40 protein-coding genes (1 of these 40 running past the window's edge) are annotated in these 57,671 nt (G+C 61.8%); 10 read left to right on the forward strand and 30 right to left on the reverse strand.

The window, feature by feature from the left end; genetic code table 11:
• The 6 genes from V2391_RS03195 to V2391_RS03220 all read right to left on the reverse strand — a co-directional run.
• On the reverse strand, window positions 1–1,013 hold a 1,013-nt coding region (locus tag V2391_RS03195; RefSeq protein ID WP_329738237.1), incomplete at its 3' end, for a DUF4430 domain-containing protein.
• A 584-nt stretch (window positions 1,014–1,597) separates the two neighbouring features.
• Window positions 1,598–3,361 carry an ABC1 kinase family protein gene (locus V2391_RS03200; protein ID WP_329738238.1) on the reverse strand — a complete coding sequence of 588 codons (1,764 nt, stop codon included), beginning with the start codon at window positions 3,359–3,361 and terminating at the stop codon, window positions 1,598–1,600.
• An 8-nt stretch (window positions 3,362–3,369) separates the two neighbouring features.
• A complete protein-coding gene (locus V2391_RS03205) occupies window positions 3,370–3,780 on the reverse strand; it encodes a hypothetical protein (RefSeq protein ID WP_329738239.1) in 411 nt (136 codons plus the stop codon).
• A 153-nt stretch (window positions 3,781–3,933) separates the two neighbouring features.
• Window positions 3,934–5,457, reverse strand: coding sequence for a C69 family dipeptidase (locus V2391_RS03210; protein WP_329738240.1), 1,524 nt, complete (start codon window positions 5,455–5,457; stop codon window positions 3,934–3,936).
• Window positions 5,458–5,558: 101 nt separating this feature from the next.
• A complete protein-coding gene (locus V2391_RS03215) occupies window positions 5,559–6,413 on the reverse strand; it encodes a bifunctional 5,10-methylenetetrahydrofolate dehydrogenase/5,10-methenyltetrahydrofolate cyclohydrolase (RefSeq protein WP_329738241.1) in 855 nt (284 codons plus the stop codon).
• A 2-nt stretch (window positions 6,414–6,415) separates the two neighbouring features.
• Window positions 6,416–7,048, reverse strand: a complete 633-nt coding sequence (locus V2391_RS03220; protein ID WP_329738242.1) for a cyclodeaminase/cyclohydrolase family protein — start codon at window positions 7,046–7,048, stop codon at window positions 6,416–6,418.
• Between the two features lie 447 nt (window positions 7,049–7,495).
• Between V2391_RS03220 and V2391_RS03225 the strand changes: the two genes are divergently transcribed.
• The 3 genes from V2391_RS03225 (at window position 7,496) to V2391_RS03235 (ending at window position 11,870) form a co-directional block, all read left to right on the forward strand.
• Entirely contained in the window at window positions 7,496–9,088 is a 1,593-nt protein-coding gene (locus tag V2391_RS03225; protein WP_329738243.1) for a right-handed parallel beta-helix repeat-containing protein, read from the forward strand.
• A 1,354-nt stretch (window positions 9,089–10,442) separates the two neighbouring features.
• Window positions 10,443–11,045 (forward strand): hypothetical protein, encoded by a 603-nt coding sequence (locus tag V2391_RS03230; RefSeq protein ID WP_329738244.1) that lies wholly within the window; start codon window positions 10,443–10,445, stop codon window positions 11,043–11,045.
• A 231-nt stretch (window positions 11,046–11,276) separates the two neighbouring features.
• A complete protein-coding gene (locus tag V2391_RS03235; protein ID WP_329738245.1) occupies window positions 11,277–11,870 on the forward strand; it encodes a hypothetical protein in 594 nt (197 codons plus the stop codon).
• Between the two features lie 92 nt (window positions 11,871–11,962).
• Here the strand turns inward: V2391_RS03235 and V2391_RS03240 are convergent, their stop codons facing one another.
• Window positions 11,963–12,232: a hypothetical protein gene (locus tag V2391_RS03240; protein ID WP_329738246.1), complete on the reverse strand. Its 270-nt coding sequence runs from the start codon at window positions 12,230–12,232 to the stop codon at window positions 11,963–11,965.
• A 198-nt stretch (window positions 12,233–12,430) separates the two neighbouring features.
• On the opposite strand from V2391_RS03240, the gene V2391_RS03245 reads away from it, so the two are divergent.
• Entirely contained in the window at window positions 12,431–13,219 is a 789-nt protein-coding gene (locus V2391_RS03245; protein ID WP_329738247.1) for an ADP-ribosylglycohydrolase family protein, read from the forward strand.
• Window positions 13,220–13,577: 358 nt separating this feature from the next.
• On the opposite strand, the gene V2391_RS03250 is transcribed toward V2391_RS03245, so the two are convergent.
• Window positions 13,578–14,915, reverse strand: coding sequence for a hypothetical protein (locus tag V2391_RS03250; protein WP_329738248.1), 1,338 nt, complete (start codon window positions 14,913–14,915; stop codon window positions 13,578–13,580).
• Window positions 14,916–15,254: 339 nt separating this feature from the next.
• The gene (locus V2391_RS03255; RefSeq protein WP_329738249.1) at window positions 15,255–16,646 is read right to left on the reverse strand and encodes a carboxylate--amine ligase; all 1,392 of its coding nucleotides are present in this window, start codon (window positions 16,644–16,646) and stop codon (window positions 15,255–15,257) included.
• Between the two features lie 262 nt (window positions 16,647–16,908).
• On the opposite strand from V2391_RS03255, the gene V2391_RS03260 reads away from it, so the two are divergent.
• Window positions 16,909–18,090, forward strand: a complete 1,182-nt coding sequence (locus V2391_RS03260; RefSeq protein WP_329738250.1) for a cation diffusion facilitator family transporter — start codon at window positions 16,909–16,911, stop codon at window positions 18,088–18,090.
• 110 nt (window positions 18,091–18,200) lie between these two features.
• Here V2391_RS03260 and V2391_RS03265 read toward each other — a convergent pair whose 3' ends face one another.
• From V2391_RS03265 to V2391_RS03320, 12 genes are all read right to left on the reverse strand, one after another.
• Complete coding sequence (locus V2391_RS03265; protein WP_329738251.1) at window positions 18,201–19,190, reverse strand: hypothetical protein; 990 nt, start codon at window positions 19,188–19,190, stop codon at window positions 18,201–18,203.
• Between the two features lie 179 nt (window positions 19,191–19,369).
• The gene (locus tag V2391_RS03270; protein WP_329738252.1) at window positions 19,370–21,037 is read right to left on the reverse strand and encodes a formate--tetrahydrofolate ligase; all 1,668 of its coding nucleotides are present in this window, start codon (window positions 21,035–21,037) and stop codon (window positions 19,370–19,372) included.
• A gap of 146 nt (window positions 21,038–21,183) precedes the next feature.
• Window positions 21,184–22,251, reverse strand: coding sequence for a Holliday junction branch migration DNA helicase RuvB (gene ruvB, locus V2391_RS03275; RefSeq protein WP_118256371.1), 1,068 nt, complete (start codon window positions 22,249–22,251; stop codon window positions 21,184–21,186).
• On the reverse strand, window positions 22,251–22,871 hold the full coding sequence (gene ruvA, locus V2391_RS03280; RefSeq protein ID WP_118079535.1) for a Holliday junction branch migration protein RuvA: 621 nt from the start codon (window positions 22,869–22,871) through the stop codon (window positions 22,251–22,253). Before ruvA ends, ruvB begins: the two co-directional genes overlap by 1 nt.
• Window positions 22,871–23,392, reverse strand: coding sequence for a crossover junction endodeoxyribonuclease RuvC (ruvC, locus tag V2391_RS03285; RefSeq protein ID WP_035137351.1), 522 nt, complete (start codon window positions 23,390–23,392; stop codon window positions 22,871–22,873). The genes ruvA and ruvC overlap by 1 nt, the downstream gene beginning before the upstream one ends.
• Window positions 23,393–23,672: 280 nt before the next feature.
• Window positions 23,673–25,646, reverse strand: coding sequence for a hypothetical protein (locus V2391_RS03290; RefSeq protein WP_329738253.1), 1,974 nt, complete (start codon window positions 25,644–25,646; stop codon window positions 23,673–23,675).
• Between the two features lie 117 nt (window positions 25,647–25,763).
• Window positions 25,764–26,126, reverse strand: coding sequence for a desulfoferrodoxin family protein (locus tag V2391_RS03295; protein ID WP_161156252.1), 363 nt, complete (start codon window positions 26,124–26,126; stop codon window positions 25,764–25,766).
• Between the two features lie 166 nt (window positions 26,127–26,292).
• Window positions 26,293–29,766, reverse strand: coding sequence for a DEAD/DEAH box helicase (locus V2391_RS03300; protein WP_329738254.1), 3,474 nt, complete (start codon window positions 29,764–29,766; stop codon window positions 26,293–26,295).
• Between the two features lie 38 nt (window positions 29,767–29,804).
• Window positions 29,805–33,608 (reverse strand): DNA polymerase III subunit alpha, encoded by a 3,804-nt coding sequence (gene dnaE, locus V2391_RS03305; protein ID WP_117763162.1) that lies wholly within the window; start codon window positions 33,606–33,608, stop codon window positions 29,805–29,807.
• 177 nt (window positions 33,609–33,785) lie between these two features.
• Window positions 33,786–37,412, reverse strand: a complete 3,627-nt coding sequence (locus tag V2391_RS03310) for a UvrD-helicase domain-containing protein (protein ID WP_329738255.1) — start codon at window positions 37,410–37,412, stop codon at window positions 33,786–33,788.
• 3 nt (window positions 37,413–37,415) lie between these two features.
• Window positions 37,416–40,586: a PD-(D/E)XK nuclease family protein gene (locus V2391_RS03315; RefSeq protein WP_329738256.1), complete on the reverse strand. Its 3,171-nt coding sequence runs from the start codon at window positions 40,584–40,586 to the stop codon at window positions 37,416–37,418.
• A gap of 218 nt (window positions 40,587–40,804) precedes the next feature.
• A complete protein-coding gene (locus tag V2391_RS03320; RefSeq protein WP_022094855.1) occupies window positions 40,805–41,104 on the reverse strand; it encodes a YerC/YecD family TrpR-related protein in 300 nt (99 codons plus the stop codon).
• A gap of 324 nt (window positions 41,105–41,428) precedes the next feature.
• Between V2391_RS03320 and V2391_RS03325 the strand changes: the two genes are divergently transcribed.
• Window positions 41,429–41,794 (forward strand): phage holin family protein, encoded by a 366-nt coding sequence (locus tag V2391_RS03325; RefSeq protein ID WP_329738257.1) that lies wholly within the window; start codon window positions 41,429–41,431, stop codon window positions 41,792–41,794.
• Window positions 41,795–41,936: 142 nt separating this feature from the next.
• On the opposite strand, the gene V2391_RS03330 is transcribed toward V2391_RS03325, so the two are convergent.
• Window positions 41,937–42,365, reverse strand: a complete 429-nt coding sequence (locus V2391_RS03330; RefSeq protein WP_022094857.1) for an RrF2 family transcriptional regulator — start codon at window positions 42,363–42,365, stop codon at window positions 41,937–41,939.
• A 253-nt stretch (window positions 42,366–42,618) separates the two neighbouring features.
• Between V2391_RS03330 and cysK the strand changes: the two genes are divergently transcribed.
• The 3 genes from cysK to V2391_RS03345 all read left to right on the forward strand — a co-directional run bounded on the left by cysK (window position 42,619) and on the right by V2391_RS03345 (window position 46,367).
• A complete protein-coding gene (gene cysK / locus V2391_RS03335) occupies window positions 42,619–43,557 on the forward strand; it encodes a cysteine synthase A (RefSeq protein ID WP_329738258.1) in 939 nt (312 codons plus the stop codon).
• Between the two features lie 17 nt (window positions 43,558–43,574).
• Window positions 43,575–44,840, forward strand: coding sequence for a tRNA 2-thiouridine(34) synthase MnmA (gene mnmA, locus V2391_RS03340; RefSeq protein ID WP_329738259.1), 1,266 nt, complete (start codon window positions 43,575–43,577; stop codon window positions 44,838–44,840).
• A 153-nt stretch (window positions 44,841–44,993) separates the two neighbouring features.
• Window positions 44,994–46,367 (forward strand): hypothetical protein, encoded by a 1,374-nt coding sequence (locus V2391_RS03345; RefSeq protein WP_329738260.1) that lies wholly within the window; start codon window positions 44,994–44,996, stop codon window positions 46,365–46,367.
• 151 nt (window positions 46,368–46,518) lie between these two features.
• Here V2391_RS03345 and V2391_RS03350 read toward each other — a convergent pair whose 3' ends face one another.
• From V2391_RS03350 to V2391_RS03360, 3 genes are all read right to left on the reverse strand, one after another.
• Window positions 46,519–47,538 (reverse strand): M42 family metallopeptidase, encoded by a 1,020-nt coding sequence (locus V2391_RS03350; protein WP_329738261.1) that lies wholly within the window; start codon window positions 47,536–47,538, stop codon window positions 46,519–46,521.
• 161 nt (window positions 47,539–47,699) lie between these two features.
• Entirely contained in the window at window positions 47,700–48,866 is a 1,167-nt protein-coding gene (gene fucO, locus V2391_RS03355; RefSeq protein WP_022094861.1) for a lactaldehyde reductase, read from the reverse strand.
• Between the two features lie 229 nt (window positions 48,867–49,095).
• Entirely contained in the window at window positions 49,096–49,812 is a 717-nt protein-coding gene (locus tag V2391_RS03360; protein ID WP_329738262.1) for a YoaK family protein, read from the reverse strand.
• A gap of 250 nt (window positions 49,813–50,062) precedes the next feature.
• Here V2391_RS03360 and V2391_RS03365 point away from each other — a divergent pair, with 250 nt between their 5' ends.
• A complete protein-coding gene (locus tag V2391_RS03365) occupies window positions 50,063–52,198 on the forward strand; it encodes a YgiQ family radical SAM protein (RefSeq protein WP_329738263.1) in 2,136 nt (711 codons plus the stop codon).
• 156 nt (window positions 52,199–52,354) lie between these two features.
• Here the strand turns inward: V2391_RS03365 and V2391_RS03370 are convergent, their stop codons facing one another.
• From V2391_RS03370 to V2391_RS03390, 5 genes are all read right to left on the reverse strand, one after another.
• Window positions 52,355–53,263, reverse strand: a complete 909-nt coding sequence (locus tag V2391_RS03370; protein ID WP_329738264.1) for a CPBP family intramembrane glutamic endopeptidase — start codon at window positions 53,261–53,263, stop codon at window positions 52,355–52,357.
• Between the two features lie 83 nt (window positions 53,264–53,346).
• Complete coding sequence (locus V2391_RS03375) at window positions 53,347–53,547, reverse strand: type II toxin-antitoxin system RelB/DinJ family antitoxin (protein WP_329738265.1); 201 nt, start codon at window positions 53,545–53,547, stop codon at window positions 53,347–53,349.
• A gap of 215 nt (window positions 53,548–53,762) precedes the next feature.
• Window positions 53,763–55,139, reverse strand: coding sequence for an ATP-binding cassette domain-containing protein (locus V2391_RS03380; protein WP_329738266.1), 1,377 nt, complete (start codon window positions 55,137–55,139; stop codon window positions 53,763–53,765).
• Between the two features lie 3 nt (window positions 55,140–55,142).
• Entirely contained in the window at window positions 55,143–56,186 is a 1,044-nt protein-coding gene (locus V2391_RS03385; RefSeq protein ID WP_329738267.1) for an ABC transporter substrate-binding protein, read from the reverse strand.
• A gap of 2 nt (window positions 56,187–56,188) precedes the next feature.
• Window positions 56,189–57,671: the 3' portion of a [FeFe] hydrogenase, group A gene (locus V2391_RS03390; protein ID WP_329738268.1), read on the reverse strand. 329 nt of this gene lie beyond the right edge of the window; only the last 1,483 of its 1,812 coding nucleotides appear in the window; its start codon lies beyond the right edge, outside the window — the gene reads right to left on this strand; the stop codon is at window positions 56,189–56,191.

The following is a 57,671-nucleotide window of genomic DNA, read 5'->3' on the forward strand; positions in this document are numbered from 1 at the left end:
TTGAAGAGCTGCTCGGAGAGGTCGGCCGCGGTCGAGCCCTCCTTCAGCGTGATCTGCTGGGCGGCGGCCCAGGTCTGCTGGGCGCCCTTGGCGTCGGTGCCGACGACGGAGCACGTGGCCGAGACCTGAGCGACAGGCGCGGGGTCGCCGTACTTCGAGTAGCACCAGACGACGGAGTCGCCGTCCTTGAGAGTGTAGCCGCCCGCGCCGACCTCGGAGGCGCTGCCGTTGACGAACAGCTGCCAGTACGCGCCGGTCGCCGAGTCGTAGCCGAGCTTGCGGTCCTTATCGAAAGGCGACGTGATCGTGTTGAGCGCCCAGCCCCAGGGGCCGTTGGGGTCGTAGTCGGCCTTGAGGCCGGCCCGCTTGAAGAGCTGCTCGGAGAGGTCGGCCGCGGTCGAGCCCTCCTTCAGCGTGATCTGCTGGGCGGCGGCCCAGGTCTGCTGGGCGCCCTTGGCGTCGGTGCCGACGACGGAGCACGTGGCCGAGACCTCTTGGCTTGCGGCTTCGGTAGGCTGAGATTCAGCCTCATCGGAAGCGGCTGCAACGCTTTTGACGTTCTGTTCGGATGAATCCGGCGAAGTAGTAGAAGCCTCGACTGCGGCAGAATCGTCCGACGCTACGCCGTTACTATCTGCGTCATTCGTCGAAGTGCCATCGTTGGCCGACGCATCGCTCGCGTTAGAGCCGGTTTCAGAAACGACACCGTCGGCAGCACCGTCCGCGGCCCCCGCGCCCTCACTCAACGTCGCAGCCTGAGCCACAGCCTCGGCAATGCCCTCGGCGCCCTCGGCCCACAGCTGAGCCGGTGTGGTGCTAAAGGCCATCGCGAAGGCCAGGAATGCCACCAGGCCGCGCTTGGCTACACCGCGTGCAATCGCGCCACGGCGATGCAACGAGGCGCGCTCACGCTCGTCCTCAAACATATCCATTTGTCCCCCATTGTCTGCACTTGGAGCATTGCCCAGCGGCTGCCCCACGTCATCGCGCACATTGCGCTCGAGTACCCCCATCGGGGTCCCCCTTCCCTCCAGAGCCCAACGCGTACCGGCGGCATGCGCCACGGTCGCGTGCAAGATGGGAGGCGATCCGACTTAACCTTACCGACCCGGGCGCGCCGTCCGATCTGCGACGTGACCATCCCGGGCCAAGAGGAATTACGGTTACTGGTACAGCCGGGGACTTGCACCCCGATTCTCCCAAACACGCAGGAAAACCGCGCATTCGTGCGTCTCCGCACCACCATCTAGGCCATCGATTATTACTGTCGATATGGTAGCACGCAAAAGGGCCCCGCACACAGGCGAAGCCCAAGGTAAAAGCTATGGTTTGCGATAGGGAGGACTGTCGTCGGACCTTGCAAGAACAGCTCGTTTCAAAACTATGCCGGATTACGGGGCTGATTCAGCACTTCGCAACCATATCAACCATTTTCGAAAATCAACGACTCATCTACCTGCGGTTTTAAAAGCGCGAATTTCGGTATGCTCGAGGTTCGGCACTCCAGCCCCGTAAACCGGCATAGTTTTGTTCGGACCAGCCCACGCCGGCGCGACGCAAGGCAAAATGATCCGTTTCCCCCGACCCCAGGAAATCGCTAACGCTTGCCGCCGTGGCTGTTGCGCCAGATCTCGCGGCCCAGCATAAGCGCCAGCACCAGCGCACTCACATAGCCCATAAAGCCAATGACCGGGATACCGAACACAACCGGCTCGATGCGCGCGTAGTACACCACCGACGAACCGATAAACAGGCCGGCAATCACAATTGCCATCGACATGCGGTCGATAATTCCGCCCAGCTGCCGCAGCGCCTTATCGCTGCTCATGATCTGCGTGTTTACCTTAAGCTGACCGCGCGTGAGCATGCGCGACGCCAAGCCCAGATACTCGGCCGCCTCGAGCGAGCCTTTTGCCGCGCGATAGCTGCTCGCGGCAAGATCGCGCCCCATTTCGCGGACGCGCGCATAGGCGCTCTTCTCGTTTTTGATGTGCGTCTGGATGATCTGGATCATGTTGACGTTGGGCATGTACTCGGTCAGTAGGCCCTCGAGCGTCACCATGCCGCGGGCGAACATCGTCACCACACTCGGCAGCTCAACGTCGTTTTTGCGCGCCAGGTTTAGCAGCGAGGTCAAAAACTCGCCGATATCCAGGTCCTTAAGATCGAGTCCTGCAAAGTCGGCTACGATAAAGTCCAAATCGGACAAAAAGGCCGAATGATCGAGCTCGGCCGAATCACCGCGCGTCACGGCAAAACGCATGAGCGAATCCTTGAGCTTGGGCACATCGCCCTCGGCCACGGCAAAGATCATATCCTTGACGATACCGCGGTCGTGGCTCGACATGCGCCCGACCATGCCCAGGTCAATAAAGTAGACAATGCCGTCCTTGAGGATGATGTTTCCCGCATGCGGGTCGGCATGGAAAAAGCCGTCGTCGAGCACCTGCGTCGAATAGTCCTCGACGATCGCCGAGCCGATCTTTTCCAGGTCATAGCCCTCGGCCACCAGGCGCTCGGGATCGGCAATGGAGATGCCGTCGATGTAGTCCATGACCACGACGTGCTCGGTGCACAGATCCAGATAGGACTTGGGACACGACACGCCATGCACGCTTTTGTGGAAGTCATAGAAATCGTTGAGGTTTTTGGCCTCGGCCAAAAAGTTGGTCTCCTCGCGAAACGAGGTCCACAGCTCCTCGACCACACCGTGCAGGTCAACAAACTGATCGGTGTTGACGAACTTGGAAACGATGCGCACCACCGAACGGATGATGTCGATGTCCTGCGCCATGACCTGTTGCGCGCCGGGGCGCTGCACCTTAACGGCCACGTCCTCGCCTGTCACCAGGCGGGCGCGGTGCACCTGCGCGAGCGATGCGCTTCCGAGCGGGTTGGGGTCGATCGCGTCGAACATCTGCCCCAGGCGCTGGCCGTATTCCTCTTCCAGACAGCGGAGCACTACCTCATACGGCACCGGCTCTACGTCGGAGCGCAGACGGCGCAGCTCGTCGCAAAACCGCTGCGGCAAGATCTCGGAGCGGTTGGCCAGAATCTGTCCCATTTTAACGAACATGGGGCCGAGCTCTTCGAGCAGACGACGCAGGCGCACCGGCGTGAGGTTATCCCATACGCGGTACTTCTTGATCAGGCGAACGATCTGCCCAATGCGCTCACGACGACCCGCCGGCGTGAGCTGGTATTCCTCGTCCGGCGCCATCGCGTCGGGCTCCTCGGGGACCATATCGACAGCACGCGGTTTCTTGCGAGCGCCCGAGACGGCGGCGTCGACCTCATCGACAACCGCCGTCTCGTCACCCAAGGGATCTAGATTGTTGTTATCGGTGGTGGAATCTGCCATCTGCGCTGCTACTCGGCCTCTTCGGTGCCCTCTGCATCGTCGGGCTCAACAGACTCGACGGGCACCGAGGTCACATTGTCCTCGACCGAATCGACGATGTCGCGCACATGTGCTAGGAAGGCCGTACGCTCAGGGGCGGTCATAACGCGGACGCGGGCCAGGATGAGCTCGTCGAGCACGCGCTGTGCCGCGGTCTCGCCCTGCATGCCCAGGCGCTCGGTGAGGTCGGAGATGGTGCCGCCGGCCTGCTCGAACATGTCGGACACGCTGCGGGCGATATCGGGGGTGCCGGCGTCCTTGCGCACCTGCTCGCCCTTGGTATTGAGGTCGTCGAGGACCTTCTTGCCGCCCTCGACGGCAACGGCAGCGGCGCCGAAGCCCACGTTGATGGCACCGTTAACAAGCTGATCGAATTTCATAACCATGGTTGGCTCCAATCGTGAACAACTGCAATGGCCTTCTTGTACCCAAGATTGGGCGAACGACACAAAATCGTTTGTCGCCGGGATAGAAATCGAGCGGGGCAAAGCCTTTGACGGCGTTTGTCCCGCTCGCTCGTTGCAAGGTTATCTTTACCTTACGTTGTCGTTCATCGCGAAAGAGTTCTTCATGGCACAGCTCGTGGTGTAGAGCACTTTGCCCAACAGGGCATCGGTCTCCACGCGCACGAGCTCGGCAAAGGCCTCGTTGGCGCGGGCGAGCTCGGCAGACACCTCGGCCTCGGGCAGCGAGGCTACGACAGCGTCAACGTCGTGAATCTGCTTGTGGCCCATGCCGCCGACCTTCTCCTGATAATCCTCGACCGCGCGGCCGCACTCATGGAAGCGAACATCGGCCAAGGCGCCGATCAGGCGATTTGCCCAATAGAAATTCTCGGACGTCACACGAGCCTGCGTGTCGGCATAGTACTCGGGCATGGTCTCGACGTTGGCGTACAGCGGCACAAGCGCGTTAAACGAGTTGGAGCCAAACGCCATCCACTGCACGGCGCGATACGCCGGCTGCGCATAGGGGCGCAGCTGCAGCACGGCGAGCTGACTGTTGCGGTTGATACCGATGGGACGATAGGCACCGCGCGTGGCGGGCGTGCCCTTGCTGCCGTAGCAATCGTACTCCGTGCCCTGGTAGTGGCTCGAAAGCACGTACTTGATGTCCTCGATAGTCACCTTGCGCTCGGGCACGCGGCTCCAGGGGATGTCGTCGCTCTCGGGCGTGTAGTCGGCGTCGGGACCGTCCCACACATCACTGGGGTTGAGGCAGCGCTGCATATACCAGGCGCGCGGCGTGTTGTAGACGTGGTCGCTGTCACTGTGCGAGCCAAAGGCCTCGCGCGGGTTAAAGACCGCGGCGGGACCGTCTCCCTCGACGCCCAGCGTCAGGTCCAGATGCCACTCGGCCATCCAGGAGCGCAGGTCGGCGGAGCACATGTGGTCTGCCTGGGCGCCCTCGGCATCGTCCAGGTCAAAGCTATCGATACCCAGCTGGTTAGGCATGGTCACATAGGCATCATCGGGCACGCGCTTGGCGATCCAATGGTGGCCGCCGATGGTCTCGAGCCACCAGATCTCGTCAACGTCACTAAAGGCGACGCCGTTGTTCTCGTAGGTGCCGTAACGCTCGAGCAGGTCGCCCAGGATACGCACGCCGTCGCGGGCGGACTTGGCGTACGGCAGCACCAGGGTCACCATATCCTCCTCGCCCAGTCCGCCAGGCTGGGCCGGGACATAGCCGTCCTCGCCCTCGTTGCCCTTGGCGGGCACGTAGTCCATGAGCGGATCGGCGCCGCGGACGCGCTCGTTGGTGGTGAGCGTCTCGGTTGCGGACATGCCAACATTGAGCTCGTTGAAGCCGGCCTCGGCCCAAATGCCATGACCCGGGACAACGTCGGGGACGCTTGTGTAACGCATGGGATTGTCGGGCAGCTCAACGGTCAGGTGGCTCAGGACACTCGTGTAGACGCGCGGCTGCTCGTCGGGATGCACCACGCGCATGCGCTTGGGCTCAAATACCCCGTTGGACGAGTCCTCGTTGCGGGCGACCAGCGTCGACCCGTCGTAGCTCGCGTTCTTACCAACCAAAATCGTTGTGCACGGCATGCGCATCCTCCTTGAGCGAAGAAATCAAACGGTAACAGTGTATCGCTTCGGCACAAATTGGGCGAAACCGCGACCTCGTCAACCCCAGTGGGCAAAAACGCCTATTTCGATGCGCGCTCTGCCGCCTCGATCACGTGCTTGGCGAGAATCGCCGTCGTTACAGCCCCCACGCCGCCCGGCACGGGAGTAATTGTGCCAACGATCGGTTCCGCAGCATCAAAATCCACGTCCCCGACCAGCTTGCCAGCGGCCTCGTCCCAATTAATGCCAACATCGATGATCGTCTGGCCCTCGCGAACCGCATCCGCGCCAATCGTGCGCGCGCGTCCAACGGCCGCAACCACAATATCAGCTGCACGGCACTCAGCAGCCAAGTCGCGCGTATGCGTATGGCACGTCGTCACCGTGGCATTGCGAGCCGTAAGCATGGCGGCTACGGGACGGCCAATCACCAGCGACCGACCGACGACCGCGACCTTGGCCCCATCCAGCTCAACGCCGTAATGATCAAGCAACGCCAACACGGCCTCGGCCGTGCAGGGAGCAAAGCCCTCGCCACGACCCGAAAGCGTGGTGAGCAGCGAGGCCGGCGTCATGGAGTCAACATCTTTGGCGGGATCGAGTGCCGCGGCAACCGCACCCTCGTCAAGCCCAGCGGGCAGCGGGCGAAACATCAGGCAGCCGTGAACAGCCAGGTCGGCATTGATGTCCTTAATAGCCGCCAGCAGCTCATCCTGCGAAACATCGGCAGGAAGCAAGACTCGGCGAGCCTCAATGCCAACCTTCTCGCAGCGCTTGAGGGCGCCGCGCTCGTAGGACAGGTCGTCCTCGCGCTCGCCCACGCGAACGATGACCAGCGTCGGCACGATGCCCTGTTCGCGCAGGGCGGCGCAGCGAGCAGCGAGTTCCTCGGTCAAAGCGCGGGCAACGGGAGCACCCTTGAGCAGCTCGGCCATGGCTATCCTCTCCTCCTTGCGGCGTCGGCAGCACGGCGCGCCAGCGCATCGGCGCGCGGCAGCCACGTATCCAGCAGCTCATCGCACGCCGCCTCGAGCTCCTCGGCGCGCGCCCGGTCTTTCATAGATGTGGTGTTGGCAAAGAGCGTCAGGCTCGCACCCTGCATGGCGGCGCGGCAGAACACGGCACCGCACGCCACGTCGGACAGCAGTTGGCGCGAGCCTTTGTCTGCCATGTCCTCGAGCAGCGCCAGTGCGCGCCCACAGGTGTCCATGATGCGATACGGCGGCATGGCGGCCACGTGCAACGCATCCTGAATCGCAACCGGTCGAGTCGGGTCCTCGCGCGGAATACCGTATGCCGCAGACACCTGGCCGTACGCACGAACATCCTCGGCAACCAGGCCCACTAGCTCCTGCGCCAACTCGTCTGCCTGGGCAAATGCACGCGTCAAATCGCCTGCGCGATCGGCAAGCGCGGGATTGGTCGCCCCGTAGCGCGCGACCATCCCGCAAAGCGAGGCGCCCAGCGCGCCTACAAAGGCGCTTGCGCTACCGCCGCCGGGAACCGGCTCGCGCGCGGCAAGCGCCTCGGCAAAACCGCGACAAGTCTTATCCATCATCTCTTGGCTCATACGCATGCACCCTCAATGCTTGCCAAGCTAATCGGACAGTCGGCGCCGCCCGAACGCATCGTATATTTCGTGGTGCCTAGTCTAGCCCATAAGAGCATTCGCGTCAGTGCGCCCAGTTATCGCTCTTTTCTATGGCGGGCGATAGGCGCAACATCGCTGCGTCTATCGCCAAGCGATCAATCCCGATCCCCTGTCAAGGTCAATCTTGCACCCAGCCCATTGGGCCATAGACACGCCAAGTGCCATCGCGCAAACCACACCGGCAAATCAAATGCATCTTTGTTGCGCAGTCCGATGCAACAAAGTTGCAGGTATGCGGAATAAAAATGCAAGAAGCGCGAGAAAGATTGGCGCACCGATACAGGCGCGAAATAGGGATTTAGTAATGTCAGAAGCGCTATAATATTTATGTTGATTTTATACTTTTGGACTGGAAGGAGTCTCAGCATGAAGTCGTTTTTGAAAACGGCCTCTCGTGCGGCCGCAGCGCTGTTTGCCGTTGCGCTCATCACGATGGGCGTTGCATCGCCTGCTTTTGCAGACGACGTTGCCGGACCGATTACTACCGTATCGATCACCATTGAACACGACGGTAAACCCACCGGTGTGACCTACAATGATATTAAGTCCGCTACCGCCGCGGCGCAGAGCGGCGACACCATTAAGCTCGGCAAGGGCAACTACACCCTCTACGGCGAGAAGTCTGAGGGTCTCACCAAGGGCAAGGACCTTACCTTTGAGGGTCTGGGCACGGACAAGACCGCATGGAACATCGGTGCAATTGTGCCCGATCCTGCAAACTATGGCACCGAGTATAATGGCGACTATTCGTTTGACGGTGCCGGTACCGTTACGTTCAGGAACATGACGATGCGTTCCGGCAGTGCCGACTACCTCGGCTTCATTCGCGCCAACAAGACCGTGCTCGACGGCTGCGTCGTCAACGGCAAGACGTTCTACTGGGGCTACGAGTCCGCCAAGTTCAAGAACACGACCTTCAACGCCCCAAACGGCGACTACGCCATCTGGACATACAGCTCGCCGACCATGACGTTTGATAGCTGCACCTTCAACGCCAGCGGCAAGGTTATCAACGTCTACACCGATTACGGCGCGGGCAGCCATGACATCTACGTCAACGTGAATAACTGCACGTTCAACTCGAATGATAGTAAGGGCAAGCAGGCTCTTAACATCAATGACTCCAATATGGGTTCATTCAAGTACATCATCAAGTTCAAGGGCGCCAACACTGTAACGGCCGGGCGTGATATCAAGACTTGTTCTCAGTTGTTTGGTTTTGGTGGCAAATCGACTTACAACTCTGGTCACTCTGATGTGTACTTCGACGACGAGTTGGTGTGGACTCTGGGCGCAATGAAGACCCATTCCTACACTGACGGTCAGAATGAGGATTATTTCGTAGACCAGAAAGATTGTGTCTGGACGCAGGAAGGCGGGGACTGGTATTGCACCGGCCACGCCAAGTGCGGCTACTGCGGTTGGCCGATCGAGGAGACCGTAAAGGCGACCTTCGTGGACAAGACCGATTGCACCGAGAAGGGCGAGAGGACCTACACCGCAACCTTTAAGCACAAGTGCTTTGAGCCTCAGACCATGACCAAATCCCTCGACCCCATCGGCCATGACTGGGGAAAGCCGAAGTACAGCTGGAACCAAGCAGGACGGCGAGTGGTTCTGCACCGCCAAGCGCGTCTGCAAGCGCGACGCGAGCCACGTCGAGGAGGAGACCGTGAAGGCCTCCGTCGAGACCACCCCGGCGACCTGCACCAAGGCCGGCAAGTCCGTCTACACCGCAGCCTTCGAGAACGAGGCCTTCGAGGCTCAGAAGCGTACCGTCGCCCTCGGCGTTCTCGGCCACGACTGGGGCGCGCCCGAGTACAGCTGGACCAAGCAGGACGGCGAGTGGTTCTGCACCGCCAAGCGCACCTGCAAGCGCGACGCGTCCCACGTCGAGAAGGAGACTGTAAAAGTAACGGTCGAGCATGCTATCAAGTCGACCTGCGATGTCCCCGGTAAGGACATCTACACCGCAACCTTTAGCAACAAGGCATTTGAGACCCAGACCAAGACCGTGATCCTCGGCGTTCTCGGCCATGACTGGGGAAAGCCGAAGTACAGCTGGACCAAGCAGGACGGCGAGTGGTTCTGCACCGCCAAGCGCGTCTGCAAGCGCGACGCGAGCCACGTCGAGGAGGAGACCGTGAAGGCCTCCGTCGAGACCACCCCGGCGACCTGCACCAAGGCCGGCAAGTCCGTCTACACCGCAGCCTTCGAGAACGAGGCCTTCGAGGCTCAGAAGCGTACCGTCGCCCTCGGCGTTCTCGGCCACGACTGGGGCGCGCCCGAGTATTCCTGGAACGAGAAGAGCGGCAACTGGTACTGCACCGCCAAGCGCGTCTGCAAGCGCGACGCCTCCCACGTCGACGAGCAGACCGTGAAGGCCACCGTAAAGACTACCCCGGCCACTTGCCTCGAGGAAGGCGAGTCGGTCTACACCGCCAAGTTCGACGGCGACGCCTTCGAGACCCAGACCAAGGCTGAGAAGATCGCCGCCCTCGGCCACGACTGGGCAGAGCCCGAGTACAGCTGGTCCCAGAAGGACGGCAGCTGGTACTGCACCGCCAAGCGCACCTGCAAGCGCGACACGTCCCACGTCGAGGAGGAGACCGTAAAGGCCGCCTACAAGGTGACCACCCCCGCCACGACCGAGAAGGAAGGCGAGGGCACCTACACCGCCACCTTCGAGAACGAGGCCTTCGAGACCCAGACCAAGACTGAGTCGATCGACAAGCTTCCCGTCAAGCCGCAGAAACCCGCAAAGCCCAAGGACGACAAGCCAAGCAAGTCTGACAAGACCAACAAGCAGACGCTCCCCGGAACGGGCGATTCCACCGCAAACGTCATCATGGCTATGCTTTCCATGACAGCCATCTGCTTCGCCGGCAGCGCGATCGCTTCTAAGATGCGCAAGTAATAGCGATCTTCTAGCGCACTCCTGCAACTAGGCCGCAGAGCAACAGGTCCCGCACCGCCACAGGTGCGGGACCTTCTTTTTGCCCAAAAGAATCCACGGAAGCCTTCGCGGCATTAGCGGGCAAAATACTCCGGTCCGACCCAATCGTCGACAAGCGCACCGTCCCCCGCCATCGCAAACATGGGACATATGGCCCACCTTTCGAGACTCCCGGGCAGCACAAGCTGGGGCATATCTATAAGTAAGGAACCCGTTGGGGCACGGCCGCGCAACGGCCACAAGCGATGAACGGAGGCATAAGCCGCACAGCACACAGAGACATCCGCCGCCAGCGTAATCAGTACCCCAACAGCATGCGGCGCCGTGATGTCATCGGCAGACAAGGAGGACGCCACCATGAAGAAAAAGACCCTATCGATCCTTTCCCTTTGCATCGCCCTCTTTGCCGCGTTTGCCCTTGTCGGCTGCGGCGGGATCGCATCGGGCGGAGGCGGCAGCACCTCAAAGAGCGAAGGCAAGGAAAAGGCCCCCGTCGCCGAAAAGACTGACTTTATCTGGTTTAAGGTCGAGATGCCCGAGGGCGTTGACGTAAGCGACTCCGCCGGCAAGAATGCCGACAGGGTCCAGCTCACTTTCCCCGAAGACGAGAACGGCTCGGCCGATCGCTTTATCCCCGTTTGGAAAAAGGCGCTGACAGCTGAGGAGTCCCACGCCGACCAGGCAGAAAAGAAAGGCGATACGTTCCAGTGGAAGGATGGCGGGTCCGTCGAGTATAACGGCAGGACGTGGCTCATCGGAACGTACGAGGACAACAGTGGCGTCTCAACACTCCTCTTTACCGACGTTGAGCCGGGAAGTGTCTACGTCCTCATCTCGAACTTCGATCTGCATAAGCAAGAAGCCGAGGCGCTCCTCAACTCCATCGAGTTCCCCGACGACATGACGGAAGCGGTTTCCGAGGCACGCGAAGTCGAGATTTCGAGCATCGAGATCAAGTAGCCGAATCCCGCACACGCCCGCGTACACGCGCCCCAATAAAACAACGGGCACCTCACCCCGGGGAGAGCCGGTAGCTCCGGCTCTCCCCTCTTTTGCGCCCGGACATATTGCCACTTAACGGCGCAAATCCGGCACCCAGAATGGGACACATGGCCCACCCTAGCGAGCCGTCCGCGCGTACAGTAAAGGCAGGTAATCCATGGGCGGTTACAGATCGAGGAGGACACGACCATGAAAAAGAAGGCCTTTGCGATTCTCACCCTCTGCATCAGTCTCTTTGCCGCGGTTGCCCTGGTGGGCTGTGGCGGAAGCGGCGGCGCTACCGGCAGTGGCGGTGGCAGCGGAGCAGAAAAGCCAGCCGTGGATATGAGGACCGACTTCATTTGGTTTAAGGTCGAGGTCCCCGAGGGCGTCGAGGTCACCGACGTCGCAGGCGATACCGCCGACAGGGCCCAGTTTAAGTTCACCGAGAGCGAGCACGCCAGCGATCGCTTCATCCCCGTCTTCGATCCTGACAAGAACGCCGACGAGCTGTTCGACTACGAGGCAAAGTGGAATGCCAGCTTTGAGTGGACCGAGAATGACCCCGTCAAGTACAACGGCAAGACTTGGCGCAACGCTTCCTATACACACTCGGGCGGCGTGACGACTGAGTACTTCACCGAAGCAGGCGGCGGCAGCGTCTACGTGCGCATCGACAACGTCGAGGAGCACAAGGATGCCGTCGAAACCATGATGAAGTCCCTGGAATTTGCCGACGACATCGCCGAGGCAAAGACCGAGGCCATGGACGTCAAGCTCGAGGATATCGAGATCAAGCGCTAAAGCTCCAACGGCATGCAGCAGCACCGTTTTAGCTCAGCCGGGATGCAAGGTGCGACTCCTTGCATCCCGGTTTTTTGTTCGAAAGCGCCCGGTCACATCACCATATTGAGCACGTTGACGAATTCCTGAGCCCGGGAGCGGCTGCTCAGGCTAAAGACACAGGCGGTCAACAGCCTGTTGCGAAGAAAAACATTGCGGCCCTTGATCCTGCTGACCCCCGTGATGTCCTTAAGGTAGACAATCTCGGTGTGCTTGCCGCCGAAAGTGCCCTTCTTGAGCACCTCGATACGGTTAGGGTAGATCTTGACGTCTTTAAACCCGCCCGAACCCTTGTCCTGGAACAGCAAAGTGTTGTTGTCCATACGCATCGCTCCCCATGGACTCGCGCAAACTACCTTTAACTCCTCATTTTAGTCATTCCGAGACCCCCACGCGAAGACGGTTGGAGGCATCTAGATTTGTGTCCGCGCGAGGCTTTATGGTTCAGTTAATAGATACGCCATTGCGGAGGAAGACAAATTCGACGCATCCTTAATCGCTCGACACAGGAGGAGTCATACATGGCAGAGGCATCAAAGGCAACGCTACGCGACTGTATTTACGGGCTTGCCGTCGGCGACGCGCTGGGCGTTCCTTACGAGTTCAGGCCCCGCGGCACGTTCGAATGCACGGACATGATCGGCTACGGCACGCATGGGCAGCCCGCCGGCACCTGGAGCGACGACACTTCTATGACGCTTGCTACCTGCGACTCGATTAGAGAGCTCGGGCATATCGACACCGCAGACATGCGCGACAAGTTCGTAAGCTGGATTGCCCGTGGCGAGTATACGATCGACGGCGTTTTCGATTACGGCGGCACGACCGCCCGCGCCTTGCGTACCGGCAAAAGAGGCTCCGGCGAGCGCGACAACGGCAACGGCTCGCTCATGCGCATCGCTCCCCTGGCGTTTGTCGACGCGACTGACGACGAGATCTGCGAGGTCTCCGCGATAACGCACGCTCACAGAACATCGACCGACGCATGCGTCATATTTGTCGAGCTGATGAGGAGCATGATGAACGGCACGCTTCCCTCATGGGTGCTCCAGCTGAAAGACGTGCCCGAGCACGAAATCAGGTCCGGCGGCTTCGTGCGCGACACTCTTAAGGCAGCCGCCTGGTGTTTCGTCAACACTAGCGGCTACGAAGATTGCGTGCTTACCGCCGTCAACCTGGGCGACGACACCGGCACCACCGCAGCCGTCGCAGGCGCCCTCGCCGGCACGGCATACGGCATCGACGCAATTCCACAGGAGTGGATCGATACCCTGCGCGGCAAAGAGCTGATGGAACGGTGTTTGTTTTAGGACACGCCTTCAACGAAGACAATGTCAGTCAACGCAAATGATTAAGGGACCGCATAAATGATGATTACAGAATGCGCCGTCATGGGTCCGTTCGTCACAGAGCAAAGCACCGTGGGGCCGTACACCGTGTTGGTATTCGAATCCCCGCTGCCGCAGAAAAGGGCCGGTTGCAGCCGACCCTTTAAGACAGTGGCACCTGCGTTGCCCGCGCTTCCAAAGTTGACCGACTGAGGAAAAGGTTCCGCGGCACATCCCGATTTCACCCGGTAGGGAGGCTCTCTTGCAGCCGTCCCACCGTTTATTTAGATCTACCACGACGAACAGCTCGCGCTACCGCGCGCTGTCCCGCACCGCTCCCCTACTTCCCAAAGATCACTGCGAACAATCCTTTGCGTTTGGGCTTTTCTTCTCGGTAGGAGCCCTCGACTGCCGCTGCCACCTGACGCGGCTGCTCTCCGCCTCCACGGCGCACGATCTGGTACAGGAACGGCGACTTAACGTATTTGACCTCGATGGGCGTGGCATGCACGGTGCTTTCTCCGGACAGATGCAGGCTCGGGTTGAGCGGCGCCACAACGTGCGTTTCGCGCTTGTCGCTAAACACCACCGCGGCCGCGCGACCCGTCTGGCCGTTCACGGCGATGCGCACCTGCTCGCCATCGTGGCTGTCCGTCGCCGGGCGATCGACAAAGTAGACCGGTACCATCACCAGGCCGTCCTTATGCTTGCGAGTCTTGCGCGCCCAGGTGCGGATGCTCTTTTTATTGAGCCCCAGCACCGCCTCGGCATCGTTGCCGGCAATGTCGAGCGCCAGCTTATCAATGACCACCTGGTCCTTGGTAGACGCATCGACGGAGACGACGCGGAAGTCGCCTTCCTGCATGGCCGGGTCAAACGGCCCAACCTTGGCAAAGTCCCACGGCTCCAGAATGCCCATAAGACGAACATCCAGGTAGTTTGCCCTGGGATACGCCCAGTCGAGCACCTCGTAGTAAACCAGGGTCTCCTTGCTCAGTCCCTTGCCCGGGAAGGACACCATCATGCGCAGGTCCGCGAGCGCCATAGGAAAATAGAAGAGCATCATGTCGTTTTGAATCGCGTCTTCCACGTCGTGCCCGGCAAAGGCGTCGGGGTACTGGCGCACCAGCTGCAGCGCGTTGGCACGTGCCTGCTGCGGTGAGATTTCGCAGGGAATACCCTGCTCGGGTACATACTCCGCGCCAACGCCCATGGTCAGGCGCTTGCTAAACGTCCCCGGCTTGAGCAGGTCGGCAACGCCGATCTTATTGCCGCAGGACGGGCACTCAAACACGCGCTGGGTCGATGACCCCTCAAAGGACGCGCCGCAGAAGGGGCACGGGATGCTCACGTGCGTAGCTTCTTGGAACTCCTGCGCCGTGCCGCGGTCTTCCCACAGCAGATGCTCCAGAACCGACTGGTTGCGCCAGTACGCATTAAAGAAATACCAGTCGGGGTCCACCGGGCGCTCAAGCTGCGACACGTGGGTGAGCTTAAGCAGCCCATCGACAACCGTCAGCGACGCATGGCGAATGCCCAGGGCGCTCTTGGGCTCCCCCGCATCGGCCTGCCACGGGATGACCGTGCCGCAATAGGCACACTCAAAGCGGCGTTTAGCCTGGTGCGAGTACATGGGGCCGCCGCAGTTTTGGCATTTAATGGCAAACATCTCGTCCATGGATACGTCCTCCTTTGCGCAGGGGCTGTCGACATTAAGTATGTCGGGCAGGCAGGCACATGCCCATACCCATGTGGCCCAAAATGGAGCACCCGGTCGGACAAGAAGCCCTGCCGTTAGCTCCAGCAGCCCATTGCTGCAATTTCTGAGCATCGGTGCACGGTGCGCCCATGCGAGCCGCACCATCCCCTTAAGCGAGGATGCGAGAAGATACGCCATGCTATTTGTAAATCGGCTGGTACATACGCTTATTCCCGGCAGCGAACGCGAGCCGGTCGATACAACTTGTCGCACCAACCGATAAAGTCCCAAGCCGTCTTGGCGGCCGGACCTTATTCGCTACTTGCGGGCATCTCCAACGTAGCGCTTAAACTTGCGAATCTGGTTCATATTTGTGATCCATCCCCAGAGCCTGTGCTCAAGTGTGTCCGCTTTACACAGAACGGGCGACTCATCCGCCTTGTCCGAAAGCGCATAGTCCTTATCGGCACAAGAAGCAGCATAGCGCTTGATGACGGCATCGGGAACCATCTTGAACGTAAATGCGCGCGACGCATGGGAGGGCTCGCCCTGGGTACCATACGTTGCCGTCGGCTCCGTTCCAAGGCATGCGGGGGCAATCCAGTGATCGACCATAACGCGCGGCAGATCGATACCCGCGAGCGAAAGGTACCACGAGTTGCGCCCCAGGCGGGCATTGACCTCAAGGAAACGATACGAGCCATCACGAGAGTCGTACATAACGTCAAAGTTGGCAAATCCCGTATAGTTGACCTTCTCGAGGAAGCGCTTCGCATCGTTTAGAAGATTGACCTTCCATGCGGGCATCTCCGTATCGCCCACGATCACGACCGGGTTGCCAATGGCAGAGGGTGCGTGGTCCTGCAGCAGCACGTGGCCCAAGACAGAGAACTCAACCTTGCCCTTCCAGGCAAAACAGGTAATGGAATAGAGCGACTCATCGAATCCGGGAATCATATCCTGAACCAGCAGGTCTTTGTCGTAGCACGAAGGGCGAAGCGCCGAGTAGACGCGGGCGAGTTCCTCCGCGGAGTCAACCGTCATGACCTTTGCTTTGCCGTCAAACTCGACATAATGCCAGGCAGCTGAATTCGAAGGTTTGGCAATGACCGGGAAGCTAAATGGGCAGGCATACGGGTCAACGGCCTCGACCGACTCGTCGCAAGGCATGGCATAGGTACCTGGATGGGCGATGCCCAGCTCGTCGCAAATACCCTGGAAGATACCTTTTTGCGTAATGGAATCAAACGTGTCGTAGTCGCAGTACGGCGTGGTAAAGCCCCAGGAGCGCAGCAGCTCCGCATTGCGAGCAAACGTGCGGGCATACCAGTCGCCCGTACCCAAAACGTGAAGCATCGGGTCACAGGGCGCAATGGCATCCGAGACGGCCTTGAGGGCGCCGAGCAGCGTGGGCTCGTCATCGGTACCGCGAACGTACATGATCTCGGCGAATTTGGTCGTCGTCACGATTTTGACGTTCTCCGCGATTAGAACAAGCGGCCTCACGCCATAGGACTCAAAGAACATTCGGCTCATCGAGTAGATAAACAGGTCGCCGCCAACGAGTACGGGAGCAAGCGGACGCGCGAACATCTCGCCCGTCGCGGACGACGCCGCTCCCGCGTTGCCCTTGCACCAGCTGCGGAGCTTGCCAACCTGATCATCGGTCAGCTCGTATCCGTTGATTTCAGGCGTAACGCTCGTCGCCATAGCTCCCCTTCCAATTAATCCGCGGCGCACGGTTTGCACATGCGGCACGGCTGCAGTCATAACTAGTGCAAATGGTAGCGCAGAAACGCGTTCCGCCCATCGACGAGCCGGGGAAACCATACTCGCCGGGCGATACGCACCCGCTCACCCCACGTCGCCCGTTAACGCGGGCAGACCATTGCTGCATTTTCTGAGCATCGGCGCACGGCGCGCCCGCGCAAGCTACACTATCCCCTTAACCATGATTGTGAGGACGATCGCCATGCTATTTGTAAATCGGCTGGTACATATGCTTGTTCCCGGCAGCGACGGCGAGCCGGTCGATACAACTTGCCGCACCAACGCAGGCTTTGCCGCAAGCCTCATCTGCATTGGCCTCAACATTACCCTGTGCCTAGCCAAGGGCATCGCGGGCCTGCTCGCCGGCTCCGTCTCGCTTATCGCCGATGCCTTCAACAACCTCTCCGATGCGTCGAGCAACATTGTGAGCCTGCTCGGATTCCGCCTTGCCAGTCGCCCGGCTGACGAAGGTCACCCCTATGGCCACGGCCGCTACGAATACCTCGCCGGCCTGTTTGTCGCCGTCCTCGTTTGTGCCGTCGGCATCAACCTGGTGCTCGAGTCCGTTACCAAGATCATCAAGCCCTCCCCCACCGCCTACACGCTCGTTTCCCTTGCGGCACTGGCTACATCCATGCTCGTTAAGCTCTGGATGGCCGCGTTCAACCGCACGCTGGGCGATCGCATCGACTCGGAGACGCTCATCGCCACGGCGCAGGACTCCAAAAACGACGTCATCACCTCGGGCTCGGTCTTGGTGGCGGCGCTTATTTCGCAGACGACCGGCTTTGACCTCGATGGCTGGGCGGGCCTGGGCGTGGGCATCTTCATCTGCATCAGCGGCCTGGGCCTGGTGCGCGACGCCATCAGCCCACTGCTGGGACAAGCGCCCGACCCCAAGCTCGTCCAGGAAATCCGCGACAGGATCATGTCGTACCCCCAGGTCCTGGGCACGCACGACCTCATGGTGCACGACTACGGCCCCGGCCGTCAGTTTGCCAGCGCACACGTGGAAATGCCCGGCGAGGGCGATGCCTTTGAGCACCACGAGATCCTGGACACCATCGAACACGATATCAAACGCCAGATGGGCATCGCCATCACGTTGCACTGCGACCCCATTGCAACAACCGGTGACGACCTGCGCGGCTGGGTCAAGCGCGGCGTAGCGCAGATCGACCCCGCACTCTCCATCCACGACTTGCACGAGCACGACGGCTTTGTTTCGTTTGACCTGGTGCGTCCCGACGGCTTTGACATATCCGACGAGGAGCTGCTGGGGCTCGTCACGCGCATCGTGCACGAGCGCAGGCCCGATGCATCATGCGTCGTCACGTTTGACTCCGGCTTTAGCTCGCCCGAGCGTCCGGCAGAGCAGCTGTAATCGACAGCAAAACGGGACGCAGGACCGCCGACCAGCGCGCCTATGCGCCCGGTCACGCGATCCTGCGTCCCGTTTTTGTTTGCACCGCTAAGGCTCTAGCCGCTCGGCCGCTAGTTTCCCTGTGCGCCCGAAATGCCGTTTTGTAGGGCGTTCCAGGCATCCGTCGCCATGTCTCCCAAGTTCTGCGCGGTATCGCCCAGGTTTTGTGCCGTATCGCCCAGCTCTTGCGCCTTGTCTCCCAATTCCTGCGCCTTATTGCTCAGGTCCTCCAGCGTGTTGGAGCTCGAGCTGTCCGTGGTGCCTTGATCGCCGGACGCATTGCCCGACGAGCCATCCTTGTGCGTAAGCTGAATTTCGAGGTTACCGTTGTCGTTATAGTAGGCAGAAGTAACAACCCAGTTGGCATCGACAACAGGCGTCGAGCCGTCGTCAGTCAGAATCACAGCATTCGAAAGATCGGCCCCGCGCGACTTGAGGAGCTTCTTGGCGTTGGACCAGTACTGCCCCGGGATATCGCTCAGATCGACAGTGCTAGACGAGGCGGACTCGGTTTGCTCGGCAGTGGTATCAGCCGTTGAACTCCCTCGCCTGTTGAGCATGCCCGACACGATGGCAAACACAATCGAGAGGGCAAAGAAGATCGCCAGCACAATGAGGATCTTCTTGATCACACTCGACGAACGCGACGGCGCCTCTTCCTCGTCCTCACCATACTGCGGAATCGATTTGGGATACTCGCGATGGGGCTGGCGCGCATACGGATCGCACGACTCATAACGAGGCTGGGACTGTGCCGTGCGCGGCATATACGTCGTTTGCTGAGGCTGCGGAATGGGATTTTGCGGCAGGTTGTTATAAGCGCCTGCCGCCGCATTGCCATACGGGTCCGGCGCCGCATTGCCATACGGATCCTGCGGTGCATAATCAAACGGATCCCGCGGTGTATCGCCATAGCCCATAACTCGTGTGGGTTCGGCGGACGCCTGCGTCGCGGCGGGGTCGGTATAACCGGGGTTGGGAACAACGCGGGTCGCATCGGCGCTATCGTCAGCCTGCGCGGAACCATATCCGCCCATCACGGTCGTCTTGTCCTGGTCCATGCAACGTTTCCTTTCCGTCGCCTGTAAGCATCAAGTTATCCATGCATTCTACCCGCGCAAAAGCCTATGATGGGCAAAGGCCGTCGGTATCTACAAGACATGCGCGTGCCTAAGGATCAAAAAGCCCCGCCAGGCCATGGGGGCGCGGCGGGGCGGGCAAGCGGCTATGAGCGGCAGGCTTAGAACAGGCCGGTGATGTTGCCGTCGTTGTCGACGTCGATGTTTTCGGCCGCGGGAACCTTGGGCAGGCCAGGCATGGTCAGAACGCTGCCGGTCAGCGCGACCACAAAGTGGGCACCGGCGGAAACCTTGAGCTCGCGCACGGTGATGCGGAAGCCCTCGGGAGCGCCCAGCGCCTTGGCGTTGTCGCTAAAGCTGTACTGCGTCTTGGCGACGCACACCGGCAGGTTGCCAAAGCCGTTCTCGCGCAGCTCGGCAAGCTGACGCTTGGCAGCCGGCGTAAAGTCGACGCCGTCGGCGCGGTAAACCTTGGTGGCAACGGCCTCGAGGGCATCGGCAACATCGGCGCCGTCCTCGTAGGCAAACTTGAGCTCGCTCGGCTGCTCAATCAGGCGCATGACCTCATCGGCCAGCTCGAGCGCGCCCTCGCCGCCCTTGGCCCAGACCTCGGAAAGCTTAACGTTAACGCCGAGCTTCTGGCACTCGGACTCGATGAGGGCGAGTTCAGCCTCGGTATCGGTCGGGAAGCGGTTAATGGCGACCACGCAGGGCAGACCGTAGACGTTCTGGATGTTGTCGACGTGACGGAGCAGGTTGGGCATACCGGCCTTGAGCGCCTCAAGGTTCTCCTCGTTGAGATCGGCCTTGGCAACGCCGCCGTTGTACTTAAGTGCACGGGCGGTGGCGACAATCACGACGGCGCTGGGGCGAACGCCCGTCATGCGGCACTTAATGTCGAGGAACTTCTCGGCACCCAAATCGGCGCCAAAGCCTGCCTCGGTAATGGCGACATCGCCAAAGCGCATAGCCATGCGCGTAGCCATGATGGAGTTGCAGCCGTGGGCGATGTTGGCGAAGGGGCCGCCGTGGACAAACGCGGGCGTACCCTCGAGCGTCTGCACCAGGTTGGGCTTGAGCGCATCCTTAAGCAGCGCAGCCATGGCGCCCTGAGCCTTGAGGTCGCGGGCGCGGACGGGCTCGCCGGCATAGCTGTAGCCGACGACGATCTCGCCCAAGCGCTCCTTGAGGTCGTTGATACTCGTGGACAGGCACAAGATCGCCATGACCTCGGAGGCAACGGTAATGTCAAAGCCGTCCTCGCGCGGCACGCCCTGAGCCTTGCCGCCAATGCCGTCGATAACGTGGCGCAGCTGGCGGTCGTTCATGTCGACAACGCGCTTCCAGGTGATGCGCTTAACGTCGATACCGAGCTGGTTGCCCTGCTGAATATGGTTGTCGAGCATGGCGGCCAGCAGGTTATTGGCGGCACCGATAGCGTGGAAGTCGCCGGTAAAGTGTAGGTTGATATCCTCCATGGGGATGACCTGGGCCCAACCGCCGCCGGCGGCACCGCCCTTTACGCCAAAGACGGGGCCGAGCGAAGGCTCTCGCAGGGCCACAGCGCTCTTGACGCCGCGACGACGCAGGCCGTCGGCCAGACCGATGGTCGTGGTGGTCTTGCCTTCGCCAGCGGGCGTGGGGTTGATGGCGGTCACGAGGACGAGCTTGGCCTGGTGATTGGTCGGCTCGTTGAGCAGCGAATAGTCGACCTTAGCCTTGTCGAAGCCGTACGGAATCAGGTGCTTTACGTCGACACCGGCGTTCTTAGCCACCTCGGTAATGGGCAGCGGCGTGACGGAACGTGCGATTTCGATGTCAGTAGGCATGGGCGGTCCTTTCGTTACCGGATGAGAAAAAGACCAATTCAGCATAGCACGGGCGCGCAATAGTAAAACACCCGTAACCGATGAATGGCGATATGTTTATTCAATGCTCAGCGATAGCCTACAGACCAGCCAAAACAAACCAGCCTCTAAACGGCTGGCTCGATGCCCAAATGTTCAAAGGTGCGAAGCGTTGCCTGACGGCCCTGGGGCGTGCGAATCATCAAGCCGCACTGCAGCAGATAGGGTTCGTAGACATCTTCGAGCGTACCCGGGTCCTCGCCCACCGCGCTGGCAAGGGTCGTCAGGCCTACAGCACGGCCGGAGAACGTCTTGGCAAGCGTCTCCAAGATACGAATGTCCATCCAGTCCAGACCAAGCTCATCGATCTCGAAGAACTCGAGCGCCTGACGGCAAATATCAAGCTCAATAGGCCCGTTACCGCGTACCTGCGCATAGTCGCGCACACGCTTGAGCAGACGGTTGGCCAAGCGCGGCGTACCACGCGAGCGCGAGCCGATCTCGAGCGCGCTGGGATGGTCGATCGTCACGCCCAGGATAGTCGCCGAGCGCGTCACAATCTGAGCGAGCTCCTCGACCGTGTAGTAGTCCAGGCGATACGAAATGCCAAAGCGATCGCGCAGCGGGCCGGTCAGCATACCCGAGCGGGTCGTTGCCGCTACCAGCGTAAACTTGGGGATATCCAGGCGAATCGAGCGAGCGGCCGGGCCTTTACCGATAACGATATCGAGCGCAAAGTCCTCCATAGCGGGATACAGGACCTCCTCGACCGAGCGGTTAAGGCGGTGGATCTCGTCGATAAACAGCACGTCACCCGGCTGCAAGTTAGTCAGGATGGCCGCCAGGTCACCGGTACGCGCAATAGCCGGGCCGCTCGTCGTCTTGATCTGAGCGCCCAGCTCGTTGGCGATAACCGTGGCCAACGTGGTCTTGCCCAGGCCCGGAGGGCCCGAGAAAATCACGTGGTCGAGCGTCTCGCCACGGCTCTGCGCCGCCTCGATCAGCACGCGAAGGCTCTGCTTGATATGCTCCTGACCGCAGTAGTCGTCCAAGCGCTGGGGACGCAGGGTACGGTCGACATCGAGGTCCTCGGGTGTCAGTTCCGAGCCCACCATACGCTCACCGTGCGCCATGGATGCCGCCGGCGAGCTGCCGGGCGTCGCCCACAGGTCCTGAGAGTCATCGGCTTCCCACATCACGCATCCATTCCGAGTCGCTTAAGCGCCGCGCCGAGCAGATCCTCGACACGCATGTCCTGCCCATCATACCCGCTCAGGGCAACCTCGGTCTCCTGCGGGCTAAAGCCCATGGAGAGAAGCGCCGCACGGGCGTCATCGATGGCCGAGGGAGCGGCGGCGGGGACCGGCATCGCAACCTGACCGGGAATTACGTCGACCGGAACAAAGCCCTTGTCCTTGGCAAAGGTACTCTTGAGCTCCAAGATAAGGCGCTGGGCGGTCTTTTTGCCCACACCGGGCACCTTGGCCATGCCCTTGTCGTCCTCGGCCATCACCAGGGAATACAGCTGTCCCACGGTATAGGTGGAAAGCACGGCAAGCGCCAGGCGCGGGCCAACACCCGACACGGACACGAGCCGGTCAAACATCGTGCGCTCGTCCTTGGAGGCAAAGCCAAAAAGTGTCATGGCGTCCTCGCGCACCTGCATACGGGTATAGAGGCGAACCTCGCCGCCGGGTGTAGGCAGCGTGGCGGCAGTGCTGCCCGAAATACCGAGCTCAAAGCCCACACCCGATACGTCAACGACGGCCGAGCTCATCGTGGCCTCGACAAGCGTTCCATGGAGCTGGGAAATCATCAGTATCCGGTTCCTCTCTGTTGATAGAACTCGCCGCCGGTAAGCGCCCGGGTGCGGCTGAGGTTAACGTGACAGATGGCGCAGGCCAGGGCATCGGCGGCATGGTCTGGGTGAGGGTCGTGATCGAGCTGCGTGAGCGTGCGCACCATGTAGGCAACCTGCCGTTTATCTGCGGCACCGGTGCCCACCACGGCCTGCTTGATCTGCATGGGCGTGTATTCGCCAATCTCGAGCGCGCACTCCGAAAGCGCCACGAGCGCGGCACCGCGGGCATGCGCCGTGGGGATGGCCGAGCGGACGTTAGCGCCAAAGTAGATGCTCTCGATAGCCGCGGTATCGGGACGGTAGCGTTCGACGACGCCCTTGAGGTCGCGGGCGATATGCGACAGGCGCACCGCGAGCGGGCTGCCCGCGCTGGTCTCGATACAACCGTAGGCACGGCAACGAACCTCGCCACGCCGCTCCTCGATAATCCCCCAGCCCGTATGGGCCAAACCGGGGTCGATACCCAAGATAACCAAGCCGACCTCCCCTCGTCACAAGTACAGCACAAGACAAGGCCCCGCGCACCATTCACGAACGTCTGTTCTAGAATAACACAACCTGGGAAGCATAAGCCAAGCAAGGTTGAATCGCAGGTTGAACATACGCCAGCGAGCGAGTCCCTGCCGTGGCAAGGTGTCGCGAAAGAGGAGTGCCGCGTACTTCTGTACGCAAGCGACGGTTTGAGCGGCAGATTGCCCGGCAGGGGCTCGCGCAGCGTCGACTCGTTACGCGGTTTGGCAAAACCGCGTAACCTTTTTAGTTCTGCGAGAAGAATGGGAACTGTCGGGGATCAACCGGCGGGTGCGGCATCGGACCTCCCTGCGGTCCACCCTGGCCGCCCATCATCTTATCGATGGCGTCCTGGACCTCGCCCTCAAACTTCTTCATACCCTCATGCAAACGACGCTGACCGTCCTCGGAGCGCAGCTCTTCCATCTGCTCGGGCGAAATACCCAACAGCTCGCCTAATAAGCCCATCATCTCGCCGCGCATACGGTCACTCGTATCGTCGTCGGCAAAACGGCGCACCTCGGCGCGCGCCAGCGAATCAACCGCCATGCGCTCCTTACCGTTGAGCCCCAGATCGGACCACGCAAGCATGTACGGCCAGGCGCGTTCGGCAAACGAACGGGCCGAAACGATCGGCGCCGTCGGTAGCATGCGACGAGCAGCCTCACCTTGGCGCACGAGCATCAGCAGCAGCGAGCAGGCCTCGGGCTTGGCGGCGGCCATCGGGATGTCATCAAAGGGGCGGTTGCGGTCCACGTGCGACTCGAGCGCACCATCGACCTCGCCCGGCTCAAGCCCGCCCAGCAGCTGCGCCGCGCGATCGAGCATATCAACCGGGCCGGCGAGCGCCGAGAGTGCCTGCGCCAGCACGCGATCCATGCAATCCTCTACCGCGTTGAGCGTCACGAGCTCTTGGGGCACCACGGCCGAGGTGCGGTTGCGCACGCGTGCCACAAACTCGAGCGTCGACAGATACACGTCGCCAAAGGGCGCAAAATCGCCCTGGTAGCCGCCGGACAGCGCGGGCGCCGCCAGTGCATACTCAGTCTTGGAAAGCGGGCTCAACGCCATGGCGCCCAGCTCGAGCGCCGTATCCTCGAGCATCAGGCCCAGCGCGCGCGAACGCAGGCGCTCGGCATCGCCCGCCGACACGTCGCGGTCGAGCACGCGCTCCGCATCCGGCGCATCGCGCTCGACGGTGCGAATGTGCAGACGCTCAGCGATTGAGCGAACAGCAGAACAGCGGGCGGCCTCGGCCTCCTCCTGCGCCGGCGTAAAGATGCGGTTGCGCCCCAGCACTAAGCCAATTACGTTACGAGGACCCAAGGCATCGACGGCAAGCGCCGCCAACAGGGACGACGGCAAATCGCCCTCGATCGCCACCACGGCATGCGACGTACCGTGGGCGCGGGCATTGTCGCGCACGGCAAGCACCAGCGCCTGCCACAACCACTCCTCGGAGCGAAACTGGGGCAGCTCATGGTCCTCCAGGGCATCGAGCATCACGCCGCGCTGAATCTCCTGAACCAGCAGGCTCTCCTCAAAACACGGCGCCTGGGCCACCACGCGACCGCAATCGTCGAGCACAAACGACCCGCCGGTATACACCGACTCGTCATAGGCGCCGACCGGCGCCATGCAGGCAAACCACACGCTGCGCTTGGAGGCGATCTTGCGGTAGGCACCGCTGCGCACGGCGGCGACGGCGGCGGTCTCGCGATCGGTCATGTCAAACGCGTTGAATTGGAAATAGGCAATGAGGTCGACACCGGTCGGCAGCATCTCGAGCTCGCGATCCAGGTCAAACACCACGGCGATGCGCACGCCGTCCACGTCAAACACCGGCGGTGCCCAACGTGTGTCGTTGTTCTCACCGCGCTGCAGGGCAATACTTGCGCGCGCAGGCACCACGCGACCATCCTTAAGCATCATATAGTCAAGCAGGGGCTGGCCCTCAAACGAAACCGCAGCGGGCACGATGCAGATCATATCGAGCTCTTGGATGCGCTCGGCAACGCCCGTCAGGCCCGTCAGCATATCGTGCTCAAAATCGGCAGCGCCCACCAGGCTGCCCGGCATGGCACCCATAAAGAGCGGGGCCGGAACGCACAGCACGCGCGCGCCGCGCTCATGGGCCAGGCGAGCCTGGTCCTCGATGCGGCCGCAAATGCCCTCGATGTCACCCAAGCGCATATCGATCTGTGCAAGTGCGAGCTTCATGGCCCAGCCCTTTCCGTCGTAAATCGTCGTTGTCGTAGTAAAAGCGCCGGCCGCATAATGCAGCCGGCGCTCGCATGTGCATATGCTAGCTATGATACCCCGAGCGGGGGCGCGCTCCTAGAACGTCGCGGACCACAGCCCATGCAGGTTGCAGTAGGCATAGACAGTACCGGTCTTGGAGCCGCCAGCGAAAAACGTCGTGGGCTTCATGCCGGGCTCAAGGTAATGGACCTCCAGGCGGCCCTCGGCCTCAAGCGCGATCCACTCGATGTAGTGCTCGGGCAGCATGGGGTGCTCCGTCGAGCCCACGCGCGCGCGAATGACGTGGCCGTCGCGCTCGATCTCGACAACAGGCACGTGCTTCTCGTGCGCCGCATCCTCGGTGTTTGCCGTCAGCTCCGTGCAGCCGGCAGGGGTCGCAACGCCGTCGCCAAGGGCGGCAACGAGCTTGCCGTCGGAGTCCTTAAAGAATTTCGCCATGATGTTCTCCTTTGCTGATGTGCCAATATTCCTGAGGCTTCTTATGCCCAAAGGTAGGCGAACCATCCACGGCATGGCAAATGAACACATATCGAGGGGCTCGGCAGAGTCCAGGGCGCTCAGGCAATTCCGAGTACCTGTCCTGGCACCCATCGGCATGCGCAAGTTAGCGACCGTCGCCACCGAGCAGTGCCAGAACATCCTCGCGCGTGAACAGTGCCGATGAGATGCCATCGCCGCCGAGCACGCTGTTAACCAGATCGCGCTTGGACTCCTGCATCTGCATAATGCGCTCCTCGATCGTGTCCTTGGCGATGAGCTTGTACACGGTCACGGTGTGCTGCTGGCCAATGCGGTGGGCGCGATCGGTCGCCTGGTCCTGCGCGGCCACGTTCCACCACGGGTCGTAGTGGATGACCACGTCGGCAGCCGTCAAATTAAGGCCAACACCGCCCGCCTTGAGCGAAATCAAGAACACCGGCACCTCGCCTGCCTGGAACTGCGCAACCATCTTGGCGCGGCTCTCCTTAGACGAAGCGCCCGTGAGCTTAAGGAAGGCGATGTCCTCCTTAGACAGGCGCTTGCCGATGATATCGAGCATACCCGTAAACTGGCTGAACAACAGGATGCGATGCCCGCCGTCGAGTGCGCCGTGCACGAGCTCCATGCACGTATCGAGCTTGGCGCTCCCCGCCTTGTAATCCTCGTAGTGTAGACGCGGGTCGCAGCAGATCTGGCGCAGCTTGGTGAGCTCGGCGAGCACCTTGAGCTTATCTTTCTTAAACTCCCCGGCCTCGCGGTGCTGCACCTGCTGGGCGATGCGGTCTTGGTTGGCCAGGTAGAGCTTGCGCTGTTCGCCGGCAAGCTGTGCCATCACCGTATCCTCGATCTTCTCGGGCAGATCGGCCACCACATCTTCCTTGACGCGACGCAGCACAAACGGCGACACGAGCGCCTGCAGACGAGCGGCACTGTCGCCCTCGGCATGCTCGACGGGGCTCTCAAAGCGCTTGGCAAATGAGTCGCGCGTGCCCAGAAGACCCGGCATCAAAAAGTCGAAGATACTCCAAAGCTCGGACAGGCGGTTTTCGATGGGCGTGCCCGTCAAGGCAAAGCGCACGCCGGCCGGCAGGCGCTTTGCAGCGCGAGCCACCTGGGTGAGCGGGTTTTTAATGTACTGGGCCTCGTCGAGCACTACGCGGGCAAAGTCCTGCTCGACATATTCGTCGATGTCGCGACGCATGAGGTCATACGACGTCACGACCACGTTGTGCTCGGCGGCACCGGCAATTTGCACGCGACGCTGGGCCTTGGCGCCCACGATGGCGCACACATCAATCGAGGGGGCGAAGCGCTCCAACTCGGCAGCCCAGTTGTACACGAGCGACGCGGGGCATACCACGAGCGTGGGCTTGGTGTCCCCCGCCTCCACGCGCGCCAGAATGTGCGCGATCATCTGCAGCGTTTTGCCCAGACCCATATCATCGGCCAAAATGCCGCCAAGGCCCAGATGCTCGAGCGAGCCGAGCCACTGGTAGCCGTCGACCTGATAGCCGCGCAGTGTGGCCTTGAGCGAGACCGGCACCGTAAAGTCCATCTTGCCGAGCGTATCCAAGCGCTCGACGGTGCGACGGAATGCAGCGTCGCGATCGGCTTCGAGCTCGGGCGTGCGCGCAAGCATGTTGTCGACGAACAGGGTACTCGATGCGGGAAGCGACACGCCGTCGAGCAGGTCGACGGCATCGACGCCCAGGTCCTCGGCAAGGCCAAACGCAGCGCGGGCACCTTCATCCAGGCGAACGATGTCGCCGGACGTAAGGCGCGCGAACGTCTGGTGGCGCTTATACGAGTCCAGATAGATGGCAAGGTCGCCCGCCGAAAGCCCGCTCGCACCCAGCTCGACGTCGAGCAAGTTGCTCTTGACGGTGGCGCGCACCGAGAGCTTGGGCGCAGGGCGGACCGAAATCTGGCGCAGGCGGTCGCTGAGCATGACCTCGCCCAGCTCGGACAGAGCAGACAGGCCCTCGGTCAACAAGTGGAACAGGCTCTCGTCATCGCGCTCCTCAAATGCCAGGCCGCCCTCGTAAAAGTCGAAATACAGGGCAGCCGTGTCCATAACGCGAAACTCCGCCACCGTATCGCGGGGCGGAACGCCGGGGCGTTGCTCTTCGAAAGGACTGCCCGGAGCACCAAGACTAAAGAGATCTGCTGACCAATCGCCGTAGGTCACCGCAATCTTGCAGGTCACAAGACCATCGTCGACGCCAATCGCCATGGCAAAACTTGGCTCGGGCGCCACGGCGTCGAGCGCGGCGGGAGCGGTCAGGTCGGTGTAGTCGCGCAAGATCGGCAGCGCCATGCGGCAGAACTCGCCCACCTGGTCGGCGGCGATATGGACCGGCATGCGGCAGGGCAACAAGTGCGATAGGAACGGCGCCGCATGCTGGGCAAACGCCGTGTCGGTACGGCGCGCGCGGCGCGTATCGACCAGATAGGCTGCGTCGCCTGCGACAAAGCAGTACGTATCGGCCGGCAGGCGCAAGTCGTAGCTGCCTCCCGCCGCCGGTGCAATCTTGGCGGCAAGGAGCGGCGGGCGCTTAGCCGGGACTTCGCCCTCCCCCTGAGGCGACGGCTCGACTGCCACCTCGTAGGCGCGATGCGTCGTCGTTCCCCGCGACCAAGCAGGCTCAAAGGACATGGTCCTGCCGCGCAGCAGGTCCAGCACGGACACGATGGAATGCTCGGATACCGGCAACTGACGCTCGGCGACAAAACCGTTGCGGACAAAGTCATACGACGCCGAGCGCGAGCTCGTAATATCGCCTAGGTAGGCGACCGTCATTGCGACAAAGTCGAGCAGCTTTGTCGACACGTCATCGAAAGCCTCGGGCACATGGGCAAACGTAAGCTTCTTGCCATAGGAGAACGTACCGCCGCGCACATAGGCATCGGCCATGCCGTCGATATCCTTAACCACGTAGGACACCGAACCGCTACGAATGCGAAACTCGAGCGCCCAGTTAAAACGATCGGCAAACAGCGGATTGTAGTACGGCACCAGCGAGGGCTCCAGCACCGCTTTGGGCGCATCGGGGTCAATGGTGCTGGCGAGCTTGCGGCGCATGACCGCGAGCTCGTCCATGCGCGCGTCCGAAAGATCGGAAAGCGCCGCCACAAGGCTCGGGCTCGTGGGGACGGGCGCCGGGAAGGGAAAGTTGGGGTTGACCGCAGATGCGGTGGGCGCGGGGCGCGTGGGCTGCTTGGACTGTGCGGGCGGTACTGTAAACGTGCGGACCGGTGTGCGCAGGCCCTCGACGGGCTCGGCGCCGCTGGCATCCAGATACGCCAGCGCCGTGGCGATGGCGTGCTTGCACATGCCGGAATAGCGAAAGGCGGCCGGGCAATCGCAGTCGTAGTCGATAACCTCGTGCTCGTCCATGTCGAGCGCCACGTGCGTCTTGTACAGGTCGCCGCGCGAGCCGCGCACCGAGCCCTCGATGTTCACGTTTTTGGAGAAGCGCGAGCCGGAGTCCTCAAACGACAGCACGGCGCCGTTGAGCATGAGCGAGCGCCCCTTCATAAAGGTACTGCTGAGCGCCGCCTCCTTACGAAGCGCCTGCACAAACGTCCCCTGCGCCATCACTTCCTCCAATCTCGCGCGGACCAGCAAGGTCGCCCTTAGATCACCGTCACGCGACCCTGGTTACCCACGATGGCTTTTGCCTCTGCCAACAGCGGAATCGAGCGTGCGTTGACCTTGGCCGGCACCTCGGCACGCAGCACACGCCCGTCCACCTGCTCGATAAAGATCTCCACGCGGTCGCCGCCCGGGTTGGCGGTAAGCACCGTGGCAAGACGCGCCATATTGCCCTGGCTAAAGCGGCTGTTGGGCACCATGACCTCAAACACCTTGGGCTTGTTGTTCTCCTCATTAAGCTCCAGTGGCACGATCTCCTGCGCGATGATCTGATCGCCGCGGTCCGAGCGCTCAAGCTTGCCCTTAATGCGCACAAACGCATCGGACAGCTGCGCGCCGGTCTCGGGATCGACCTCGCCGTACAGGTACCCCTCGGCCTCCTTGTAGGTCTTGGGGAACACCACGACCGTGGCCTCACCTTCCATGTCCTCGAGCTGCACGATGCCCATGGGGTCACCGTTTTTGGTCACGCGCTTGGACACGCTCGAGACCATACCGGCCCACCACAGCGCCTTGCCCTCGGGAATCTCCTGGTTGATGGTACCGCCCGTGGGGTTTTGCACCTCGTAACCGGTGTCGATCTGCGAGAACGAGAAGTCGCGCGCCTTGGCTAGCGCATACTCAAACGGGCGCAACGGGTGGTCCGAGACATAGATGCCCAGAACCTCCTTCTCCTGGCTCAGCTTAAGGTGGCGGTCCCACTCCTGGCCGTCCGGATCGGGCACGCTCACCTCAAAGCCCGAGCCCTCAACGTCGCCGAACATATCGAAGAACGACGTCTGGCCGCTCGCGCGATCCTTTTGGCGCTTCACGGCGGCATCGATGATGTTCTCGGGGTTGTTCTTATCCACAAAGTGCATCATCTGGCGACGCGGATACCCCGTGGAGTCGAAGGCGCCTGCCTTGATGAGCGATTCGATCACGCGACGGTTGGCCTGGCTCGAGTCCACGCGCTCGACAAAGTCGTGCAGCGTCTTAAACGGGCCGCCCGCCTCACGCTCGGCGATAATCGCCTGCGCCACGCCAGTGCCCACGCCGCGAATGCCGGCCAGACCAAAGCGCACGCCCTCCTTGGTAGCCGTGAACTCGGTACCGGACTCGTTGACATCTGGCGACAGCACGGGGATGCCGTCGTGGCGGCACGCCGAGACGTAATGAACGATCTTGTCGGTCTTGCCCGTGTAGGACGTCAGAACGGCCGCCATGTACTCGTGCGGATAGTGCGCCTTGAGCCACGCCGTCTGCATAACCAGGATGGCGTAGCCGGCGGAGTGCGACTTGTTAAAGGCGTAAGACGCGAACTCGAGAACATCGTCCCAAATCTTCTGGGCGACCTCGCGCGTGTAGTTGTTCTTGATAGCACCGTTCATCCAGTGGTCGTAGGTGGTCTCGTCCGAGCCATCCTCCCAGTGGAGCACCGTCGACGTGAGCAGCTTGATCTTTTTCTTAGCCACGGGCTTACGGATACGCGAGTCCGATTCGCCCTTGGAGAAGCCGCACATCTCGACGGAGATGAGCATAACCTGCTCCTGGTAGACCATGGTGCCGTAGGTTTCGCCCAGGATGTCGTCCAGGCGGTCGTCGTAGGAGACGGCCGGCTCCTTGCCGTTCATACGGTTGATGTAGGACGAAACCATGCCGGCGCCCAGCGGGCCCGGGCGGTACAGAGCGATCAATGCCACGACGTGCTTGTATTCGGTGGGTTTCATGTTCTTGATCGTGGCCGTCATGCCGGCGGACTCGACCTGGAAGACGCCGGCGGTGTGGCCGGAGCCCATGAGCTTAAAGATCTCGGGATCGTCAAAGGGAATCTCTTCCTCTTTGATGTCGATGCCGAAGTTCTTCTTGATGTTTGCCTTAGCCTTGGAGATAACCGTCAGCGTGCGCAGGCCCAGGAAGTCCATCTTGAGCAGGCCCATGTCGGCAACGGTATGGCCCTCGTACTGGGTAATCTCGACGCCGCCCTTGGTGTCGAGCTTGGTGGGCACATGCTCGTTGACGGGGTCGCGGCAGATCAGAACGGCGCACGCGTGCACGCCCTCGCCACGGGTGAGGCCCTCAATCGAGAGCGCCGTGTCGATGATGCGGCGGGCGTCGTCGTCCTTTTTATAGGCCTCGGCAAAGTCGGGGTTAAACAGATCCTCTTTGCCGGGTTGTTTTTCGAGCACCTGCTTGAGCTTGACCTTGGGGTCGCTCGAGACCATCTTGGACAGGCGCTGGCCCATGTAGACCGGGTAGTCCAGGACGCGCGCGGCGTCGTTGATGGCCTGCTTGGCCTTAATGGTCGAGTAGGTGATGACGTGGGTGACCTTCTCGGGGCCGTAGAGCTGGCGAACGTGCTCCACGACCTCGAGGCGCCGCTCGTCGTCGAAGTCCATATCGATATCGGGCATCTCGGTACGCTGCGGGGACAGGAACCTCTCGAACATCAGGCCGTTCTCGAGCGGGTCGAACGCGGTGATGTTCATGGCGTAGGCGACGATAGCGCCGGCGGCCGAGCCACGGCCGGGGCCGACGCCGATGCCGTTGTCCTTGGCCCATTGCACGTACTCGGCAACGATCAAGAAGTAGGCAGCAAAGCCCTTGTCGCAGATGACCTTGTATTCGTACTCAAAGCGCTCTTTGATGTTGACGCCACCGATCTCGCGCGTGGCCCAGTCGTCGCCGTAGTGCTGGCGCAGGCCCTTCTCGCACTCGCGGCGGAACTGGCTCTCGTGCGTCTCGCCGGGATCGAGCAACGGGAAGCGCGGCAGGATGATGGAGTCCCAGTCCAGCTCGACGTAGCACTTGTCGGCAATCTCGAGCGTGTTGTCGCAGGCCTCGGGGCAATACGGGAACATCGCCCGCATCTCCTCCTCGGTCTTCATGTAGAACTCCGAGCCGGTCATGCGCATGCGGTTAGGGTCGTCGACCTTGGCGTTCATGCCGATGCACATGATAACGTCCTGCACGGGCGCATCCTCGCGGCGCAGGTAGTGGAAGTCGTTGGTGGCGATAACCTTGACGCCCACCTGCTTGGCGATGTCGATGAGCGTGCGGTCCATCTGCTCGTCGGTCAAGCCGTTATCGGTGGTAATGCCGTGTTCCTGGATCTCGATATAAAAGTCGCCGGGGTCGAAGGTGTCGCGGAAGGTCTCGGCCCACTTGATGGCGCCCTCCATGTCACCGCGGTCGATGTACTTGGGGATGATGCCCGCGATGCAGGCGCTCGTGCAGATCATGCCCTTGGCGTGGCGACGCAGGTTGTCGAGCGTCACGCGCGGCTTGTAGTAAAAGCCCTGCACGGCGGCCTCGGAGACCGTCTGCATCAGGTTGACGTAGCCCTCCTGGTCCTTGGCCAGAAGGATCATGTGGTAGAGCTCGGGCTTATGGTCGCGGGCGAGCGTCTCGTCCGGCGTAAAGTAGACCTCGCAACCAAAGATGGGCTTGATGACCAGGGGCGGCTTGAGCTCGTCGATGTTGCCCTTCTCGTCCCACATGGCCATGTCCTTCACATACTGGGCATGCTCGCGCGGGTTTGCCTCGGGATCGGGCTCCACCAGCTCGTCGCGGCGGTCCTTTTCCAAGAAGGCCTTGTCGTGGCTCCACGTCTTGTACTCGGGCGTGTTGTGGTTGACGGCGTCGCAGGCCAGCGCCAGGTCGGGCACGCCATACATGTAGCCGTGGTCGGTAATGGCCACGGCGGGCATGCCCAGCTCAACGGCACGGTTAACCATATCCTGGATACGGGTTGCGCCGTCGAGCATGGAAAAAACAGTGTGATTGTGCAGATGGACGAATGCCATGTGATGAGCTCCGATGCGGGTTCGTGTTCTGACTGAACGATTTTACCGCACGGTGCGGACTGCACCCGAACCTAGCCAAACCAACACGGCTCCTCTTGCAGTTGCGGTGGAATAGTTCCCGCTTGGGCCACCTGGGCCGCAATACAGGAACTATTCCACCGCAAGTTATCTGAGGGGCTAAAGGTTGTAGGTGACTACTTGAGGCTCGGCGGGTTCGACGAAGATGGTTGGATCCGGCTGCCCCACGCGGACGAACTTGACGGTCACGGCCTCAAAGCCTGCCTTGTGCAGAACATCAGCGTAGACGCGCGCCTGCAGGGCGTGCTTCTCGAGCAGCTGGTCCGGCGTCTCATCCGGCGTGCCACCCGTCTTGTAATCGATGACCAGTGCGCGCGACGGATCGGCCGGGTCGGTCGCCAGTGCATCGATGGCGCCCTCGGCATAGGCGCCGTAGCGGGCGATGTCCTCGTCCTCGCAGCCCAGCGAGAAGAACGGCACCTCGGCACGGATGCACGGCCACGCGAGCAGCTCGGCACGAACCGACGACTTGAGCCATCGATCCAGAGCGACATCGAAGCGCTCGCGCTGTTCTGGCGTCAGGTGCCACAGGCGAGCCAGGGCGTCGGCACGCTCAGCGGGCAGTGCATCGGCACCCATCTCGATGAGCCACTGGCAGGCGGCATGGAACGCCGAGCCCAGCGCCATGGGGTTGCCGGCGGGCTCAACGGCAGCCACGTCCGCATCCGTCATCTCCGAGCCATCCGACTCCGCATCATCGCCGGCCTCGTCCATGGGAACACGCGCCTCGGCGGAACGATCTTCCGCCTCGGCATGGAGCGCCGCGGCGATTGACGAGTAGCTATACGAATCACGCATCGGATACGGACAGATGCCCATGCGCACGCCCACTGCCTGGGGATACACAAGCTCAAACGAATCGGGCTTGGGGTCGGCAGGACCGGGCACAGTTGAGTGCGCAGCATTATCAGCGACATCGACATCGCCGCGAACAAGCCTGCCCTCGGCATCCAGCGAAGCGTTAGCCTCAAACGCCTGCTCGTCAAACGTAAAGTCCGCCAGCGAGATGAGCTCGTAGTCGCCCGGCTTGGAGTTGTCGAACACCAAACGGTCGCTATCGAGCTGCGGCATGTCCAGACTGTCAGTCGGCAGGATGCGGCGCAGCACGTCGTAGGTCAGATCGGTCTCGACGTCGAAGGTCGGCGCCGTCACCTTGCCGCGGCTCACACCGGCATCCATCGCCAAGATCACCAGCTCGCCCGCTCGCGTCATGGCAACATAGAGCAAGCGGGCCCGCTCCTCGAGCGAAAGCTGCAGGTCGTCGTTGCGCAGGCGAGCAAATGCCTCGGCGGGAGAACCCGTCGCACAGACGTCCTCCATGAGCTCCGGCGGCAGCCACAGCGACGTACCCTTGCCCTTAAACGCATGCTCAAACTGCTTTTTGACGTCATCGCCCTTCACGAAGGTTCCGTCGGCAAGCTTAACGCCATCGAAGCGCGCCGGCAGCGCCACGACTTGCGCTCCGCCCTCGACGCGACCCATCTGTGCCGCACCGGACGATTTGCGCACGCCAAAACACTCGGCAACCGCCACGACCGGATACTCCAGGCCCTTGGACGCATGCACGGTCATGATGCGCACCGCGCCGTCGCCCTCCTCGTTGAGGGCGCCCGGGGCCTCCTTGCCCGCCAAGAAGCGGTCGAAGGCGAGCGCGATGGAGCGCGGAGAATTGCCGAGCTCGGCCTCTGCCTCGGCCACGGCGTCGAGCGCCTTGAGCACGTTGGCGGCAATGGCCTTGCCCTCGGGGCCGCGCTGCGCCAGACGCACGAACCAGCCGGAGGCATTGACCACATCGCGCGCGATGGCGGCGAACGAATCTCGTCCCACGCGACGAAGCGCGTAGCGCAGCACCTCGCGGGCACGCGTCACGAGCGGCAGGCTCTGCAAACCCGGCACATCGGAATCGCTCATGATGCCCACATCGATATTGCGGCGCGACGTCTCGCCCGTTTGCTCGTCGAGCTTGGTCGCCAGCGCCAGGAACTCCTGGGCGCCGAGTGCAAACATCGGCGAGGCCAGCAACGGCATAAGGCCTTGGGCCGTATCGGCCGGATTGGCGAGCGCGCAGACCAGGGCACGCACCGTCTGCACCTCGGCCGCCTGGGCAAAGACCGAGCCGCCTGCGATGACGCAGTCGAGTCCTTGGTCGCGGAAGGCCTGCGCGTAGACGTCGGCATTGGTCATGCGACCCAGCAGCAGCACCATGCCGCCCTGGGGCTGGCCGGCATCGGCAAGCGCATGGAATCGCTCGGCGATCGCACGGGCCTTGGCCTGCGTGCGCTCCTGCATACTGCCGCCGGCAACGAACAGCGCCTGGCGGCGCGAAGCCTTTGCCTTGAGCTTGTCCTTGCGTTTGTCGCTCGGTTCAAGATCCAAGAACCCCTGCATCAAACCACCGGTGTCGCCGTCAAAGACGCGCGCCACATAGCGCAGCACCTCGTCGTGGCTGCGGAAGTTGCGCACGAGTTTGACGAGCTCGCCGGCGGGAGCATCGGACGTGGTGACCGTCTCGGACGCCGTCGTCGAACCCACCTTGCGCTCCTGGCGGCGAAACACCTCGACCTCGGCACCACGGAAGCGGTAAATCGACTGCTGCGCATCGCCCACGGTGCACAGCGCGCGCTCCCCCGCGCCCGTCAGATAGCGAATCAAATCGACCTGCATCTGGTCGGTATCTTGGAACTCGTCGATCATGACCATCTTAAAGCGGCCCTCATAGGCAGCTCGAATAGCCGGGTAGTCGCGCAGCGCCTCGTACGCCATGCGCAGCAGGTCATTGTTATCGAGCGCGGACTGGTCGGCCTTGAGCGCACGGTACTCCGCCTCTACGGCACGGGCAAGCCCCACCAGCGCATCGAGCGCCGGGCCGCCGCAGGCAAGCACGATATTGATAAACGCATCGGCGGCCTCGGCCTTGAGTAGCTCCACCTGCTCCTTAGGAAACGCCTTGCTCGCTCGAGGCATACTGCACGACATCATGAGTCGCGCCGCATCCCCCATGGTTTTGCCGCTCGCCTCAAACGCGTCGATGGCCTCGAGCGCCACCTGCGTCTTTTCGGTCGCCGCCTTGCTCGCGCCGAGCGCCGCGCGATAGGCGTCTGCCAGGGCCGAGGTATCGGCCTGACCGCGCGCCACGCACACGTCGTCCATGCCGCCCGGCAGCTGGCTCGACAGCTCCAATAGGTTGCGCACCAGACCTTTGATGGTGGTGCCGCTGCCAAAGGGACTGCCCTCACCCGCCATGGGATACCAGGCATAGAGTGCTTTGAGCGAAGCCGCGAGCTCGGGAGCGGCATCGGGCGCTGTCGCGCGGCCCAGCACATGCTCGACAGCCTGATCCATAAGCTCATCGGTATCGGTAAGCACCGTGAACTCGGGATCGATGCCCAGCTCCAATGCATGCGCGCGCAGGATACGCGAGCACATGCCGTGGATGGTCGAGATCCAAGCGTCGTCGACCGTCAGAGCCTCTTCGTCCATACCCTCTTCGATAAGCGCACGGCGCACACGGTCGCGAATCTCAGCCGCGGCGTCTTTGGTAAAGGTAATGGCGAGCACCTGATCCAGATGCTCGACAAACGGACCGGATTCGGGCGAGAGTGCGTAGACGATGCGGCGCGTAAGGGTAAAGGTCTTGCCCGAGCCGGCACCCGCCGAGACAAACAGCGGGCGGTCGAGCGTTTTGACGACTTGCAGCTGTTGCGGCATCAAAGTCGAAAGATCCATGGTCTACACGTCCCTCCTTACAAACGTTCCTTCGTGGTTATACGAGCAGCGCGCATGCGCGGCCTGAGCCGACGTCGGGTCGACGGCGGTAATGTTGCCTGCCTCGAGCTCGCACAGGCGCTCGGCGATGCCGGCCTCCACGCGGTCGAGCAGCGCATCGAAGTCCATGTTGCCGCCCTCGCCCGGAAAGCCCTTCTTGAGGCCCGGGATGCGACCGTCGCCGCGCTCTTCCTCGAGCAACTCGGCACTTGCGGCACCACGCAGCGCGGGCTTGCCGCCCTTGGTGGAAAAGTAAAGCGCCGCACGGGTATTCAGATCCAGCGCCCGGCGCATGGCCTGCGCGTAGATGAGTGTCTGGGTATGCGGCGGCAGCCAGCGCGGGTCGTCGATGGGGGCCTCGCCCGATTCCTCGTCGCGCACCGTGGGGTCGGCGAGCTTAAACTCCTCGACACCCGAACGATGCTTGTAGTCGATTACCACGGCGCGGTTCTCGGCATCCACGTCCACGCGGTCGATGCGCCCGCCGAGCGGCCAACCGGCATACTCGACCTGGAGCTCGTTGAACGCAAACTCCAGGTAGCGCGGAGCGAAGGGGGCGAGTGCCTCGGACTCGTAGGCAAGCACGCCCTCCAGCTGCGGCAAGATCTCGGCCACCTGACGCTCCTCCACCGGGGAGAGCGGCACCAGCGGGCCCTCGGTACCGCGCTTGCCGGCGTGCTCGGCCAGGGTCTCGGCAAAGACCTCGCGCAGCAGCTCCTGAGCGCGCGGCAGATTCATGGGCGTCACGCGCTCCATGCCCTCCTGGGGCAGGCGGGCATGGAGGTGCTCCAACACATCGTGGACGAAGTTACCCTTCTCCATGTTGCCAAAGCCCGCATCGATGGACTGGGGCTTGACGCGATACGATACGAACCAGCACAGCGGGCAGGTAGAATAGGCCTCGATCTGCGAGGCGGACGTCAGGCGCGGCACGAGCGGCGCGTCCTCGCCCTCGCCATCGCGACGGCGCAGGACCAAATACGGCACGGCCTCGGCACTCAGATGCTGAGGGGCTTCACAGGTCACGCGCTCGCGCTTGAGACCTTCGCCTGCCGCGGGATCGAAGTCCCTTACGATATCGCCCTCACCCACGCACGTCGCCTTGTCGGCGCCAGCGACCTTAGCGTTGCCAGTGGCCTTAGCGTCGTCAGCGGCCTTGTCGGTGTCAGTGGCCTTAGCGTCGTCAGCGGCCTTGGCGTGCGCACGCAACTCGGTCCACACGGCCGCCGGATAGCACTCGCGCGCCTGACGATCATGGGTCACACGGGCGAGCGTAACCGGACCACGCGACGCTTGCATCGCGTGACCAAAGCGCACGCGCAGCAGGGCCGCGGGCTCAAGCGTCACGCCCTCGCGACCAAGGCTCGCCGTCAGCGTAGCCAGCGGTCCCTCCTCGTGCGAGAGTGGATAGCTGTCCAGATCGACATCGGCAAACAGCACGGCATCGTAGCTGCCGGGGCGCAGAGCCGCCGCGTCGGCAAGCGAAGCAAAACGAACCTGGGCACGTGGCGCACGGTCAACCTCGTGGGTCTCGTAATCGTAGGCGGTGCTACGCTTGTCCACCCTGGTGCGAATGCCATCGAGCACGGGCACGGTCGCGACCTGCGACACGTCGAGCGCGCGGGCGCCGTTCATAAGGATGTCGATGGCGTGGCGCAGCAGGGCTACCTCCGCCTGGCGACGGGCCTGGCCATCCAAGCTGCCCAGCGAGCGATCGGGCAACGCCTCGGCAACGGCAAGCATGGCCTTAAGCGCCGTCACGGGCTTGTCACGCCACAGCGCCTGGAACACGTCCGAGACCACACACGGTACGTTCTTAAACCAGTTCTCGTCGCTCGCCGCCTTGCGCGCGCCCCTCACCTGGCCCTGAACGCTCTGTAGCAGGCTCTTTACGCCCGCGGTAGTCTTGCTGCGCGAGAGACGCATATTCTTATCGAAGGTACGGGCATTGACGGCATCAGCGCCCGAAAGCGGACTGTAGATCCAGTCGGTAAGCTCCGGCGCGGGCCACCACTCGGTCTTTGACGCCATGCCCTCATCGGCGGCCTTCATGCGCTCGATCAGGCCGGCAAGCGCCGCAAACTGCCTGCCCGCAATGGATTGGGAAAACGCCGTGAACTCAACCGTCTCGGCAGCGATATGACGAGCCGCCAGACGAGAGGCGAGCTCACCGAACAGCTGGGGTGCCCGGGCAGAAACAACGAGCACGCGCACGGGGTCGGCGGGCGTTGCCGTAACTTTATCGGCCCTGGACTCCTTGTGCGCTTTCACCAACTTATCGATGGCGTCCGCATAGACATGAGCACGGGCATGGGGGCCGGCGACCTCAATAAAGACAGGCTGAGCGGCGGTCCCGCAAGCGACATCAGACGCGACGGCGTCCTCCCCCAGCGGCGCGATCTCAAACAGCACACCGCGGGCATCAAATGCCGTGGCAAGCTCCTCGCGCATCGCCGCCTGCTCGCGGGCAAGCAGCACGACGACCTCTCCCCCATTGTTCGCCACGGCAGACAGCAGCTCGAGCAGGCCGTGCGTAAACGACGTGATACCGCGCACGCATACGGCGCGGGTGCACGCCGGCAGGTTATCGGCCAGGGCACCGGCCATAATGTCAGCTGCCTCGCAGGGCTCGACCATATCTCGACGGTCCAAACCGCCCGCGTAGGCACGCAAAAGCTCGAACACACGAGCCTCGGCATCGCTTTTTGGCTCCGGTTGGCAGTTGTCGCCACGGCATCGTTCGGCCGTCGTCCCCGCCACACCCGGCAGCACGTCGCGGGCCATGCGCGCGAGCATGCGCACCGTGCCCTGGCTGCGCGAAAGTGGCTGCAGGTCGGCATCGACGAGACGCGTGACCATGTCCGAGAACAGCATCTGGCGCTGCAGGTTGTCGACAAAACCTCGCCCGTCGCCCAAAAGCTCCCAAAGCGAGCGAAGCCACGATGTAGGCGTCTTGTAGTCAATACCCAGCGAAATCCCGGCTTCCGCCGCATCATGACGGCACAGGTCGAGCTCGGCAAACGTAGGTGCCAGCAACACGGCACGCCCGTGGCGGGCAATAAGATCGGCAAGCAACGCCGACTCGGCATCGCTCAAATCCGTGCCGGCATTGGTGGTATAGATTCGAACAGGCATGGTCCTCCGCTCAAACTGTTCGCAATAATCAATGCATCCATCCTACCCGCCCAAGCGGACAGATTTGCCCCACGCCAACAGATTTGGTCCCTTGGGGACGGAGGAAAACGGATCATCGAGGGGGTCAGTCTAAACCGGTGATCCGTTTTCCTCCGTCCCCAAGGGATCAAAAAACCGCCCCCGGAGGAGCGGTTTTACACAATCCGTTTTGCCGCGGCCTACTCGCCATCCTCCAGCTTAATGAGGATCTTGCGGTAGCCACCGTACTCGCCGTTGAGCGCCTTGGACACACGGCTCACCGTGGTGGACGAAGCGCCGGTACGCGCCTGAACCTCGACATAGGGCTCGCCCTCGTCCAGGTAACGCGCGACCTGCAGACGCTGCGATAGATCGCAAATCTCGCGCGGCGTGCAGATATCGGTCAAAAACGCTTGGATATCTTTCTCGTCGTCCAAAAGGCTAAATGCGTGGACCAGCTGCTTGACATCAGGCTTGTCAAACATGTTCTCGATATTCATCGATCACCGCCAAACCCGCCAAAAGGCATCGAAGTTGGTACTGACATCGGGCATCGTTCGCCCGTTCTATGCAATAGGGCAACGCCTGTGGCTTTTGCCCGTAGCAGTGTAGCACACCACCAAACTAAAGCGGCAAGACTCTCTGCCAGCGGCGCGTTTTCTAGGACGAACGCCGTTTTGAAACCGAATGCGCACGCAAGCTCCATGAATATCTGAGACAATGGGCAGCCAAACAAGGCGGCACGCCCGCGCGGCCGTCCATGCTGCCGCAGCAAGCCACTTCACGCGATACCAACACACCCTGCGCAAGAAAGGATCTCCGCCATGCGCTTTATGCTTAACTGGCTCTTTACCTCGATCGCCGTCGCGATTGCCACGTTTCTCGTTCCCGGCATCCAACCCTTCGGTTTTGCCGAGGCCTGGGTCTGTTTCGCCTTCGTGGGGCTGTTCCTGAACATCGTCGATTCGTTCGTCAAGCCATTCCTGACGGTCATCTCGCTGCCGCTCACGATCATTACGCTGGGCATTTTCCAGCTTGTCGTCAACAGCTTTATGCTCGAACTCGCAAGTTACCTGTCGGTCAACCTGTTGGGCGTCGGCATCTCCATCGCAAGCTTTGGCTCGGCCTTTATGGGCAGCATCCTGGTGTCCATCACTCGAAGTATCCTCGACAGCATCGCCGAGAACTAAAACAGCCATTCCGACCGCGTCTGTCTCAACAGCCCAAAACGAAGGCCGCCCATCGCAAAAATGGGCGGCCTTCTTATTTGTCAAGCCTTAAAGGGCGAGAGAATCTACCATTTCTACCCCGTCCCCAAATGGCAGGCGTGGGTTAGATGACGTAGTCGTAGCCATGGTTGGGAGCGACAAGTTGATCGAGCGTCACACCGTCGAGGTAGTCGTTGATGAGCTTGTCCAGGTTCTTCCACACGTCGAGCGTGGGGCACTCATCCGAACGCGAGCAGCCCTTGCAGTCGCCATCCAGGCAGGCGACCGGCGCCAGACTACCCTCAGTCAGGCGCAGGATCTCGCCCACCGTGTACTGCTCGGGCGGGCGCGTGAGCACGTAGCCGCCACCCTTGCCACGCATACCCGAAAGCATGTTGGCGCGCACGAGCGTAGCCAAGATGTTCTCGAGATATTTCTCGGAAATCCCCTGTCGCGCCGCGATCTCTTTGAGCGGGATGCGACCGGCCGCCTGGTGCTCGGCCAGATCGACCATAACGCGCAGGGCATATCTGCCCTTTGTGGAAACCAACATATATATTGCTGCCTTTCGGTCTTTTAATTCGTAGAAATTCTAGCCGAAAAATTGGTTTTGAAAATACCTATTCCCGTCAAGCTGGTTAATCGACTCGTAATAATCTTCTATTTCCTATTGCGTTACTAGGCTTTACTGTCTACTATGCTTGCCAACAGCAAAAAGAACAACCCATAAGGTTTATGGGTTTCGCTGCTACACACACCGTAAACCCACACGGTATCCAGTCGTTTGAACACTTTGGAGGTTCACCATGAGCAATGTTTACACGTCCATCGATCAGCTTATCGGCCACACCCCGCTTCTGGAGCTCACTCACTTTGAGGCCGATGAGGACCTCAAGGCCCGCGTACTCGTCAAGCTGGAATACTTCAACCCCGCCGGCTCCGTCAAAGACCGCGTCGCCAAGAACATGATCGACGAGGCCGAGAAGGCCGGCAAGCTCGTGCGCGGCGGTGACTACACCATCATCGAGCCCACGAGCGGCAACACCGGCGTCGGCATCGCCTCGGTGGCGGCGGCTCGCGGCTACAAGGTGATCATCACCATGCCCGAGACCATGTCCGTCGAGCGCCGCAAACTTATGCAGGCATACGGCGCACAGCTCGTGCTCACCGACGGCTCCAAGGGCATGAAGGGTGCCATCGCCAAGGCCGAGGAGCTGCAGAAGGAGACGCCCAACAGCATTATCGCCGGCCAGTTTGTGAACCCCGCCAACCCCGCCATCCACAAGGCCACGACCGGCCCCGAGATCTGGGATGACACCGACGGCGAGGTCGACATCTTCGTCGCCGGCGTTGGCACCGGTGGTACCGTGACCGGCGTGGGCGAGTTCCTCAAGGAGCAGAACCCCGAGATTCAGGTCGTCGCCGTCGAGCCCGCCACCTCCCCGGTGCTCTCCAAGGGCCAGGCCGGCCCGCACAAGATCCAGGGTATCGGCGCCGGCTTTGTGCCCGACGTCCTCGACACCCAGGTCTACGACGAGATCATCCCCGTCGAGAACGACGACGCCTTTTCCACCGGCCGCGCCGTGGGCCACAAGGAGGGCGTGCTCGTGGGCATTTCGTCCGGCGCCGCCGTGTGGGCTGCGCTGCAGCTGGCCAAGCGCCCCGAGAACGAGGGCAAGACCATCGTGGCGCTGCTCGCCGATACCGGTGAGCGCTACCTGTCCACGGCACTCTTCAAGGACTAAGGCCTGTCGCCCATAGGTTGAGCCCAGGGACGAGCCGGTCTCCTCTCTCTCCCGGCAGTCGGAGCCCATCCCATCAGGGCGCCCCACGAAACGTCCGAACTTGCTACAATGTCTGCGGCGCGGAACCAGCCTCCCGCGCCGCTTTTCTTTTTTGGCCACATGCCACCAAGGAGAACCTCCCCATGCACAACAAGCGCGTGCTCGTCGCCATGAGCGGCGGCGTCGATTCCAGCGTGACTGCCTACCTGCTCAAACGCCATGGCTACGAATGTGTCGGTGCCACCATGTGCCTCACCTGCCCCGCGCCCGATCCCGTTACGAGCATGAGTAAGGTCGACCGCGACATCGCCGATGCAAAGGCCGTCGCCGAGCGCCTGGGGATACCCCACCATGTGCTCGACCTGCAGCAGACCTTCGACCGCAACGTTATCGAGCGATTTGTGACTGCCTATCAGGAGGGGCTGACGCCCAACCCGTGCATCATCTGCAACCGCCATATTAAGTTTGGCGCGCTGCTCGATGCGGCACTCGATATGGGCTGCGACTACATCGCCACAGGCCACTACGCCAAAACGAGTCAGGCGCCCGACGGCACCTGGCAGCTGCACCGCGGCGAGGACTCCAAAAAGGACCAGAGCTACTTTTTGTATTCGCTCACGCAGGAGCGACTGTCGCGCACGATCTTTCCGCTGGCAGGCTTGGACAAAGAGCGCGACGTGCGCCGCATTGCCGCCGAGCAGGGCTTCATAAACGCCAAGAAAGCCGAGAGCGAGGATATCTGCTTTATCGCGGACGGCGACTATGCGGGCTATATCGAGCGCCGCTGCGGACATGCCGCCGAGCCGGGCGATATTGTATGGCGCGACGGCAGCGTGGTCGGACGCCATAACGGCGCGCTGCGCTATACCATCGGCCAGCGCAAGGGCCTGGGCGTCGCGATGGCGCATCCCGTGTACGTAACGGGCGTCGACGCCGCCAACAACATTGTGCACCTGGGCGAGGTCGACGACCTGACGGCCACAGCGCTCACGGCCAATGACTGGATCTGGAGTGCCCCTGCCGACCACATGGAGGCAGAGCTCACGTCCGGCGGCATTCGCGTGGGCGCCAAGTACCGCTACCGTCAAAAGGACCAGGCAGCAACCCTTACACGTGGCGCCGACGGGCAAATGCTGCTGACTTTTGACGAGCCGCAGCGAGCCATCGCCCCCGGCCAGGCAGTCGTTATCTACCGCGGCGACGTCGTATTGGGTGGCGGCACCGTTACGGCAGCCATCAAGTAGCCCCATCCCCTTCATAAGTTGCGGTGAAATAGGGACTGTTTAAGCGTTTCAAGCCGCTAAATAGTCCCTATTTCACCGCAACTTTGTTAAGTATTATGATGTTTGTGCTTGCTATATTTAACGATTAAAATGCTTAACGAGGTGATGCAGTAGATGAATACTTCCAACTATATAACCATGGGTGACGCCGCGCGCCTGCTGGGCGTTACGAAGGCCCGTATATCGCAACTGGCTGCATCGGGAACGCTCGCGTGCGATATCGTCGGTGGGCGGAAAATGGTTCAGTACGATTCCGCGATTGGTTATCAAAAGGTCCGTAAGCGTGGGCGCCGTCCCGCAGCTGACGTAGGGCGCAAGTTCACGTTGATGTCAGCCGACCACGAGGTCGCGCATGTCTCGTTTGATCCAACGCGCGAGTTTTCCTTTGAAATTGCCGACATACTCGATGCACGAAGGATGCCGTTTGGCACGTGCTCGAGTTCTTCTCCAACGGTGAATAAACGAGCACTCAACACGTGGTGGAGTCACCGGTCGGTGCCCGACGTCCGCCCCGGACTCATCTCGCGCTATCGCGAGCTGGGAATTGACAGCGGTATTGAAGTGCCCGTTCGTTGCCTGGGTTTTTCGCTTTCGGATTGCTATTGGCTAAGACCGGTCGACTGCGACGAGCTCAATTGGCAGCACCTCAATTACTTCGAAAACAATTTTGAACGGTCGGCACCCGAGCATCGTTCAGGCTGGCTTGAGGGCATCGGACTCAAAAATCCTGACAATACGTCCGAGGGCGAGCTCCCCAAATCCTGGATGATCCGCAATGGCGTTCGCATCCTGGTTAAAGGATGCGGAATGGACGATCAGCGACCGTTTAACGAGGCGGTTGCAACAGCTCTACATCGGCGTCTGCTATCCAAAGGTGAGTTTGTTCCCTATACGGTCGAGCGCATGTTCGACGGGCCCGTATGCCTATGCGATGACTTTCTTAATGGCCGTGAGGAATACGTGCCGGCCGCTTATATCAGGGACGCACTCGGTGGCCAGCGAGGAAACTCAACATACGATCGATACTGTCGCTTTCTTGGCAGACACGGGGCTGACGAAGCCACGGTAAGAAAATCCATGTCGCAGATGATTGTCTGCGATGCCCTCCTGGCCAACAGCGACCGCCACTGGCGAAACTTCGGCATCATCCGCAATGTCGACACGCTGGAAATGCGGCCTGCACCGCTGTTCGATAGTGGCAATTGCCTGTGGTACAACGTGCCAACCGCCGTGCTCGTTGCCGGGGAGTTTGGATTTGCCGCCAAACCGTTTGGTCCGGACCCTTCCACTCAGCTAGCATTTGCTGACTCGCTCGATTGGTTCGATGCGTCGCATCTCGATGGGTTCGTCGACGAGGCAGTCGAAATCCTCTCACAAAGCGCATGGGCAACAGCAGGCAATCGCCTCAAGGCCATCCGCCGCGGTCTCGAGCGCCGCACGATAGAGGTAAGCGCCGCCGTTGAGGTGCTACGGCACGTGCAGAGATAACAGCACTGCCCCTAAGTTGCGGTGAAATAGGGACTGTTTGGCGGTTTTAAACGCTTATGCCTTCTACCAGCAAAAACAGACACTATTTCACCGCAACTTACAGTGGGCGGCCTCGGTCGGTACTGCTGTGCCAGCCGAGGCCGCTGCTCCCCTAGCGCTGCACGTAGGCGAGGACGAGCTCGTAGGTGTTGCGCACGCCGTCGATGTGGCTGCGCTCGTAGTTGTGGCTCGCGTACACGCCGGGGCCGATCAGGCCATGGCGAATGTCGTAACCGGCCGAAAGCGCGGCCTCGACGTCGGAACCGTAATGCGGGTACACGTCGATGGCGTAATCGAGCTCCAACTCGCGCGCGATATTAGACAGCGTGGTCACCAGGTCGTAGTTGTAGGGGCCGCCCGAATCCTTGGCGCAAATCGACACCATGCGCTCGGTGCAGCCCAGGTCGTCTCCCACGCAACCCATGTCAACGCTGATCATCTCGCGCGTGTCGGCCGGCACAAAGGCGCCGCCGTGGCCGACTTCCTCGTACACGGTAAAGAGCAGCGACACCTTGCGCGAAAGCGACACCTCGCCGTCAGCAACGGCGCGGGCCAGACCCAGCAGGATCGACGCCGACAGCTTGTCATCCAGGAAGCGGCTCTTAATGTAGCCGCTCTCCGTCACCGTGGTACGCGGATCCATAGCGATGATGTCGCCGGTCTGAATACCCAGCTCGAGCACATCGTCCTTGCTGTCAACGTTCTCGTCGAGTAGGATTTCCATATTCTTCTCGACGGTCTTGACCGGCTCGTCGGCCACATGCGCCGAAGGCTCGGTATTGAGGACCACGCCCGTGTACACATTGCCGTCACGCGTGTAGACGGTGCAGTTCTCGCCATCGGCCGTAGACCACTGATGCCCACCAAGCGTCGTGGGACGCAGGCGACCATTGTCCTTAATGGAGCGCACCATGGCGCCCAGGGTATCGACATGGCTCGCCAACACAAGCGGCTCACCCTCGCCGCCAAGCTCAACCAGCACGTTGCCCTTATTGGAACGCTCAGGGCCAAAGCCCATATCGCGCAACGTTTCCATTAGATAATCAGTCGCCGCACGGGTATAGCCCGTAGGCGAGGCAATAGAAGTCAGCGTCTTAAGCTGGTCAGTAATGAAACCAAGCGTAGAATCCATTTGGGACACCATCCACAACTCCAAAGTCAACATCCCGTAATCAGTAAAAGCCCCAACAACGATACCATCACGCACAAATATTTACCCAGCGAGATGACCCATCGAGCTCTTCCGAACAGTGCCCGCCACGACAACGAGCCGGCGGGGCCCGCCGAACCAGGTTAAGCAGCCGGGCAGATCTTCTTGAAGAGCTCGATGACGTCGTCGAGCGTTGCCTCGCGCGGGTTACCCGGGAAGCAGGCGTCGGCCATGGCGTCCTTGGCCAGGACCTCGATCTCGTCAGCCTTCATGGCCTCGCAGACGTGCGGGATGTTCACGTCGGCGGAAAGCTGCTTAACGGCGGCGATAGCGGCGTCGGCAGCCTCGTCGGTGCTCATGCCCGTGGTGTCAACGCCCATGGCGACGGCAACCTTGGCCAGGCGCTCGGCGCAAACCGGCTTGTTGAACTCCATGGCGATCGGCAGCAGCATGGCGCAAGCAACGCCGTGCGGGGTGTCGTAGTGAGCGGACAGGGTGTGAGCCATGGCGTGGTCGATGCCCAGGCCGACGTTGGAGAAGCCCATGCCGGCGACATACTGGCCAAGAGCCATGCCCTCGCGGCCGGAGCCGGGCTGACCGGACTTGGCCTCGGCGACAGAGTCGCGCAGGTTCTCGCTGATCAGCTTAATAGCCTCAAAGTGGAACATGTCGGAGAGCTCCCAAGCGCCCTTGGTGGTGTAGCCCTCGATGGCGTGGGTCAGAGCGTCCATGCCAGTGGAGGCGGTCAGGCCGGCGGGCATGGAAGCCATCATGTCGGGGTCGACGACGGCGACCTCGGGGGCGTCGTTGGTGTCGACGCACACGAACTTGCGAACCTTCTCGGGGTCGGTGATGACGTAGTTGATGGTCACCTCGGCGGCGGTACCGGCGGTCGTCGGCACGGCGATGGTGAACACGGCGTGGTTCTTAGTGGGAGCAACGCCCTCGAGGCTGCGGACATCGGCGAACTCGGGGTTGTTGATGATGATGCCGATAGCCTTGGCGGTGTCCATGGAGGAGCCACCACCAATGGTCACGATAGCGTCAGCCTCGGCGGCCTTGAAGGCCTCGACGCCGTCCTTGACGTTCTGGATAGTGGGGTTGGGCTTGATCTCGGAGTAGAGGCTCCAAGCGATGCCGGCGGCGTCGAGCTCGTCGGTCACCTTAGCGGTAACGCCAAACTTGACCAGGTCGGGGTCGGAGCAGACGAAGATCTTCTTGTAGCCGCGACGCTGGAGCTCGCCGGGGATCTCCTTGATGGCGCCGGAACCATGATAAGAGATGGTGTTGAGAACGAAACGATTAGCCATTGATAGCCTCCCATCGTGTGCGGGGCATCCATTACGCCCCGCGCTATAAGTCCCATCCTAACGCTTTTGAAACAAAAAGCACGTGAGAACGTCAAAGGTGTTAAAGCGTTTCAACAACTGGTATCGTCACCGCCTGACCACTAAACAAAAAAGGGGCGGCCGAGATGGCCGTCCCCTCCCCATTATCGATCTATCTGACAAGGGAACTGCCCCCTGCCATATCCTGCCGTTATTTTTGGCAGGCGTCTTTCCAATCTTCGCAGGCGCGCTTCCAGCGAAAGCGCAAATCGCGCTCGCGGTCGATAAACATAATGCCAAACGCGACAAACAGCAGCACGCTCGCCACCGCAATGGCGTGCAAGCCCATGCGCTCAATGCACCAATTGCCCAGCACGGCGCCAAACACAAAGGTGAAGATCACGCCAAAGTACAGCAGGCCGTTTTCCAAAAAGCCACGCCTATGGGTGATGATGTAGTCGTCCACGTTTTGCAAGGCATTACGCAGGTTGCCGATACACATCGTCGTGGCAATGCCGTGACCGTGAATCTTGCGGAAGCTCTCGACCTGCATACCGCAGGCAAACGACGTGAGACAGTTGGCGAGCAGGTTGTAACCGCCACCCGGGATAAAGCTCACGCCCAACAAGATGACGGCTTCAAAAAACACCGTCACCTGACGCCAGTGGATCACGCTACCAAAACGCTCGTGTACCAGGTCGGCAAGCATAATGCCCACAGCAAACGACACCACGGGGAAGAAATAGCGTCCCGCCAGCGCCCAGTTGCCCTCCGAGATGCTCACGCCCACGAGCAAGATGTTGCCCGTCTGCGCGTTGGCGAAAACATGGTCGCGCCCAATGTACGAATAAACGTCCATAAAGCCACCGGCGAGCGCCAAGATGATGCCCAGCTCAATTGACTCCGATATCTGTTTGGCACGCTGCATCGTCGTGCGTCCTCCTTGTTGACGACCCTCTCGTGCGTTGGCGGAGACATAGCCGCCGTTCATACTGTAACCCATTGACAACATGGCGTGCGCGCTAGACGGGTTCTCCAACGCGCAGATACACAGTCTGGAAACAAACGGCGGGCGCGGCGCCGACGCCCGACACCTCGTGTACTCCACCAGTCTTTTTAGCCCCGTCCCAAAAAGACTGGTTACAATTACGTGCAGCATACTAACAACGGGAGGAATCGTGGCAAAAAAGCCCCAGGACGCTCAGCACAACCAGCATGGCAAGCATGCCCAGCGCGGCCAGCAGCAAAAGCGTGGCGGCAAGGCCCAAGATTCGCGCCCCGCGCATACCCCGGCTGCGCCCGTCCGCCCCTGGCGCCCGGGCCGCGATAAGTTTCTCCCCGTCAGCCGGGCCGACATGGATGCGCGCGGCTGGGACCAGTGCGACTTTGTCTACGTCTGCGGCGATGCTTACGTGGACCATCCCAGCTTTGGCATGGCCATCATCAGCCGTGTCCTCGACGCGCACGGCTACAAGGTGGGCATCATCTGTCAACCCGACTGGACTGACCCCGCCAGCATCACTGTGCTCGGCGAGCCGCGCCTGGGCTTTCTCGTCAGCGCCGGCAACATGGACTCCATGGTCAACCACTATTCGGTGACCAAGCACCGCCGCCACACCGACGCCTATACCCCCGGCGGCGAGGAGGGACGCCGTCCCAACCGAGCCGTCACGGTCTACGGCAACCTCATCCGCCAGACGTTCAAGGACGCCCCCATCATCATCGGCGGCATCGAGGCGAGCCTGCGCCGCCTGGCCCACTACGACTACTGGCAGGACAAGCTCAAGCGCTCGGTACTGCTCGACTCGGGCGCCGACATCCTCATCTACGGCATGGGCGAGCACGCGATCGTCGAGATCGCCGACGCGCTCGACGCGGGACTGCCCGTCGATCAGATCACCTATATCAACGGCACCGTCTACCGCACAGGCTCGCTCGACGAGGTCTACGACTACGATCTGCTGCCCAGCTGGGACGACCTTACCGCCGACAAGCTCAACTACGCGCGCAGCTTTAACGTGCAGCAGCAGAATATGGACCCCATCACCGGGCATCGCCTGGTAGAGCCCTACCCCAACAGCGTCTATGTGGTGCAAAACCCGCCATCGGCGACGCTTTCCACCGACGAGATGGACAAGGTGGCCGAACTCCCCTACGCACGCGATTGGCATCCCGACTACGACGCGGCGGGCGGCGTGCCGGCCTTTGCCGAGATCAAGTTTTCCATTAGCTCCAACCGCGGGTGCTTTGGCGAGTGCTCGTTTTGCGCCCTCACCTTCCACCAGGGCCGCGTGCTGCAGATGCGCAGCCACGACTCGATCATGCGCGAGGCCGAGCTGCTCACGCGCGATCCCGAGTTTAAGGGCTACATCAACGACGTGGGTGGGCCGACGGCCAACTTTAGCCGTCCCGCCTGCGACAAGCAGCTCAAGCACGGCGTATGCAAGAACAAGCGCTGCCTTTGGCCGAGTGTATGCAAGAACATGGTGGTCGACGAGAGCGGCTACACGCAGCTGCTGCGCGACCTGCGTCAGCTGCCGGGCGTCAAAAAGGTCTTCGTGCGCAGCGGCATCCGCTTTGACTACACCATGGCCGATGCCTCGGACGAGTTTTTGCGCGAGCTGCTGGAGCATCACGTCTCGGGCCAGCTGCGCGTAGCGCCCGAGCACGTGAGCGATGCCGTGCTGTCCGTGATGGGCAAGCCGAGCCGAGCCGTCTACGACGCGTTCTGCCGCAAATTTGAGCGCCTGAACCGCGAATACGGACTCAAGCAGTACGTGGTGCCGTATCTGATCTCGAGTCACCCCGGTTCGACCATGAAGGAAGCCGTGGACCTTGCCGAAGCCGTGCGCGACATGGGCTACATGCCCGAGCAGGTGCAGGACTTCTACCCCACACCGTCCACCATGTCGACGTGCATGTACTACACTGGCGTGGACCCGCGCACCATGGAGCCGATCTATGTGGCGCGCGACCCGCACGAGAAGGCCATGCAACGCGCGCTCATCCAGTATCGCAAGCCCGAGAACTACAAGCTGGTACGCGAGGCGCTGGAAAAGGCCGGGCGCCGCGACCTGATCGGCTACACCAAGCATTGCCTGATCCGTCCCGTGCCGCCGCGCCCGGGCGAGGCATCGGCCAGCGGCGGACACGGCACTGGCAAGAAGGGCGGCAAGGCCCACGGTGGCGCCGCCAGCAAGGGGCCCAAGGGCAGCAAGGGCCACGGCGGCATGTCGCGTGCGCAGAACACTGCCGGACGCAACCGCGCGGCCCAGGGACGTCAGGGCGCCAACGGCGGCGGACGCCGCAACTAGCGTGGCGAGGGCCGGCCGGTGTCTCTTGGCCAGTCGGCGTCTCCTCATCGCCCAAGCGTGTTTTCCCTAGGGGAAACACGCTTGGGCTGTCTCCAGTCGTGATTTCCCTAGGGGGAACACGCTCAGACACGCCTAGCCGTGTTTTCCTTAGGGGAATCACGCTTGCTGGTAGGGATGATCCGTCTGGCACGTCAGTTTGAGCGACCGCATCGCCTCTACCAGCACAAAGCCGGCGATGGCAACCGTGATCACTACGTCGAGCGGCGTGTTCACAAACCACAGCAGGCCCATGAGGTACGACCCGGCATTAAAGGCAAAGTGCAGCAGGATCGTGTAGCGGAGCTTTCCGGTCGTCACGAGCACCCAACCAAAGATGAGGCCGGCGGCACCCGCGTAGCAACCCTGCACCCAATTCATGTGCATAAAACCGAAGATTGCCGCCTGCAGCACAATCGCCGCGGCGATACCCCACGTACTTGGGGCCGCCCAGGGCACCATGGCGCCGTTTTGCGCGCTCGCACGACGCGGGCGCTTCCAAAGTGGGCGACACTGCGGATTAAACGCTCGGAGCGAAAACTCAAAAATAATGCCGCGCACCAGCAGCTCTTCACAAAATGGGGCGCCGAGCACCGTAGTCAGGACGGCGAGATAGCTGGTGTCGCCCATACCTGTTTCCTCGATAAGCTCGCTGTAGTCGGCCGCGGCGTCGGGCAACAGCGACAGCACGGCGTCGGTCACGTAGCCAACGACCACCTGCAGGGCAAGGCCAATCACGACAACGCAAGCGATGCGCTTCCATGCAGCACTTGCTCCCCCGCCGAGCGGACGTTCACCTTGCCGGCGCGCCATGAAGGAGCGGGGCCACAGATAACGCCACCACAGCAGCGCCATCAAAAACGACGCCGTCTGAGCGGCAGCCTGGAACCATTGGATATCGAGATTGTCGATCGGATAGCCCGTCAGCACCGATACGGCATCGAGAACCGAAAACAGAACCACGCTCAGGGCTATATCGGCAGCGACAACGCCAAAACATGCAAGCACCCACGCCATCGCATTGAGCATGCCAACCTCCTCAAAACCGTTCCCTAGTTCTACCACAACTCGGCAGAGAGCTGATCCCATGGGGACGGAGGAAAACGGATCACTTATTGATGAGAATCGGGCACAGTGCCAAAGGCCCCGCTGGGCGAAATGTCGAACGGAAAGGTGCCGCAGCGATTGAAGGCGGCGATGAACATGCGGATGGCGTTGGACGGCGTGGTGCCTACGAGCTGGGTTGCCGCCGCGAAGGCCGCCTTTTCCTCAGGCAAGACCTTCGCTACAACCGGGGTCATGTGTTCTGCCATGGCGCTTCCTTTTTGAAACGACGGTGGTGCGGATAGATGCGGGCCACGCGGCTGGGCGACGGGCTGTGAAGGCAACCCGATTGGCCCGCATCTGGAGTTTGTTTCTACGGCGTTGGTATTACTTGGTATTCCTAAGTATTACCCCGCAGATAGAATAGCACACCTGATCCCTTGGGGACGGAGGAAAACGGATCATTTTGTTGCTGAATAAGTATTTAGAGTGTGATGATGTCCGAGATATTGAGGGCCCGAGCGTCGACGGCATCGTGCGTGGCAAGCAACAGCATGCGACCGTCGAGCAAGTCGAGCACGACTTCGGCGCATGCGTCGCGCGCAGCGGTATCTAGACCGGTAAAGGGCTCGTCCAGAATCACCGCGTCGCCTGGGCACAGCAGGGCTCGGGCAATCTCGACGCGACGGCGCTGCCCGCCCGAGAGCTCGGCCACACGAGCATGTACATCGACCCCCGGCACCAGCAGGCGCAACAGGGCTGCGGCACTCGAGGCGTCCACGCGCGCGTTGGCGCACACCAGCGCGTTATCCAGAGCAGAAGCGTCCTCTACCAGGCGCACATCCTGAAACACCATCGAGCACGGTGCGCACTCCCCCGCCGCTAGCGCGAGCAACGTCGACTTGCCCACCCCCGAGGCGCCCATCACGCAGGTACGCCCGCCGGTGGGCACACGAAGCACCAGACCGTCCAGCGCCGGCGCCCAGGGCGCGCGATCGCCCACGGCAAGCGCAAGCTCCGCCGAAGCGCCATCGCTCGCGGCCCCCGCACGCCCGCGCAGTCCATGTCCATGCGTCCGCACGGCAACACGCCATGCCACGGAACCCGAAGCCCGCAGCAGCCACATCAGCACGCGCTCGCATGCCCACGATGCCGCCACGACCAACACGGTCCACGCCAGCAGGTCAGCCGTCTCAATGAGCAGCTTCGCCTGATAGATGCGCTCGCCCACGGTACCAGCCGCCATGCCAATCAACTCCGCCGCCACGCCGGCCTTCCAGCTCATGCCGATCACGGCGCGGGCGCACGAAAGCACAAACGGCAGGACTTCGCGCCAGGTATGGGCGAAGAACAGTCGCCAACCCCGCACACCATGCAGACGAAACATCTGCTCCAGCGGCTTATCCACTTGTGCCAAACCCTCGACCAGCGAAAAATACACGCCCGGCAGTGCCATCAAAAAGACCGCTGCAATGCTCACGCGCGCCGACCCCAGCCAAATGAGCAGCAGAACCACCACGCAGGCAACCGGCGTCGCCTTTACAAACGAAAGCGCCGGCGCCACCAGACGGGCAAACGTCCGCGACCGCACCGAGACTCCCGCCAGCACGCCGCCGCACACCGCGGCAAGTGCCAGCCCGCCCAAAATTCGCAAACCCGAGCCCACCAGAATCGTCCATGTGCTGGCATCGCACACCAGCCGCAGCAACGCCACCACAACAGCACCCGGACCCGGCAAAATCAGCGGCTGTGCCACCAGCGCCGCCGCGAAGACCCACACGGCAAGCCAAAAGGCGGCAACGGCACCTGCTGCCGCCACCGCCTTCATACGCTCTATCATTTGTCGAGCAAACGCACGCACGGGCTACTCCATGTAGTAGAAATCGTTAGCCGGGAGCTTGCCGCCCACGGCGCTCGGGTCCGCATCGGCCAGCACCTGCAGGTACCCACCGAGCGCGGCCTTCATATCCTTCCCCGTCTGGCACACGAGCATGCACCCGGGAATCGCCTTTTCGGCAATCGTGGCGTTATCCACGATGCCTGCATCGGCCACGGCCTGAGCCCAGTCCGCCGGCGCCGCATTGACGGCCTTCACGCTCGCCTCATGGCAGCGCAAGAATTCCGCCACGGCCTCGGGATGCTCCTCGGCAAAGGCACGGCGCACCACGGTCACACCCGTCAGCAGGCGCGAGCCCGTGTCTCCTGCCAGCTCATCCCACACATCGGTCAGACTTACCGGTGCCGACAGCTTGCCCTCGCTCTTGGCGATGGCAGCGGTCTTGAACGGCTCCGGCAGCACGCCCACGGCGGACGGGTCGGCAAGCAGAGCCGACAGCACCTCGGTGGGCTCGCTCTTAAACTCGAGCGCCACCTGGTCGGTCAGGCCCGCGCGCTCCAGCAGGTAGTTCATGACGTACTCCGGCGTGGTGCCCTTGCCCGTCATATAGACGGTATGGCCCGCCAAATCGCCAAACGAGGCCACACTCGCGTCGCCCGTCACCACGTTCAGCACGCCCAGCGTGTTGATGTCGATGACCTGCACCGCGCCTTCGGTCTTGTTGTAGAGAACGCTCGCCACGTTGGCGGGCACCAGGGCAATGTCGACATCTCCCTGAATGACCTTGGGCACGATCTCGTCGGCGGCAGTGTTGATCGCAAAGTAGAACTCGTTATCCGTGGCGCCCTCGTCCGCCTGGTCCATAAACTGCACCAGGCCAATCGACGTCGGACCCTTGAGCGACGCGACGTGTACCTCAACCGGCTCGGCAGCGGCACCGTCAGCGGCAGACCCGGCAGTCGAGCCCGCAGCAGACCCACCGCCGCAGCCAGCCAGCGCAAGCGACAACGCACCCGCGGCAAGCGCCGAGGCAAATCCTCGGCGCGACAGCTCAACATTAAACGCGCGCATCGTTAGCACGCCCCCTCGTTGGGCATCGACCAGGCGTGATGGTCGGTATGCAGCAGCTCCTCGGCCAGCGGCGAGAGCGGCGCGCCCAAAAACTCGCTGTAGCACGCCTGAACATCGGGATTCTCGTGCGAGAAGCGAATGTCCGCCTTCGCATCGAGGCCCCAGAGCACCTGGCCACGCTCGGCTGCCAGCTCGCAGCCGTCGTGGATGGGCTGACCGCCGCCACCGACACAGCCGCCCGGGCATGCCATAACCTCGACGAAGTCATAACTCGCACGGCCGTCGCGAATCGCGTCGAGCAGGCGGGCGGCGTTGCCCAGCCCGTGCGCCACGGCAACGCGCACCTTGGTGCCATCAATATCGGCGACGGCTTCCTTCCAGCCATCCAGGCCACGCACGTCGGTAAAGAAATCCGCATCGGGGTTCTTGCCCGTCACCAGGTAATATGCCGAGCGCACGGCGGCCTCCATCACGCCGCCCGTGGCGCCAAAGATCACACCCGCGCCCGTGCCAAAGCCCAGCGGCGTATCGAGCGGCTCCTCAACCAGCGTATCCACGCTCACGTGGCTCGCGCGGATCATGCGCACCATCTCGCGCACCGTCAGTGCAACGTCTACGTCGGGCGTGCCGTCCTCGCCCACCATGCTCGGCAGCGCGCACTCGGCCTTCTTGGCCGTGCACGGCATCACGGACACCACGAACAGGCGCTCGGGCTCCACGCCCAGTACCTTGGCGTAGTAAGTCTTGGCGATGGCGCCGAACATCTGCTGCGGCGACTTTGACGTGGACAGGCTGTCGACAAACTCGGGGTAACGTGCCTTCACAAAGCGCACCCAGCCCGGGCAGCAGCTCGTGAACATGGGCCAGCCGTGGCTGTCGCCCTCGCCCTTGACGGCCTTCCCCAGGCGCTCGAGCAGTTCGGAGCCCTCCTCCATAATGGTGAGGTCGGCCGAGAAATCGGTGTCGAACACGTACTCAAAGCCAACGCGGCGCAGCGCGCAAGCCAGGCGCTCAACGGTGGCCTCCTCGCGCGGGATGCCGAGTTCCTCGCCCCAGGCGCTACGCACGGCAGGTGCGATCTGCACCAGCACAATCTTGTCGGGATTAGCGAGCGCGTCAAACACGGTCTCGGTGTCGTCGCGCTCGCGCAGTGCGCCCGTCGGGCAATGCGTTATGCACTGGCCGCACGCGACGCAATCGGTCTTGCCGATCGGCGCGCGCCCGCGGGTACCCACGGCGGTATGCGTGGCGCGGTTGGTCAGGTCCCAAATCCCTAGCCCCTGCACGCTCTCGCACACCTTGATACAGCGCATGCATTTAATGCACTTGTCGTTTTCGCGGATGATGGGAAAATCGAAATCCCAGCCCTCGCCCGCCAAATGCCTTTGATACGGCAGATAAAAAATACCCAGGTCGTTGGCGATGGTCTGTAGGTTGCAGTTGCCGCTGCGCACGCAGCTCGTGCACTGCGAATCGTGCTGGGAC

It is taken from the genome of Collinsella sp. CM84Y_54, from assembly GCF_036317945.1.
In the GTDB taxonomy this organism is placed as follows: Bacteria; Actinomycetota; Coriobacteriia; order Coriobacteriales; family Coriobacteriaceae; genus Collinsella.

Coding starts and splice junctions, on each gene's coding strand:
- V2391_RS03210 (WP_329738240.1), bottom strand. CDS start 5,457: ATGCCGTGCACAACGATTTTGGTTGGTAAGAACGCGAGCTACGACGGG.
- V2391_RS03360 (WP_329738262.1), bottom strand. CDS start 49,812: ATGCAGCGTGCCAAACAGATATCGGAGTCAATTGAGCTGGGCATCATC.
- ruvB (WP_118256371.1), bottom strand. CDS start 22,251: ATGTGGGAAGCCGATGACTCTCAGGACCTGTGGGCGACGCCCGGCAGC.
- ruvA (WP_118079535.1), bottom strand. CDS start 22,871: ATGATTTCCCAGCTCCATGGAACGCTTGTCGAGGCCACGATGAGCTCG.
- V2391_RS03375 (WP_329738265.1), bottom strand. CDS start 53,547: ATGGCAGAACACATGACCCCGGTTGTAGCGAAGGTCTTGCCTGAGGAA.
- V2391_RS03320 (WP_022094855.1), bottom strand. CDS start 41,104: ATGAATATCGAGAACATGTTTGACAAGCCTGATGTCAAGCAGCTGGTC.
- V2391_RS03265 (WP_329738251.1), bottom strand. CDS start 19,190: ATGGACCAGGACAAGACGACCGTGATGGGCGGATATGGTTCCGCGCAG.
- fucO (WP_022094861.1), bottom strand. CDS start 48,866: ATGGCTAATCGTTTCGTTCTCAACACCATCTCTTATCATGGTTCCGGC.
- V2391_RS03270 (WP_329738252.1), bottom strand. CDS start 21,037: ATGCCTACTGACATCGAAATCGCACGTTCCGTCACGCCGCTGCCCATT.
- V2391_RS03240 (WP_329738246.1), bottom strand. CDS start 12,232: ATGGACAACAACACTTTGCTGTTCCAGGACAAGGGTTCGGGCGGGTTT.
- V2391_RS03315 (WP_329738256.1), bottom strand. CDS start 40,586: ATGCCTGTTCGAATCTATACCACCAATGCCGGCACGGATTTGAGCGAT.
- V2391_RS03325 (WP_329738257.1), top strand. CDS start 41,429: ATGCGCTTTATGCTTAACTGGCTCTTTACCTCGATCGCCGTCGCGATT.
- cysK (WP_329738258.1), top strand. CDS start 42,619: ATGAGCAATGTTTACACGTCCATCGATCAGCTTATCGGCCACACCCCG.
- V2391_RS03250 (WP_329738248.1), bottom strand. CDS start 14,915: ATGGACGAGATGTTTGCCATTAAATGCCAAAACTGCGGCGGCCCCATG.
- V2391_RS03370 (WP_329738264.1), bottom strand. CDS start 53,263: ATGCTCAATGCGATGGCGTGGGTGCTTGCATGTTTTGGCGTTGTCGCT.
- V2391_RS03385 (WP_329738267.1), bottom strand. CDS start 56,186: ATGCGCGCGTTTAATGTTGAGCTGTCGCGCCGAGGATTTGCCTCGGCG.
- V2391_RS03255 (WP_329738249.1), bottom strand. CDS start 16,646: ATGGCGACGAGCGTTACGCCTGAAATCAACGGATACGAGCTGACCGAT.
- V2391_RS03235 (WP_329738245.1), top strand. CDS start 11,277: ATGAAAAAGAAGGCCTTTGCGATTCTCACCCTCTGCATCAGTCTCTTT.
- V2391_RS03245 (WP_329738247.1), top strand. CDS start 12,431: ATGGCAGAGGCATCAAAGGCAACGCTACGCGACTGTATTTACGGGCTT.
- V2391_RS03225 (WP_329738243.1), top strand. CDS start 7,496: ATGAAGTCGTTTTTGAAAACGGCCTCTCGTGCGGCCGCAGCGCTGTTT.
- V2391_RS03215 (WP_329738241.1), bottom strand. CDS start 6,413: ATGGCCGAGCTGCTCAAGGGTGCTCCCGTTGCCCGCGCTTTGACCGAG.
- dnaE (WP_117763162.1), bottom strand. CDS start 33,608: ATGGCATTCGTCCATCTGCACAATCACACTGTTTTTTCCATGCTCGAC.
- V2391_RS03205 (WP_329738239.1), bottom strand. CDS start 3,780: ATGAAATTCGATCAGCTTGTTAACGGTGCCATCAACGTGGGCTTCGGC.
- V2391_RS03220 (WP_329738242.1), bottom strand. CDS start 7,048: ATGAGCCAAGAGATGATGGATAAGACTTGTCGCGGTTTTGCCGAGGCG.
- V2391_RS03295 (WP_161156252.1), bottom strand. CDS start 26,126: ATGGCGAAATTCTTTAAGGACTCCGACGGCAAGCTCGTTGCCGCCCTT.
- V2391_RS03230 (WP_329738244.1), top strand. CDS start 10,443: ATGAAGAAAAAGACCCTATCGATCCTTTCCCTTTGCATCGCCCTCTTT.
- V2391_RS03345 (WP_329738260.1), top strand. CDS start 44,994: ATGAATACTTCCAACTATATAACCATGGGTGACGCCGCGCGCCTGCTG.
- V2391_RS03330 (WP_022094857.1), bottom strand. CDS start 42,365: ATGTTGGTTTCCACAAAGGGCAGATATGCCCTGCGCGTTATGGTCGAT.
- V2391_RS03260 (WP_329738250.1), top strand. CDS start 16,909: ATGCTATTTGTAAATCGGCTGGTACATATGCTTGTTCCCGGCAGCGAC.
- V2391_RS03290 (WP_329738253.1), bottom strand. CDS start 25,646: ATGAAGCTCGCACTTGCACAGATCGATATGCGCTTGGGTGACATCGAG.
- V2391_RS03350 (WP_329738261.1), bottom strand. CDS start 47,538: ATGGATTCTACGCTTGGTTTCATTACTGACCAGCTTAAGACGCTGACT.
- V2391_RS03200 (WP_329738238.1), bottom strand. CDS start 3,361: ATGGCAGATTCCACCACCGATAACAACAATCTAGATCCCTTGGGTGAC.
- V2391_RS03300 (WP_329738254.1), bottom strand. CDS start 29,766: ATGGCGCAGGGGACGTTTGTGCAGGCGCTTCGTAAGGAGGCGGCGCTC.
- V2391_RS03310 (WP_329738255.1), bottom strand. CDS start 37,412: ATGGATCTTTCGACTTTGATGCCGCAACAGCTGCAAGTCGTCAAAACG.